Raw genomic sequence first — 57,429 nt, forward strand, 5'->3', positions numbered from 1 at the left:
CGCTGTTCATCCAGAGCCGCATGCCGGAGCATGCCGAGCTGTTCACGCTGCTGGCCATGGGCACGCCGCTGTCGTGGCTGCAGCGCCTGCCCACCTATCGCGACCAGATGGTCCAGGCGACGGACCGCCACCTCGCAACCTTCGGCTTCCTCGGCTACCCGCTGCTGCAGGCGGCCGACATCCTCATCTACAAGGCCGCCTTCGTGCCGGTGGGCGAAGACCAGGCGCCGCACGTGGAAGTCACCCGCGAAGTGGCGCGCCGCTTCAACCACCTCCATGCCGGCGGGCAGACGGTGCTCCCCGAGCCGCGGGCCCTGTTCACCGAGGTGGGCCGCATGCCGGGCCTCGACGGCGCGCGCATGAGCAAGAGCGCCGGCAATGCGATCGCCATGCGCGACGAGCCGGCCGTGGTCGAAGAGAAAGTGCGGCGCATGCCCACCGACCCGCAGCGCGTGCGCCGCAGCGACCCTGGCGACCCCGAGCGCTGCCCGGTGTGGAAGCTGCACCAGGTCTATTCGGATGCCGCGGTGAAGGACTGGGCGGTCAAGGGCTGCACCAGCGCCGGCATCGGCTGCCTGGACTGCAAGCAGCCGGTCATCGATGCCATCCTGAAGGAGCAGAAACCTTGGCGCGAACGCGCCGAGGCCTACCTCGGCAATCCGAAGCAGGTGCACTGGATCGTCGAGGTCGGCACCGAACGAGCCCGCCGCGTGGCCCGCGAGACGATGAAGGAAGTGCGCTCGGCCATGGGCCTGGTGTACTAGTCCCGGTCACCCGTCGACTCCAGAAAGAATGCCCGGCATCCACATCACCGACATCGAGTCCGCCATCAACTGGTGGCGCGAGCGTTCGCCCTCGCCCGACGGCATCACCGCCTGCAAGGAAGTGCTGTCGCTCGCGGAGGTGTACGCGCTGATGGTCTATTACCGCGAGCAGTATTGCGACGAGGCTTCGATGCCGGCCAAGGCCAAGGCCGCCTGGCTCGCCTGGTACGACTCCACGCCGGACACGCCCTGCATCGCCATCTGCTCCACCAGCCAGGGCGACGACGTCTGCAAGGGCTGCGGCCGCACCTTCGAAGAAGTGCAGCACTGGCCCCAGATGACGCCGGTCGAGAAGCGCGCCACCTGGCGGCGCATCGTCATGGAAGACACCGCCTGGCGGTTCAACCGCTACTCGGAACGGGCGCTCGACGCCGGCAGGGAAGGCTCGGGCGCGGAAGCCGGCGCCGAGGCGGGCTCCGGCGGCGCCTGAGGCGCCGAAGCGGGCGCGGCTGGCTCAGGCGCAGAGGCCGCTGGCGTGGAGGCCGCCGGCCCGCAAGCCCCGCCACTCGCCGGCGCCTCGCCCTTCAGCAGCCGCAGGATGCGCGCGCCGGCCCGGCCTGTCTCCGCCAGCCCCAGCCGAGCTTCCTCGACCTTGATCGCGGCACTGGTGAGCGGCCCTTCCGAACCATCGACGCTCACGCCGCAATGCCCTCGCTGCAGCAGCAGCGATTGCAGCTCGCGGAACTCGGCCCGGGAGATGCCGGCATCGTCGGTCGGCCATGCCACCCGCTGCGGAGGCGCGCCTCGCAGCGCGTCGGCCAGCAGGCCGATCGCGAGGCCGTAGGCATCGGCCCGGTTGTAGCGCCAGATCGCCTGGTAGTTGGGCGTCACCAGCCAGGCAGGGCCGTCCGGACCGGCCGGCGCCAGCAGCGCGGCGGTGGTGCCGCCGTTCCAGCGCGGCCACGCCGCGGTGTAGTCCGCCAGCGCCTGGCCGTCGACGCCCTGCACGCCGAACGTCGCCCATTGCTCCACCGTGCGGCACCGGGCCGCGGCGGGCGCCACCGCCAGGCAGCCATGTTCGCCCTCCGGCGCGTTCAGGGCCTCGACCACCGTTCTTGGCGCGCGCACTTCCACTCCCCACGGCAGGCCGTCCAGCCAGCCCAGGCCGTTCAAGTAGCGCGCCGTCGTTGCCAGCGCATCGGGCACGCTGTTGACGATGTCGGGCGCTCCCGAACCGTCGCCGTCGTCCATGTAGCGGGTAAAGGTGCCGGGCATGAACTGCGTCTTGCCGAAGGCGCCTGCCCAGGAACCGCGGAACTCGTCGGGCTTCACCAGCCCTTCCTGCAACAGCCACAGCGCCGCGAAGAAATGGTTCTTGCGTTCGTTGCTGGCGAGGTTCAGGCAGGCGCGGCTCAAGGTGGCGTCGACCACCGGGTAGCGCCCGCGGACGCGGCCGTAGTCGGTCTCGATGCCGAACACGGCCACCGCAGTGGCCCCGTCGACACCATGCCTGGCGTGGATGGAGGCCAGTGCCGCCGACTCGCGCGCCAGCATCTCGCGGCCTTCGGCGATGCGCTGACCATCCACGCGGCGCATCAGGTAGTCCCAGATGAACAGCTTGAACTCGGGCTGCGTGGCGGTGAACCGCTCGACGTCCGCGCGCAGGTCCTGCGCAGTGCGGGTGTAAGTGTCGAAAGTCTCGCTGCGCACCTCGGGGTGGCGCTTCAGCTCGGCGCGCAGGGCGCTCACGCAACGGCCGAAATCGCCCGCCGGCTGCGGCAGCACCGGCGCGGGCAGCGCGAGCATCGACGCGGCCGCGCAGGCCGCGGACCAGCGGCGCAGCAGCAAAGGTCGAAACACGTCGGAAGCCATGGCGGGCCAGTGTAGGCACGACACGCGGATTACCTAAGTCACGCGGGAGAAGCCCCCCGTCTGGCTATTCTTTGGACCGAGCCAAGGAGTAGACCCCGTGAGCAACTTCCCGATGCGGCCTGCGCGCTGCACCGCAGTGCTGGCTGCAGCGGCGATGCTGTTCTTGAGCGCATGCGGCGGCCCGCCCAAGCCGGCTCAGGTGAGCGGCACGATCGAGGCTTCCACCAGCGTGAACCCCAGCGTCAGCAGGCGGCCTTCGCCGGTGACGGTGCGCGTGTACGAACTCAAGACGGCCACCGCCTTCAACAGCGCCGACTTCGTGTCGCTGTACCAGCGCGACCAGGCCGAGCTCGGCGCCGACCTGCTGGGCCGCGAGGAGTTCAGCCTCGCCCCGGGTGAGTCCAGGCCCTACAACAAGACCCTGTCGCCCGACACACGCTTCATCGGCGTGTTCGCCGCCTACCGCGACCTTGAACGCGCGAGATGGCGCGCGGTGCTGCCTGTGCAGCCCGGCAAGAAGCACCGGATCGTGATCCGGGCCGAGGAACTGTCGGTCTCCGCCGCCGCCACGAAATAAGCCGCCACAACGAAACAGCCGCCAACGCACATGAGCTTGCAAAGCCGAGTCGTGTGGTCGCAGGGCATGTTCCTGCTGCCGCATCACTTCCAGCAGGAGGCACGGCACGTCGAATACCAGATCGACATGCGGCTGCGTGCAGCCGGCCCCTACGCCTGGGGCTTCTTCGAACTGGCGCTCGACGAAGGCCAGCTGGCGCTCGGCCGTGTCAACCTGCTGAGAGCCAGCGGCGTGCTGCCCGACGGCACGCCGTTCTCGATCCCGGACAACGATGCCGTACCGGTGCCGCTGGACGTTCCGGCCGACATGAAAGGCGAGCTGGTCTGCCTCGCGATTCCTCTCAAGCGCGAAGGCGTCACCGAAGTCGCGTTCGACGCAGAGGCGCAGGAGATGTACCGCTATCGCGCGGCCGACAACGAGATCCGCGACCACACCAGCGCCAGCGACGATCCCGAAGCCGTGCAGACCGGTGCGCTGCAGCTGCGCCTGCTGCGCGGCCGCGACGCCAGCGACGCCTACGCGCTGCTGGGCGTGGCCCGCGTGGTGGAGCGCCGCCCCGACCATCAGGTCGTGCTCGACCGCACCTACATTGCGCCGCAGACGCGCATCGAAGCCACCGCCCAGCTGTCGGCCACCGCCTCTCTTCTGCACGGCCTGATGCAGCAGCGTGCGCGCCTGCTGGCTTCGCGGATGGGGCAGCTGAGCCACGGCGTGTCCGAGATGGCCGACTTCCTCATGCTGCAGTCGCTCAACCGGGCCGAGCCGCTGTTCCGCCAGCATGCCGCCGCGCCGCACGGCCACCCGCAGGACTTCTATTTCGCCTGCCTGCAGCTGGCGGGCGACCTTGCCACCTTCACGAGCGAGCAGCGCCATCCGCCGGACTACCCGGTCTACAGGCACGACGACCTGCAGGGCACCTTCTCGCCGGTGGTCGAGGACCTGCGCCGCATGCTGTCCACCGTGCTGGAACGCAACGCGCTGCAGATCGACCTGGTGGACCGCAGCCACGGCGTGCGCACCGCGGTGATCCCCGACCCGGAACTCGCGCGCAGCGCCAGTTTCGTGCTGGCGGTCAACGCCCAGATGCCGGCCGAGCAGTTGCGCCAGCGTTTCCCCCTGCAGTCCAAGCTCGGCCCGGTGGACCGCATCCGCGACCTGGTGAACCTGCAGCTGCCGGGCGTCACGCTGCGCTCGCTGCCGGTGGCGCCGCGGCAGCTGCCCTTCCATGCCGGCTTCCACTACTTCGAGCTCGACCGCAACGGAGATCTGTGGAAGCAGCTCGAACGCAATGGCAGCCTCGCCCTGCACGTGGCGGGCGACTTCCCCGGCATCGAGCTGGAACTCTGGGCGATCCGCCAATGACGTGAGGGCACGGCTGCATGGAACCCTCCGCCATCAACGACCCGTTCGCGCAGTTCGACGAACAGCAGCGCACCTTCATCAAGCCCAACCCGGGCGGCCGCTCGGGCACGCGCAGCGTCGAAGGCGGCACCGGCAGCGGCGAGTTCACCACCGCGCCCGAGCTGGGGGCGGCGCCCGACCAGGGCCTCAATCCGCTGGTGGCGCTTGCCAACCGGCTGCTGCTGGCCGTGCCCCAGCTGCGCAGCACACGCCATGTGGACGACCCGGCCGCGCTGCGCAACGCGCTGGCGCAGGGCATTCGCGACTTCGCCGCCCAGGCGGCGCAGCAAGGCATCGCGCCCGAACGCGTGATGGCCGCGCGCTACGTGCTGTGCACCATGCTCGACGAGGCCGCCGCCGACACACCGTGGGGCGGCTCCGGCACCTGGGCGCGGCACAGCCTGCTGGCCATGTTCCACAACGAGACCTGGGGCGGCGAAAAGGTCTTCCAGCTGATGGCGCGGCTGGCCGAAAAGCCCGAGGCCAACCGCGACCTGCTCGAGCTCATCTATTGCGCGCTCACTCTCGGTTTCGAGGGCCGCTACCGCGTCATCGACAACGGCCGTGCACAACTCGAGGCGGTGCGCGACAAGCTGGCGCAGATCCTCAAGCAGCAGCGCGGCGACTACCCGCATGCGCTGGCGCAGCACTGGCAGGGCCAGCCGGTCACCCGCAAGCGCGCCTACAGCTGGCTGCCGCTGGCGGCCACCGCCGCGGTGGCGGCCCTGCTGCTCACCGGCGTGTACCTGGGGCTGGCGCTTTCGCTGGGCGGCCATTCCGACCCGGTGTACGGGCAGATCCAGAGCCTGCGCCTGTCACCGCCGGTGGTGGCGCAGCCCCAGCCGGCACCCAAGCCGCGGCTCGCGCAATACCTGCAGCCCGACATCAAGGCCGGCCTGGTGGCGGTGCGCGACGAGATCGACCGCAGCGTGGTGACCATCCGCGGCGACGGCTCGTTCGCGCCCGGCAGCGCCACCCTGCTGCCCGAGCGCGAGGCCCTGATGCAGCGCATCGCCGACGCCCTGGCGCAGGTCAGCGGCGCGGTGCTCGTGACCGGCCACACCGACAGCCAGCCCATCCGCTCGGCCCGCTTCCCGTCGAACTGGCACCTCTCCGAAGAGCGGGCCCGCACGGTGCGCGACCTGCTCGTGGCGCGCAAGGTCGCGGCCGACCGCATTGCGTCCGAAGGCCGCGCCGACGGCGAGCCGGTGGTGCCCAACGACACCGTCGGCAACCGTGCGCTGAACCGCCGGGTCGAGGTCACCCTCTTCGTGGGCCGCGCCAGCGCCGCGCCCAAGGCCAAGTCATGAGACACCCTGTGTCAACCTGGATTTCGAGGGCCGAGCCCCCGGGGGATCGGCCGGCGTACCCGACGGCCGAGGGGCAGGCATCCCCGCGGGCCGAGCGCCGGGCCGCTCCCAAGCCGGCCCGCATCCCCCCGGGGGATCGGCCGGCGTACTCGCCGGACGAGGGGCAGGCATCCCCGACGGACGAGGGGCAGGCATCCCCGACGGACGAGGGGCAGGCATCCCCGCCGGACGAGGGGCAGTCATGAGCGCCATGGTCAAGAAGCTGCTCGGCCTCGTCTTCAACCGCTGGGTGCTGCTCGCGGTGCTGCTGCTGGCGCTGGCCCTGGTGATCTGGATCGTGGGTCCGCTGGTGGCGGTCGCCGACGTGCGGCCGCTCGAAACCACCGGGTCGCGCTGGATCACCATCGGCGTGGTCGTGCTGATCGCCGTGCTGGCGATGGCGTGGAAGGCCTGGCGGGCAAGCCGCGGCAACGCCAAGGTGGTGAACCAGCTGATGACCGCGCCGCCCGCGGCCAAGGAGGCCGAAAGCGCGGACATGCAGGCCGTGCGCCAGCGCTTCGAGAAGGCGCTGCTCACGCTCAGGCGCGCCCGCTTCGGCGCGGGTGGCGTGCTGTCCGGCTGGTCGGCGAGGCTGGGCGGGCAGTACCTCTACGAGCTGCCGTGGTACCTGATCATCGGCGCGCCCGGCTCGGGCAAGACCACGGCCCTGCACAACTGCGGCCTGAAGTTCCCGCTGGCCGAAGCGGTGGGCGACCATGCGGTGAAGGGCGTGGGCGGCACGCGCAACTGCGACTGGTGGTTCACCGACCGCGCCGTCCTCATCGACACCGCCGGCCGGTTCACCACCCAGGACAGCGACCGCGAGAACGACCGTGCCACCTGGAGCGGCTTCCTCGGCATGCTCAAGAAGTCGAGGCCGCGCCAGCCGGTCAACGGCGTGCTGGTCACCGTGTCGGTGGCCGACCTGCTGACCCGCGGCCCCGCCGAACGCGCGCAGCACGCGGCCACCGTGCGCCAGCGGGTGCAGGAGCTGCACCAGGACCTGGGCATCCGCTTCCCGATCTACCTGCTGGTCACCAAGTGCGACCTGCTGGCCGGGTTCATGGACTACTTCGCGACGCTCGACAAGGACCTGCGCGCCTCGCCCTGGGGCTTCACCTTCCCGCTCGACCCTGCAGCGCTGAAGGGCGAGTCCGCCCCGCTGTCGCGCTTCGGACCCGAGTTCGATGCACTGCACCAGCGCCTGAACGACGGCCTCATCGACCGCCTGCAGGCCGACCGCGACGCGCAGCGCCGCGCCCGCATCTACGGCTTCCCGGGGCAGTTCGCCGGGCTGCGCGGCATGCTGCAGGAGTTCGTGGACACCGTGTTCTCGCCCTCCCCGTACGAAGCCAACCCGCTGCTGCGCGGCGTCTACTTCGTGAGCGGCACGCAGGAGGGCACGCCCATCGACCGCGTGCTCGGCGCCGTGGCCCGGGCCTACCGGCTCGAGCGCGCCATCGTGGCGCCCAACCAGTCCAGCGGCAAGAGCTACTTCCTGAACCGGCTGCTCGGTGAAGTGGTGTTCGCCGAAAGCGGGATTGCCGGCACCAACCTCAAGTGGGAGCGCCGTCGCACCGCAATCGCGCTGGCCGGCTATGCCGCAGTGGGCCTGCTCACCGCGGGCACGCTGGTGGCATGGAGCACCAGCTACATCAACAACCGGCGCTACATCAGCGAAGTGTCCGAGCGCGTCGAAGAGGTGCGCAAGCTGGTGCAGGCCACGCCCAACCGGGCCTCGCCCGACCTGCAGCCCATCGTGCCGGCGCTCGACGCCACCCGCACCTTGGCCGTCACCGGCCGCAACAGCGACGAGGTGCCCTGGTCCCTGGGCTTCGGCCTCTACCAGGGCCGCAAGCTCGACGGCGCCGCGAACACGGCCTATGAACGCATGCTGGTCGACGCGGTGCTGCCGCGGCTGGCGCTGCGCATCGAGGAGCAGCTGCGCCAGGGCGGCGATGCGCCCGAGATGCAGTACGAGGCGCTCAAGGCCTACCTGATGCTGCACGACCCCGACCACTTCGAGGCCGAGTCGCTCAAGACCTATGTCGAAGCCGACTGGGACGCCCAGTTCGGCCGCGAGCTGGCCCTCGAAGACCGCGAGCAGCTGTCGCGCCATCTCGACGCCCTGCTCTCGCAAGGCGCCGCCGTGTCGCCGCTGCCCGAAGACAAGGCGCTGGTCGAGCAGCACCGCACCCGGCTGGCCACGCTCACGCTGCCGCAGCGCATCTACAACCGCATGCGCCACCAGGGGCTGGGCGGCGAGTTCCCCGAGTTCACCGTGGTGCGCGCGGCCGGCAACAACGCGGCGCTGGTGTTCACACGGCGCAGCGGCGCGCCGCTCACCAAGGGCGTGCCGGGGCTGTTCTCGTACGACGGCTACCACCGCGGCTTCCAGCGCGAGGTGCCGCGCGTGTCGCAACAGCTGGCCGACGAGCAGGGCTGGGTGCTGGGCATCACGGACCCGGCAAAGAACGCGGCCGCCGTGGTACGGGGCACCGACCCGCTGGTCGATGACGTGCGGCGCATCTACCTCACCGAGTACGCCACCATCTGGGAAGCCTTCATCGCCGACGTGCGGCTGCTGCCGATGACCAGCCTGCCTCAGTCGGTGCAGATGGCACGGCTGCTGTCGGGGCCCGACACGCCGATGGTGCCGCTCATGAAGGCCATGTCGCGCGAGACGACCCTGCTGGCCGGCGACGGCAGCGTGGTCGGCACCGCCGAGAAGAAGGCCGGCGAAGTGCTGGGCAAGTCACGCGAGGCGCTGGCCGGCCTGCTGAGCAAGAAGCCGGTGGCTGGCGGCCCGCGCATCGAGAGCATCGTCGACGACCGCTTCGCCGGACTGCGCCAGTTCGTCTTCAAGCCCGAAGGCGGCAAGGCGCCGATGGACGACACGGTGGCCCTGATCGGCGAAGTGCACGTGCTGCTCAATGCGGTGGACACCGCCATCAAGGGCGGCTCGGCCCCACCGCCCTCGCCGCTGCCCAACCGGGTGAAGGCTGAGGCGGCGCGCATGCCCGAGCCGGTGCGGTCCATGCTCGACAACCTCTCGTCGAGCAGCGCGCAGGTCTCGCAGATCCTGGTGCGGCAGAACCTCGGCCAGGAGGTGAAGTCGCAGGTCGGCGAGTTCTGCCAGCAGGCGGTGGCCGGCCGCTACCCGCTCAACCGCGCGTCCAGGCGCGACGTGACGCAGGCCGACTTCGCCATGCTGTTCGCTCCCGGCGGCAAGATCGACCAGCTGTTCCAGCAGAAGCTCGCCCAGTACGTGGACACCACCACCCGGCCTTGGAGCTTCCGCGCGGTGGAAGGCACGCCGCTGGGCACCGACCGCGGCCAGCTGCCGCAGTTCCAGCGGGCGCAGGCCATTCGCGAGACCTTCTTCCCCGGGGGCAACACGCCTTCACTGCGGCTGGACTTCAAGCCGCTCGAGATGGACAGCACCCTCACCCAGTTCATCCTCGACGTGGATGGCCAGGTGGTGCGTTATGCGCACGGCCCGCAGATCCCCGCCAGCGTGCAATGGCCCGGCCCGCGCGGCAGCCAGCAGGTGCGGGTGCAGGTGAGCCCGCCCAGCAACAACGGGCAGCCCTCAGGCATCGTCGAAGACGGGCCCTGGGCGCTGTTCCGCCTGTTCGATCGCGTGCGCATCGACCCCACCGGCGCACCCGAGCGCTTCCGCGCCACCTTCGATGTGGGCGGCCGCAAGGCGGTGTTCGAAGTCACCACCAGCAGCGTGCGCAACCCGTTCCGCCTGCCTGACCTCTACGAGTTCGCATGCCCTTCGGGCCTGTGACCGGCCACCCGCTGCGCTCGCTGACCCCATGCTCACCGGCACTTCGACCACCGACACGCGCGACGCGCCCGGCTGGTACGGCAAGCTCTCGTCGCTGGGCGACTTCGCGCAGCGACGCCTGCCGCCGGCCTGGATCAGCGCCTGCGACGCCTGGCTGTCGCGGGCGATGCAGGGCAGCCAGGCCCAGCTCGGCGCGCACTGGCTCGACGTCTACCTCACCGCGCCGGTGCTGCGCTTCGCGTGGGCGCCCGGCGTCGTGGACGCGCAGTGGTGGTTCGGCGTGCTGATGCCCAGCTGCGACAACGTGGGGCGCTACTTCCCGCTGGTGGTCGCGCACCCGCGCACCCGCCCGCCCGTGGACCGCATCGCACTCGACCACCTGGAGCTCTGGTACGACGACGTCGCTCAAGCGGCGATGCAGACGCTGGGCGAAAGCGCTTCGGTTGACGTGTTCGAAGAAGCGCTTCGCCAGTCGCCCCCCTGGCCTACGCCGGGCCCCGGTGCCGCCCTCAACCCGCAAGGCAGCCCGCATCTCCAGCGCTACCCGCTGGCGCCCGCCGCCTCGCTGGCGCAATGGCTGCACACACTCGCCGCCGCGGACCTGCAGGCCCGTCTGGCGGGTTGCACCCTGTGGTGGCGCCGGGGCGAAGACGGCAGCTCCTCGGAGTCGGTTTGCGTGCTGCGGGGCTTGCCGGAGGCGGCGGGATTCGTCGAACTGCTGGGAGGTCGCGCATGACGCTCAAGTTCAGGGACCCCGATGGCCAGGTGCGCGAGTTCCGCAGCGCCGAAGAGGCGTATCGCGAGATCCTCGCGCACGTGAACGGCGGCTTCCACACCTTCTTCGTGCATGTGAAGCGCGACATCATCCCGATCCTGGAGGAGTGGATCAGCGCGCAAGGCGGCGACGACCCGAACGCCTGGCGCGTACGCAAGGAGCTGGGGCAGCAACGCCACATCCTCGAGTTCGGCGACTACACCAACATGGCCCGCGCGGTGATGGGCGAGTTCCTCGCCCGCGAGGCGCTCGACGACACCGAGACCCGCCTGGCCCGTGCAACCGTGCAGTCGCGCTACGTCGCCACGCACCTCGCGGCACTGCTCGACAAGGTGCGCATGAAGGTCGCCCACCCGTCCGCCCCGAAGGTGCTGGCCCCGCTGCTCGACGAACAGGTGGTGCACAAGCTGCCCTACCAGCCGCTGTACAGGAAGGCGGGCGCCAGCATCGCCCGCGTGCTGAAGCAGCCCGATGCCTACTACTTCGAAGACCGCGTCGTCACGCTGCACGACGTGACCGAATACCTCAAGAAGAACCTCGCCTCCGCGGTCGAGGTGCCGCCGGAAAAGAGCACCGGCACCTACTTCCGCATCAATGAGTTCGGTGTGCCCGAATACAGCCGTCGCATCATCCGCGGCACGGCCGACTTTCGCTACAAACCGGGCGCCGACGAGCCGGACCGCTACACCCTGAAGGAGAACAGCGGCTACGTCATGGCGGCGCGCGTGCAGGGCATCCCCATCTGGGCCGGCCCGTCGTTCACCACCGGTCGCCTCATGCGCATGGCCGAATGGGCCGGCGCCACCGCGCAGGAATACGAAGCCCTGGCCTGGGCCATCTTCGCCTTCTGGAACCAGTGCTACCCCACCTCGTCGACCTGGGTGCACCGCTTCCATGAGGTGATGGACATGGCCGCCAACTGGGGCGTGCCGTTCACGCCGTTCTCTTACCCCGGCGACATTCCGCCCAATGCCGGGGCGCTGCGCTCGCGGCTTTGATCGCTGCCAATTCACCGCGTCAGTGCGTTGCGTTGCAGCGGTAAGCGTTTGTCATGCGACCTTGGGCAGCGCACGGCGCCGGCGAGAACATACGGGCTTCTTCGCAGCAAGCGAACAGGGAGCTCTCATGCACACGCAGCTGCTGTACAGGCGCGCTGGCCATGCGGCCCTCGGCGTGGCCTTCGCGGCCTTCCTCGGCGGAGCCTGGGCCCAGGCCCAGCCGCCCGTCACCGACTGGACGAGCCTCATGTTGCCGGCCCCCGCCGGCATCGTCCGATGGAGCGCCAGCGGAATGAACAACCTCGGCCAGGTCATTGGCGTCGGCTTCACGCAGTACGGCCCTCCCGAGATGGCGCCGGTGTTCTACGACGGCATCACGTCGCGCACGCTGCCGACGCCTGTCGACACCCGGACCACCCAGGCGGTGGCCATCAACGACGCCGGCCAGATCCTCGTGGAAAACCGCGCGGTGGAAGAAGGCCCGCCCTATGCCAGCGGATCGCGCTCGTCCATCACGCTGCACAGCGGCGGCGTGATGACCGAAATCATGCCGACGGGCATGCGCGATGCGAGGGCGGTGGACCTCAACAACCGCGGCGAGGTGCTGATGAGCGGCAACATGAGCAACGGCTACGTGAGCGCCGTGACGGGCCCGTCCGGCACGCGCTACCTGGCGGCCACCGGCATCGAGGCGCTCGACCTCAACAACAACGGCGTGGTGCTCTATCGCAACGGCTTCTCGCAAGACAGCCCGCCCCATCTCGATGACCACGGCACGGTGACCCGCCTGGGGCCGGCGGACCGCACAGTCCACGTGTGGCGCCTGAGCGACCGGGACGAGGTCTGGGGCACGATGGACAGCGTGCTCGCAGGCGTGATCAGCAGCTTCGTCGGCGGTGTCGCCACGCCGCTGCCGGGCAATCCGCGTGGCTCCGTCGGCGATGTCAACGACCGCGGCGATGTCCTGATGAAACTCTGGGACCACCCCCGCACCGCCTTCCTCTATCGAGACGGCGTGTTGACCGACCTTGGTGTGGGCATCGCAGGGCTGACGGCTGTTCACGGCGTGTCCGCCAACAACGCCGGCCAGGTGCTGTTCACCGGCGAGCTCGACTGGGGCGCGCGCCGTTATCTGTATTTCTGGGACAACGGCACCGTCACCAACCTGACCGAGGTGCTGTACCGCGAGGCAGGGGACGCGGCCGCACTCTACGGGATCGGCGGCGTCTGGCTCAACGATGCCGGGCAGGTGCTGTTCAGCAGCGCTGGCGCAGAACTGGGGCCGCTGCTGCTCTCGCCGGTACCCGAGCCGGGCATGCTGGGACTCATGCTCGCCGGCCTGTTTGCGCTGTTCTGCACGAGACGAAGGAGCGCGGGCCCGGCCGCTGCCGCACGGCCTTGCTGACGGCGGCACTCATGGTGGCGCCTGGGTCGCCGCCGCGGTCGTCCAGCGCAGCCGCAGCAGCGCGCCGATCCGCTCGAGCAGTTCGTCGGCATCGACCGGCTTGGTGAGGAAGGCATCGGCCCCCGCGTCCAGGCTGGCGGCCCGGTCGCTGGACTGTGCGCTGGCCGAGATGGCGATGATGGGCACCGCTGCCACGCCGGGCGTGCGGCGCAGCCGCCGCGTGGCCTCCAGGCCATCGAGCACCGGCATCACGTTGTCCATGAGCACCAGGTCCACCGGCAGGCGCCTGGCCTGCTCCAGCGCCTGTTCGCCGTCGCAGGCTTCGTGCAGCTCGAAACCCAGCGGGGCGAGCAGATCGAACAGCATCCTGCGGTTCGCCGGCACGTCGTCGACCACCAGCAGGTGCCTTCTGGCTCCCTCGTAGCCGGTGGCCTGCGACACCGCGGCAGGCGCCGCCTTCTGCGCCGGGACCGCCGTGGCATCCGCAGCCGCCGGCATGCGGATCGGCAGGTCGAACCAGAAGTGGCAGCCCTTGCCGGTGTCGCTGATCAAGTGGATCTCGCTGCCCATGCGGTGCAGCAGTTCGCGGCAGATGGCGAGGCCCAGGCCCGTTCCCTGCGGGCGGTACTCGGCATCGCCGACCTGTTCGAACGGCCGGAACAGCCGCTGCTGGTCCTGCAGCGAGATGCCCGAGCCGCTGTCGATGACCTCCATGCGCACATGCCGCGCGTCGTGCCGGCCCACCACCAGCAGCACATGGCCGTGACTGGTGAACTTGACCGCGTTGTCCAGCAGGTTCAGCAGCACCTGGCGCAGGCGCTTTTCGTCGGCGAACAGCGCCGCCGGCAGGTCGGCGGCGGCCCGGCATTCGAAGTGCAGGCCCTTCTGCTGCACACGCACCTGCATCACGTCGCAGAGCATGCGCAGCAGGGGCTGCAGCGCGATCTCGGTGGGCAGCAGCTCCAGGCGCCCGGCTTCGATCTTCGCCAGGTCCAGCACGTCGTTGATGAGCGTGAGCAGGTGCTCGCCGCTCTGGTGGATGGTGCGGGCGCGCCCGCGCTGCGCCGGCGTGAGGGAGCCGTCGCGCTCCAGGATCTGCGCGAAGCCGAGGATCGCGTTGAGCGGCGTGCGCAGCTCGTGGCTCATGTTGGCCAGGAAGGCGCTCTTCGCATGGCTGGCCACCTCGGCGCGCTCCTTGGCCTGCTCCAGCTCCTTCGTGCGGGCCCGCACCAGTTCCTCGAGCTGGTCGCGGTGGCGGCGCAGCTCTTCCTGCGCCAGGCGTCGCTCGGTCACGTCGGCGCCGAAGGACTCGATGTACAGCGGCTGGCCGTCGTCGCCGCGCACCACCCGCATGCTGGCCGACACCCACAGCGGCCGACCGTCGCGGTGCCGCAGGTTCAGCTCGTAGCCCCGCAGTGCGCCGCGCTCGAGCAGGCGCTGAAGGAACTCGTCGCGCTCCTCGGGGTGCACGTACAGCTGCTGGCGGATGCTCTTGACCGAGTTCACCAGTTCCTCGGGAGACCCGTAGCCCAGCATCGCTGCGGCTGCCGGGTTGGCCGACAGCAGGCGGCCGTCGAGCGTGGCGCGCCAGATCGCCTCCACCGCATTGGCGTAGATGCTGCGGTAGTCGGCTTCGCTGCGGCGCGACTCCTCCAGCGACTGCTGCAGCTTGCCGGTCATGGCATTGAAGCGCTGCGCCAGCTCGCCGATCTCGTCGCGGGAGTCGACGCGCACGCGCCGCGACAGGTCGCCCTCGGCCACCTGTTGTGCGGCGCGGGTGAGTTCGGCCACCGGCCCGGCAATGCTGCGCGCCACCATGGCGGCGATCGCCGCGGCCACCAGCACCAGCAGGGCGCCGATGACGGTGAGCTGCACGACGATGGCTGCGATGGTCTGCTTCTGCTGCTCCATGGTCTGCTGCAGCAGCGCCTGCGTCTGCACGCCCAGCGCCTGCTGCGCATCCTTGGCGCCCTTGAGCGCGTCATACAGCGCCAGCAGGCGCTCGTTGCGCTCGCGCGTGCTGCGCACCCCCAGTTCGCCGTCGGCCAGACGCGTCACCGCGGTCGACAGCACCGACAACGCACGCTCCAGCGGCGCGCGGCCTTCGTGCGCGTCCAGGCGGTCGGCGGCCGAGCGCAGGTGCTGCAGGGCCTGCTCCATCGCATCGCGCTGCTCGGGCCCGCCCACGATGGCGAAGCGCTCCACGTCGGCCTCCAGCACCGACAGCGCCACCGCCACCTCCTGCAGCCGCGACAGGCGAGTGCCGTTGGGCGCCACCTGGTCGGCAGCGGCCCGCACCTGGCCCAGCTGGTAGAGCCCCGCGCCCATCACCAGCAGCACCAGCGCCAGCACGACAGCAAAGCCGCAGAGGATCTTGCGCTGCACCGACGCTGCCACCAGGGCGGGCATCTTCATCGTCAGGCGCCCCGGTGCACGATGCCGGCGTTCTTCAGCAGGGCCGGGCTGAAGACCACGCCCAGGCGCTCGGCCAGCGCGAGGTTGAGCCCCAGCACCGCCTTGCGGTTCTCGACCAGCGGAAACTCCGCCGGCTTCGCCCCGCGCAGGATCTTCAGGGCCACCTCGGCGGCGTATTCACCCTGCTCCTCGGGCAGCTTGCCCATGGTGAGCAGCACCAGCGGCGTCATGTAGCCGTCCACATAGCCGGTGGGGATGCGGGTGTTCTCCAGGATGAAGACCCGCGCCGCTTCCTCGTCCCAGCCCGCGATGCCGGCGTAGTTGCCGGTGATGAGCATGTGCGCCTGGCGCTGCAGCTCGACATAGGCACGCTTGAACTCGTCGAAGCTGCGCACCAGCCGCGAGGCCATGCGACCGTCGAAGAAGCGGCGGTTGTAGGTCGCCACCACCTTGGCCTGCGTCTGCGTGTCGCCGCTCAGGTAGGCCACCTGGTCGCCGCGCGCATAGTCGCGCATCGCCCGCACCAGCGGTCCCACCAGGTCCACCTCGAGCATGCCGGTGATGGTGCGGGTCGGAAAGCCGTAGGCCGAAGCATCCCAGTTGATGCCGGCAAACACCACCGGCAGCGACGTCTCCTTGACGAAGGGCACGACGAAGTAGCGGGCCGCGTTGTCGTCGGTGGCAATCACCATGTCGGGCCGGAAGCGGTCGAGCTCGGCCTTCGCGCGCTCGCCCGCCTGGCGGGCATGCGCCTCGTCGGTGTTGCGGGCCGTGTCCATGCGCACGATGCGCAGCTCGACGCCGCTGCCGGCCAGCACGGCGTTGATACCGCGGCCGATACCGTCGTTCCAGGGGTTGCCCGCGTGGTAGGAGTCCACCCACAGCACGCGCTTGCCGGCGAGGTCGGGCCCCGCGGCGGACACCGCCACGGCCATGCCCAGATGCCCCAGCACCAGCAGCGCGCCACGCCGGGTCGTCGAACAGGCAGTCATGGCAGGCCTCCTCTCGCGTGCTGCGCCCCGCCGGCGAGGGCGAGGCCGCGACGGCTCCCTGCGCCGTATCTTGCTCTCGATCGGGGCGCCGGGAACAGGACGTTTCCCTCATGTCGGCGGCTGCTACCCTCGCCGCCATGGATTCCCTCATCGCCGCCGCCGGACGCGCCCTGGCGGCAGGCGACACGCTGGGCGCACTCAAGCGGGTGGCGTTGCGAAACGACCCGCCGGCGCTGGCGCTGCGCGGCATCGCGATGGCGCGGCTGGGCGAGCTGGTGCGCGCCCGCGAGCTGCTGCGCCGCGCCGCGCGCGGCTTCGGCGCCCACGAGGAACTGGCGCGTGCCCGCTGCGTGGTCGCCGAGGCCGAGGTGGCACTCGCGATGCGCGAGCTCGGCCACGCCACACGTGCACTCACCGCCGCGGCGGCGGCACTGGAGGCGCGTGCCGACCGGGCCAACGCACTGCAGGCCCCCCTCATCGTGGCGCGCCGGCTGCTGCTGCTCGGGCGGCTCGACGAAGCGTCGGCCGTGCTGGCGCAGGTCGATGCGCGCGGCGGCCCGCCGGCCTTGCTGGCGGTGGCCGAGCTGGCGGCCGCAGAACTGGCCCTGCGCTCGCTGGACGTGGATGCGGCGCAGGCCGCCCTCGGGCGGGCCCGTACGGCTGCCGAGCGTGCCGGCCTGCCCGCGCTGCTGGCCGAAGTGCTGCAGGCGCACACCGCGCTCGAAAGCCCGGCCGCCCGCCGCCTCGCCAACGGCAGCGAAGAGGCGCTGCGGCTGCCGCAGGTGGCGGCGCTGCGCGCCTCGGGCACGCTGGTCATCGATGCGTGCCGGCATGGGCTGGGTACCGGCACCGCCTGGCTGCCGCTGGCGCGCCGCCCCATCCTGTTCGCACTGGCACGTGCGCTCGCCGAGGCCTGGCCCGCCGATGCCGGCCGCGAAGCGCTGATCGAGAAGGCCTTTCGCACCCGCCAGCCGGACGAGACACATCGCGCGCGCCTGCGGGTGGAGATCGGTCGCTTGCGCCGCCTCGTTGCCGGCTGGGCCGGCATCGAGGCGACGGCACGCGGCTTCGCGCTCAAGCCGCATGACGGGCGCAGCGTGGTTGTCCTCGCGCCGCCGGTCGACGGCGAACAGGCCTCGCTGCTGGCGCTGCTGGCCGACGGCGCGGCCTGGTCCACCTCGGCGCTGGCCCTGGCACTCGGCGACAGCCAGCGCACCGTGCAACGGGCACTCGCCGAACTGGAGGCCGCCGGCCGCGTGCGCTCGGTGGGCCGGGCACGGGCGCAGCGCTGGCTGGCGAAGCCGCTGGCCGGATTCACGACGATCTTGTTACTCCCGGCCGCGCTGCCGCCTGAGTAGAGTCCTTCCAACGGCGCCACGACCTGCGCCGGCACAGGAGGCCGAAATGAACCGCAAGACCCGCAGCAACCCGACGACCGAAGCACCGGTGCAGGCCGCCGAGATCGTGCGCGAATACGGCCCGTTCAACGACGCGCAGCGCGTGCACGGGGTGACCCATGACGGACAACGGGTCTGGGCGGCCACCGGCGCGCAGCTGGTCGCCTTCGACCCCGCCAGCGGCGAGACCACCCGCACGCTCGAACATGCCTGCGATGCCGGCACCGCCTTCGACGGCCGCCACCTCTACCAGATCGCCGAGGCACGCATCGACAAGATCGATCCGGCCACCGGCGCGGTGCTGGCCTCGATTCCGGCCCCGGGGCACGGCGCCGACTCGGGCCTCGCCTGGGCCGAAGGCAGCCTGTGGGTCGGCCAGTACCGCGACCGCAGGATCCACCAGATCGACCCGGACACCGGCCGCGTGCTGCGCACCATCGAGTCCAACCGCTTCGTCACCGGCGTGACCTGGGTCGACGGCGAGCTGTGGCACGCCACCTGGGAAGGCGACGAAAGCGAGCTGCGCCACATCGACCCCGCCGACGGCACCGTGCTGGAGCGGCTGGCCCTGCCGCAAGGCGTGGGCGTGAGCGGCCTCGAGTCCGACGGCGAAGCGCTCTTCTACTGCGGCGGCGGCCCGAGCGGCAAGGTCCGCGCCGTACGGCGCCCGCGCGCTTCATCCTGATCCCTCGGCCCCGCGGGCCGTATCCCTTCGCACCGGCCGCATGACTGCATCGCGGCAGGCCCCGGTGCGCCCTTGTGCTTTCGCACGTCAACCACCGGCCGGCAAGGCCCAGGAGCAGACCATGAACACCACCACGATGGACCGTCCGCACACCAGCACCAGCGACCACCGCGTCGTCTCGCGCGAACGCTGGCTGGCCGAGCGCCAGGCGCTGCTGGCGCGCGAAAAGGAACTCACCCGCCTGGGCGACCAGCTCGCACGTGAACGCCGCGCGCTGCCCTGGGTGCGCATCGACAAGCCCTATGTGTTCGACACGCCGCAGGGGCCGCGCGCACTGGCCGAGCTGTTCGACGGCCGCCGCCAGCTGCTGGTGCAGCACTTCATGTTCGCGCCGGGGTGGGAGCAGGGCTGCAAGAGCTGCTCCTTCATGGCCGACCACCATGAAGGCGCCCGGCTGCACCTGGCGCAGCGCGACGTGACGCTGCTGGTGGTCTCGCGTGCGCCGCTGGCCGACATCGAACGGTTCCGCCGCCGCATGGGCTGGCAGTTCGCCTGGGTGTCGTCCCACGGCAGCGACTTCAACCGCGACTTCGGCGTGCACTTCACGGCCGACGAACTGGCGCGCGGCGAGGTCGCCTACAACTACACCCGGCAGCCCTTCCCCCTCGAGGAGGCGCCCGGCATCAGCGTGTTCTGGCGCGACGACGACGGCACGGTGTTCCACACCTACTCGCGCTTCGGCCGTGGTGTCGAAGTGATGATGGGCACCTACCACCTGCTCGACCTCACGCCCAAGGGACGCGACGAGGAAACGCTGGCCTACGGCATGGAATGGGTGCGCCACCACGACCGCTACGAACAGCCGGCCGCCGCCCGGGCCACGGCATCGGCAACGGCCGCGTCGTGCTGCTCCACGGCGCACGCCTGAACGCCGCGCTCAAGGCCGCCGCGATGGACAGCCTCTGGCCCTGGATCGCACTGGCCGCAGCCGGCGCGCTGCACGGCATCAACCCGGCCGGCGGCTGGCCCATGGCCGCGGTCCGCGGCGTGCGCGCGCACAGCGTCGCCGCGGCGCTGCGCGCGCTGTGGCCCATCGCTGCGGGCCACCTGGTCTCGGTGGCGCTCGTGGCCGGCACGCTCGCGCTCGGTCCGGGCCTGTCGTCCACGCTGCTGCAGTGGCTGGCAGGCGCCCTGCTGCTCGTGCATGTGATCGTCCATTGGCGGCGGCGCACGCAACCCGCAAGTCATGCACCGGCGCCCGGTACCGGCCTCGCGCTGTGGTCGTTCATCGTTTCGACTTCCCATGGCGCCGGGCTCATGCTGGTGCCCGCACTGGTGCCGCTGTGCCTCGGCGACGGACCGGCACGCGAGATCACCGCGGGCGGTTCGCTGGCCACCGGGCTCGCGGCGGTCGGCGTGCACATGGCGGCGATGCTCGTCGCCATGGCCGTGATGGCAATGCTCGCCTGCCTCGTGGTCCGCCGGGCGCATTGAACTTCGTCGCTATCGCCACCATTGCCGCGCCTTTATTGCCCGGCCGATATCGCGCTCCTAGACTGCCTCGCACGCTCACAACCGCGTGACCCCCGCAGCCAGAGGAGAAGCTCATGTCCGCCGAACCGAAATGCCCGTTCTCGGGCGACAAGAACAAGCCCGCGCCGTCGCGCACCCGGGGCAACCGTGACTGGTGGCCCAACGCACTGAACCTCTCCATCCTGCATCAGCATTCCCCGCAGTCGAATCCGATGGGACCGGCATTCGACTATGCCGAGGAGTTCAAGAGCCTCGACCTCGATGCGGTCGTGAAGGACCTGCATGCCCTGATGACCGATTCGCAGGACTGGTGGCCCGCCGACTTCGGCCACTACGGCCCGCTGTTCGTGCGCATGGCCTGGCACTCGGCGGGCACCTACCGCACCGCAGACGGCCGCGGCGGCGGCGGCAACGGCTCGCAGCGTTTCGCGCCGTTGAACAGCTGGCCCGACAACGGCAACCTCGACAAGGCGCGCCGGCTGCTGTGGCCGATCAAGCAGAAGTACGGCCGCAAGCTCTCGTGGGCCGACCTGATGATCCTCGCCGGCAACGTCGCGCTCGAGTCGATGGGCTTCAAGACCTTCGGCTTCGGCGGCGGCCGCCCCGACATCTGGGAGCCCGAGGCCGAGATCGACTGGGGCAGCGAAGGCACCTGGCTCGCCGACGAACGCTACAGCGGCGATCGTGAGCTCGCCCACCCGCTGGCCGCGGTGCAGATGGGCCTCATCTATGTGAACCCGGAAGGCCCGAACGGCAACCCCGACCCGCTGGCCGCGGCCCGCGACATCCGCGACACCTTCGCCCGCATGGCGATGAACGACGAGGAGACGGTCGCCCTCATCGCCGGTGGCCACACCTTCGGCAAGACCCACGGGGCCGGCGACGCGTCGCTGGTGGGAGTCGAGCCCGAGGGCGCCGACGTCACCGAGCAGGGCCTGGGCTGGACCAGCAGGTTCGAGTCGGGCGTGGGCGCGCACGCGATCACCAGCGGCCTCGAAGTCACCTGGACCACCACGCCCACGAAGTGGAGCAACAACTTCTTCGAGAACCTGTTCGGCTACGAGTGGGAGCTCACCCGGAGCCCGGCCGGCGCGCACCAGTGGGTGGCCAAGGGCGGCGCCGACATCATTCCGGATGCGCACGACCCCTCGAAGCGCCGCCCGCCGATGATGCTCACCACCGACCTGTCGCTGCGCTTCGACCCGGCCTACGAGAAGATCTCGCGCCGCTTCATGGAGAACCCGGACCAGTTCGCCGATGCCTTCGCACGGGCCTGGTTCAAGCTGACCCACCGCGACATGGGCCCGCGTGCGCGCTACCTCGGCAAGCTGGTGCCCAAGGAAGCGCTGCTCTGGCAGGACCCGGTGCCGGCGGTGGACCATCCGCTCGTCGACGAGCAGGACATCGCCGTGCTGAAGGCCAAGGTGCTGGCCAGCGGCCTGTCGATCTCGCAGCTGGTGAGCACCGCCTGGGCCTCTGCCTCGACCTTCCGCGGCGGCGACAAGCGCGGCGGCGCCAACGGCGCACGCATCCGCCTGGCACCGCAGAAGGAATGGGACGTCAACCAGCCGGCCGACCTGTCCAGGGTGCTGCCGAAACTGGAAGCGATCCGGAAGGAGTTCAATGCCGCGCAGACCGGCGGCAAGCAGATCTCGCTGGCCGACCTGATCGTGCTGGCGGGCGGCGCGGCCATCGAGGCGGCGGCCGGCAAGGCGGGCCATGCGGTGCAGGTGCCGTTCGCCGCGGGCCGCACCGATGCCACGCAGGACCAGACCGACGCCGAGTCGTTCGCACCGCTCGAACCGAGGGCCGACGGGTTCCGCAACTACCTGCGCAAGGGCCTGGAAGGTGCGGCCGCGGAGCTGATGCTCGACAAGGCCCATCAGCTCACGCTCTCGGCGCCCGAGATGACGGTGCTGGTCGGCGGCCTTCGCGTGCTGGGTGCGAACCACGGCAGGTCGGCGCACGGCGCCTTCACGCAGCGTCCTGAGGCGCTCACCAACGACTTCTTCGTGAACCTGCTGGACATGCGCACGAAGTGGCAGCGGTCGGCAGCCGACGAAAGCGTGCTGGAAGGCCGCGACCGGACCACCGGGGAGCCGAGGTGGACGGGCACCGTGGTCGACCTGATCTTCGGCTCGAACTCGCAGCTGCGCGCGCTGGCGGAGGTCTATGCCAGCAGCGATGCGCAACCGGCCTTCGTGCGCGACTTCGTGGCGGCCTGGGTCAAGGTGATGAACCTCGACCGCTTCGACCTGCCGCGCAACTGAGCACAACCGCCCGGCCCTGCACAGGGCCGGGCGCGGCAGTTCAGTTCAAGGCCCCTGTGACGTCGGCTAGATCCACGTCGATGTCCTGGTAGCTGGCGACTTCCCGGCCGTGCCGGCTAGCAGGCATGAAACCCGTTGCCTGGAACATCTCGCGCAGGCGCTCCACGACGGGCTCGTCCTGCTCGGCAGCAAACAGCGCCACGACCTGCGTCACCGCCCCGTCGGGCGATATGTACAGGCGCAGGCGGATCGGCAGCCCGCTCGGGGCGGTGCCGTCGAGCATCGCCGGATCCGGGCTCGAACGCGGAAGCGCCGGTCGATCGACCTCCGTGGCGGCGTAGTACCTGGGCCCGGTTGCCGGCGCTTCCTCCGCCGTGGCGACCAACCGGGCTTCATGCTGCGGTACGGGGGGCCGGTCAGCGCGGTTCGCTGGTGCCGCCGCCGGCGTCAGGGCTTGACCCGCAGGCGCCGGCTGCAGCCGCACCTGCAGCGTCGGCGTGCTGCCCGCATGCGGCGCCTGCCGCGCAGGAGCCGCCATGGCTGCCCACAGTGCGGCATGGCCGGCCAGTGCCAGGCACAGCGAGCCCCATATCGCCGGGCGCATGACCATCGCCTCCGTGCCTGTCGTCAATCGGCGGTGAGCACTTCGCGCCAGCTCAGGCGTCGCAGGCCGGAGGCCCCGCTGAAGTTGCCCTTGAGCCCGGAGACGTCGCCCTTGCTGCCGCCCGCGATGAGGCGGACCTTGCCGCCGACGTTCTTGAACACGATGTCGGTCGCGGTGCCTTTCACTGCGCTCGTCGAAGCCGCGATGCTGCCGTCGGCGTTCTGCAGCACCGACTTGCCGGTCGCCATGTTCACCGCGATGGCGCGGCTGGTGCCCGCGGGATCGCAGGCGTCGCCGCTGGGCAGGTTGACAGCCACCGCCACGATGCCGTTGAGGTACACCGGATGCACCGTCACCCGTTCGGTCACGCTGGAGGTCGCGGCGCGGCCGAAATCGTGGTACCAGCCCATCGAGGCCTTTGGTGCGCTGCCAATGCCCTGATCGAGCTGGGTGTTGGGCTCGAGTTCGCCGGCCTCGCTGCGGGTGATCGGGAAGTCGGCCTCCTTCGGCAGCGTCGCGTTCGTATGGAAGGCGGTCTTGGTGCCGTCGATGATGGCGTACAGGCTCTGCACCTGGCTGTTGTTGATGTCCGAGTCGGCCAGCAGACGCCCGGTGCCGACGAAGACATAGCGCTTCTTCGAGTTCGGCTCGATGGCGATGCGCACCGCGGTGGTCACCGGCTGGGGCGCGCCGCTCGGGTCGGTGAGCTTGGCCAGCTTGATCGGCGCATCGTAGGCGCTGCCGGTGGTGCTCGTCAGGTCGTAGCGCCACACGTTGCCCTGCAGGTCCCCCACGTACAGCGCATCCGCGGTGTAGTCGGTTTCGTCGGGAATGAAGGCGGTCAGGTGGTCCATGTTGATGGGCTCGCCCGAGCTGCCCTCGGGCGTGGCCACGGCCTCGAGCAGCTTGCCCGTCCTGGGGTTGATGAAGAACACGTAGCCCTTGCCGTCGCTGTTGTTGTAGCCCGAGGCAATGGCCACCACCCAGCCGTACTTGCGGGTCTTGAAGACCTGCGCGTCGCCCCAGCTGTAGCCCAGGCGTTCGTCGGTGAACTCCCACAGCACCTTCTCGGCCACCGCCCTTTCGGTGGTCCACTCGGCCGGCTTGGTCACGTCGATCGCGAAGTAGCCCTTGCCGCCCTTGCCCAGGCCGCTGATCAGCACGCTGCGCCAGTCGCCCGACGCCTTGCTGCCGCCGGTGCGATCGAGGTCGATGTCATAGACCTGCGGGCTGGCATCGACGAAATAGTGGTGCGTGTAGTCAGGATTGCCGAGGGAGGCCAGGCCCGAGGTCCCGGCCGTCTTGGCGGTGCCGTAGGTGAAGCTCGGCACGTAGGCGAACAGCTCGTCCCCACCCGCCGCGGCAGAATCCGTGCCGTCGAAGGCGTGCAGCATGCCGTCGTTGGCACCGACATACACAACCGTCTTGCGCGAAGCGTTGTCGCGCTTGAACTTGCTGTAGCCAGGGTTGGTGATGTCGAAATAGCGGGCGGACGGACTCGACACGGCGAGAACCTTGGAATTCACGATGTCGCCCAGCAGGTGAGTGCGGCTGCGGTAGACGCCGCCTTCCTGGCTGGCCTCGCGGCTGCGATCGCCACGCAGGTAGTTCAGGAAGTTGGCCGCCGACTGCTGTTCGCTTGCGACACCCGGGACCTGGGAGAACGACGCGTAGAGCGTGCGCTCGAGAAGGCCCGCCGACCCCATGCCCTCCGCCGTGAAGGGCAGCGCCTCGCCCTTCTTGGTGCAACAGGTCACGATCTTGCGCTGCGCCGGCTTGGTTTCGTCGAGCTTGGCGGCGGCGCTCCATTGCTTGCGCAGGTTGGGTGTGCCGTCATCCCCGAAGGTCACCGAAAAGCCCGTCACGTCGCCCGTCCAGCTTTGCGGGTCATAGCCGGCCGCGAAGCTGGTGCCGCTGTTTTCTTCGTTCGGCGACGCGGTGACGAACGCGGTGCTCGTGGCCTGCGCGAGCTCGGACGACATCTTCGCGAAGGCACGGCTCAACCCCTCGCGCATGCGCTCCGGCCGGTTGGCGGGGAAGTAGTTGTCCGGCCGCTTGTCAGTACCCGTCGTGCCATCGGTGGCGTACTTCAGCGAATTGGTACCGATGGGGATCGTGTCCGAGCTGGTATGCCAGAGCTCGTCGGTCAGCGTCTTCTCGTCGTTCGATTTCGCATACGGCTGGAAGCCCTTGGGCACGGTGAAGCCGCCGTACTTGGTGGCCAGCCAGTACTGGTTCTTGTGCTTGTAGACCTGGTTCTCCAGCACGTCCATCCAGTAGGTGTTCACCGTCTGGGTGCCGCTGACGTCCTTGCGGATGTCGGTGGTGTGCGCGTCGTAGGCCAGGCCGGCAACGTAGTAGCTGTTGCACTGGAACCACTCGTTGGGGCAGGTGGTGCTGCTGACGTCGCCGTAGATGCTGCTCAGCGTACCGGTGCTCAAGCCCTCGAGCCTGCCCACCATGTCGGTGGCGGTCTTCACATTCACCGAAGTATCGGCCTCGATCTCCGCCGGCATGGGCTTGGGCTCGAGCCCGCTCAGAAGGACGCTGCCCTGCAGGTTGGCGTCTCGGTGCGTGTTCACGTCGCCGATGCCGAGAATGAAGTTCTTCTGGCACGAGTAGAGGATCGGGTCGTCCCACTTCCGGATGGCCGGAAAGCCGTCGAGCCATTGTGCTGCGGTGGCGGAATTGCCGGCCCCTTTGAGGTCGGTGTAGGCCCTGACGTTGCCCAGGTTCTTGAAGTAGCGCAGCGCCGCGTTGTACATCTCGCTGACCGGATCTTTCTCCTTGTAAGACTTCGCCTCGTAGCCGAACTTGTTCAGATAGTTCATCACTCCGCTGTTTGCGATGGCGACGGTCCAGCCATCTTCCGCCGCGCTGCCCACGGTGGCCTTGGCGTCATCGGCGTCGGGGTTGGTGAGCATCACGCCGGTGGAACTGCTCCATTCCGCCCCGCCGTTGGGCACGCCTGCCGAGCCCGGTACCGCCTTGGTCGGGCCGATGAACTTCATTCGCGCGCGCATCACGCCACCGTCGCGCTGCTGCGTTTGGGTGCCGCTGTGGTTGTAGTAGCCAAAGGCCGAGTAGCGCAGCTTGTCGGCGTACTGCTGCATGAGGCCCTCGGGCTTGTAGTTGGTGCCGTACTGCACGCAGTTGCTCTCGACGCCGACCGCCGCGTCGCACACCTTCACGTTGATGTAGAGCTCGTAGGTGGTCGAGTCCTGGGCGAACCGGTCATCCTTGGCTTGGACGTGCGACGTCTGGCTCGTGTAAGGAACCACGCTGCCCATCGTGCCGGTCCCGGTGATGTACATGCGCGTGCCGAGGTTGCGGATGCGGGTCGTGGCCGAGTTCCAGGTGAAGGGGGTGGCGCCCGCGATGTCATGGGTCGCGGTCTTGTCCGGAATCACGCTCGGCACATCCATGGCCGCATAGGTCTTGGTCAGGATGGTGCTGTCCTTGGTATCCGTGCTGCGGTAGCCGCCGGTGAGCACCCAGCGAAACGCATCGAGCGTCTGCATCGACGCCCAGTTCAGGTAGTTGCCGCTCCACAGCGGGGTGCTCCACGAGCTGGAGCAGGCATGCTTGCGCGCCTCGCTGTGGGGCTTGAAGTAGCTGCTGGCCGGCGTCGCCTTGTCGTAGACGTAGCTGTAGCACTTCTCCGGGTCGAAGTAGCCCAGGAAGGTGCTCTGCGCCGAATAGACCGTGGTGCTCGGGTAGGCCGGGGTGGTCGCGGTCGGCCACTCGACCGACAGGGCCAGCGCCAGGTTGCCCGGCACCATGGTCGCCGAGAACAGCGGCTGGTCGGCCAGGTCGATGTTGACGGCACCTGCCACCGGCAGCTCAATGGCGGCCGCCGTCAGGGCGGCCAGGAAAGCGGCTCTCGTTTTCATCGAACGACCGTGGTTTGTATGAAGACTTGCGTATTGCGCGGCCCGACCGCTCTCACGCTGATGCGGTAGACGGGGCGCACCTGGGCCTTGACCTGCCGGAAGCGGGAGTCATGCGCCTCGTCGGACTTGCCGCTCACCGTGGCGCAGGCCGTGGTGCTCATGTCGCCGGCACCCAGGCATTGCCTGTCGATCACGTAGCGCACCGTCACGCCTGTGTCCTCGTCGGAGATGTCGGCGGCGCGCATGCCGGCGGTGTCGAACAACGCGTCGTCCAGCAGCACCATCGGAATGCCCTGATCGCTGGAAGGCAGTCGCGACGCCGAGTAGTTGTGGGTCCGCGCGTCCGAGTTGCGGGCGCTTTCGGCGGCCAGTTCACCGGTGGACAGCAGCTTCACCGCGACCTGCACGCCGCGCTCGGCTTCGTTCTTGAGGTCGCGCTTGAAGGCCAGGTTGCCGGCCTGCAGCATCGACGTGTCGAGCGAGCGCACCAGCGCCACCGCCGAGATCAGCAGGATGGTGAGCGCAATGAGCACGATGATCAGCGCCACCCCGGCCTGCGGACGCCGCAGGGCGCCCGCAGGCGCGCTCATGGATGAGGCGCCGTGCCGCGCCGAACAGGTTGCCGCATTCATTTGAGGAGCGTGTTGCGCACCGGGATGGTGGTTTCGAAGGTGCGATAGCGGTAGCGCTTCTCGTCGTCGGATTCCAGCGTGCGCTGGTACTGCAGCGAGGCATCGAGGTCGGCGAACAGCGCGGGAATGCTTTCCGTCACGACGTCCTTCTCGGGCAGCGACGTGCGCATGATCAGCCCCACCCGCACCGCGCGGATCTGCTTGAGCAGGCCCGTGGCGGTGGGCGAGCCGTCCATCAGCCTGGCGAGCCGGTAGCCGCTGCCTTCATCGGGAGAGACCCATCGGTCCACGACGAGGTCCCCGTCGGTGTCCACGCCGTACAGCGCATGCATCTCGAACACGCCATCGGCGATGGGCGCCAATGGACTGGCCGTGGTATGCATCAGGTCGTAGCTGTAGAGCGTGTTGTGCTCGCCCACGCCGATGACCTGGAACGCCGGCGCGCCGCCGGCGGCGCTGCCCAGCGGCAAGGCGCGCGCACTGCCCTCGCGGTAGCTCTCGGCGCCGGTGCCGTTGACCGCGGACGCGTTGAAAGGGCCGCTGAGCGCGAGCTTGCTCGACGCACCGACCGCAGCCGTGGATCCCACTTGCTGCACCAGGCAGTCCACCGGACCACCCGTCGCCTCCAGCGGCTGCTCGTCGACCAGCAGCACCAGGTCGCCAGCCGCGACGCTCATCGTGTTGTCAAGCTTGAGCTCGCTGCCTTCGGCCTTGCCCGCGAACTTCACCGGCACCGAAGCGAGGCCGGAGGTGCTGGCCATCACGATGAGCACGTCGGAGGCCTTGTTGCTCACGGCAGGCTTCGTCTGCCCCTGCCCGATCAGCACCGGCGCGAGCCTGAAGGTGTTGGCGGCGCCGGTGTCCACATCGGCAAACGGATCCGGCAGCGGCTGCGTCCGGGGCAGCAGGACGCTGTTGTCCTTGGCAGCCAGCAGCTTGCAGCCCAGCGCATAGTCGGCCGCCTCGGCCAGGCCGGAGCCGGCGCCGCGCACCAGCTTGTCGAGCAGGTAGAGCGTGTAGTTGCCGGTCTGGTTGATGTCGTTGCCCGCGGTCGTCGTGCGCTTGCGCCCTTCGGACTGGGCCATGACGGTGAAGACCGCCAGCGCCAGCACCATCGACAGCACCACGCCAACCATCAGCTCGACCAGCGTCATGCCGCGCTGATTCGCGCGGACCTTTGCACCTGAGCGCTTCACGGCTGCACCACCTTCGTGACGTACGAGCTGACAGGGTCGGACGGCAGCTTGGCCGGCGAGCGCCAGGTGATGCGAATGGCGACCATCCCTTCGCCATCGGGCCCGCTCACCACGCCCTGGGCGTTGGGCAGGCCCCCGGCGGCAGTGTCCGCCAGGCGACGCTGCCACGCTGCGACAACGTCCTGGTTCACTTCTGTCGTACCGGCCGCCCACATCTGCGACACCAGTTCGTTGGCGAGCAACGTGGCGCGCGTGCGGTCTTCGGCATCGATGGACAGCTGCGTCGCGCGCGCCTGCAGCCCCACCATGCCCAGCACGCCGATCGAGAAGATCACCAGCGACACCAGCACCTCGATCAGGCTCATGCCCTGCTGTGCGCCACGCCGCCGAATCGAGGACGGCACTTGCGGTTCAGCAACCATCGGGGTTCCCATCGGACAGTTTCTTGGCGGCATCGCACATGCGGATCTTTCCGCCCAAGTAGGCCTGCACGCGCAGCTCGCGGTCTGCGCCCGGCGTGCTGATGGCGTAGACCATCGGCTCGATCGCAGAGGCCGGCGCGACGCACTCCTGTCCCAGGCCTGTGGCTGCGTTGCTGACCAGGCGGCCCATGGAGTTGAAGCACAGCAGTGCGGGGCCGGTGACGGTGACGCTCGACTGGCTGGCAAAGGTTTCGCCGACGATGTAGTCGCTTTCGCTCGCTGCCTCGCCAGCGGTCTGAGGCAGCACGCGGGCGTACCAGTTGCGGCCGTTTTCCGCGGGCGCGGCCTCGACCTCCGGCTGCGAGTTGGTCAGGACGAAGCTCGTCTGCCGGCTGCGCCGCACGGCTTCGGTCTGGCTCATGCGCAGACTGTTCTGCAGGGACTCGGCCACGCTGCGCACCCTGGCGCCGGCAACCCACGCCTGAAAGCTCGGCACGGCCGCCATCATCAGCAGGGCGAACACGGCCAACGTGATCATCAGTTCCACCAGCGAGAAGCCGGCCTGGCGGAAGGCTCTTGCGATCAGCATGTGCCGCCCTTCTTCGTGATCCAGCAGCCCAGGCCGCCGGCGGGGACGGTGCCCCACCGAGAAGGCAGGCCCAGAGTGCGCTGGCGGCCAGCCTGGTCCACTGTGAACACGAAGCCGTCGGCGCTGTCGGCGCCGCGCGCCGTGATCGTGTAGCCGGTGGCAGTGGGCGCTTCCTCACAAACCACAGAGAAGCTGCGCACCGTCTGCGTGGCCGTGCACGGGGCGGTCATGGTGCCGCTGACGTTCGCATAGGTGCGGTTGTCCTGGTAGTACTGCTCCATGCGTGCGCGGGTGGAGCCCAGCAGGTTCGTCGCATCGACGAGCCGGCCGCGCAGCACGTAGTCGGCATAGCTCGGATAGGCAATGCCTGCGAGGATGGCAACGACGGCCACCGCGATCATGAGTTCGATCAGCGTGAAGCCGCCGGCGGCGCGCCGGCGCCACTTGGCTGGCCGATGCATGTGGGCAAAGGCGGCTGCATGCCGCGGCTGATTCGAGCGGTCGTTGACGTTCTGCACGTGGGGGACTTCCGGTTGGTGCGCGTTTCCGATGACCCGAAAACGCGTTGTTTCGATGCTAGGAAGCCTGCCTCTGGCAGTCATGACGGACTTCTAACGACCCCATGACGGCACGCTGGCGCCGCCGCAGGAATTCACGGCCGGCGCGTCCGCCCTCGATGCGGAAACCTCGGTGGCGCCCTCAGGGCAGCGTGACGTCGCCCATGATCCGGGTCGTGGCGCCCGGGTCGCCCACCCACACCGCCACCGCGCTGAAGTTGTCCTGCCTGGGGTGGTCGAGCGCTTCGATGTGACGCTGCATCGCGGTCAGCCACTCGTCAGGGCTGGATGCGTCGTTCAGCGTGTCAGTGATCACGGACTCCTCGAGGGAGTCCCACCAGCCGTCGCTGCACAGCAGGAAGGCATCCCCCTCCTCGATGGCCACCGGCTGCGCCAGCGTGTGAGGCTCCACCGCATCCTGGATGCCCAGCGCGGCGATCAGCTGGTTCTTCTTGGGGTGGTGCTGCGCCTGCTGCGCGGTGAGGAGGCCGGCGTCCACCATGCGCTGCACCACGCTGTCGTCGCTGGTCACGAGGTCGATCGCGCCGTTGCGCAGCCGGTAGAGCCGCGAGTCGCCCACATGCGACCACAGCGCGCGGTCGCTGCTGCCGTCGACCCACAGCACCACGATGGTGGAATGCATGCGGCTCGCGCCGTCGCCGGGCTGCTGGTGGCGCTGCACTTCGGCATGCGCCGCGAGCACCGTGTGGTGCAGATGCTCGGGAGAAAACTGCGGCTCCTCGCGGTGCATCACCTCCTCGACACAGTCCACCGCGATCTGGGAAGCCTCGGCGCCATGCGCATGCCCGCCGGCGCCGTCAGCCAGCACCGCATACCAGCCGCTGCCCACGCGACCGGCACTCAGATCGTCTTCGTTGTTCTCGCGCTTGCCGCGTTCGCTGCGTGTGGCGATGGCGATGTCGAGCATGATGGCCGCCCCTCCCTCCTCTGCCGCTTCACGCCGCGGGCGAGGCGCGGCCCGCCTTCTCGCGCTGCAACCGCTCCAGTTGCTGCTCGTAGGCAGCCAGGAAGGCCTTGCCGAACAGCGTGTGGAAGTCCTCCTGGGCTTCTTCTCGTATGGCTTCGAAATGCGTGAGGTACAGCTCCCACAGCTTGGCCTTGCGGTTCATCGGCAGCAGGCTGTCGAGCACGCTCTTGCCCACCAGCTTGGCTTCGAGCTCCGTGGGGCGGAAGCGGCCGAGCACGCCTTCCAGAGCGGCACGCGTGCCGGCCATGGTGCCGATGGCGTGGCCCACCAGGTCGTTCATCGCGTCGGTCATGGCGGCCGGCCCGCTCATGAAGCCGCGCACCGGCGGCTGCAGCATCTGCTCCAGGGCCGACTGGGCATCGGGCGAGAACTTCAGCGGGTTGTTGTTGCGCGCCTGGATGATCGTGACCTGTGCGCGCAGCTCGTGCTTGGTGGCCGCACGCACCGCCATCAGCTGCAGCGCGCCCTCGACCGCGGTGCGCATGAGCGTGCCCATCACGCGCATCAGCTCGGGGTTGAGTCCCTGCGGCGGTTCGAAGCGCAGGCCGGCGCCTTCGCAAAAGGCCCGCCACAGATCCTGTGTGTCGCCTGCCCAGGTTCCGGCCTCGGCCCCGGCGCTGGCGGGCACCGGCTCGCGGGGCGGCGGCGTCACCGGCTGGGGCATGGGCTTGGCGAATGCGGCGGGCGGCGGTGGATCGGCACTGGGCGCTGGCACCGGTGCCGGTGCGGGTGCAGGTGCGGGTGCGGCCATCCAGTCGATGCCCGTGGGCAACACCGGCGAGGCGCCCGGCGGCTCCGGCAACGGCGCCGAGCGCGCCGGCATGAATCCCGGCGGGCGGAAGGCCCCCCGCAGCTCCGGCGTATGGTCGGCGGCCGCCTGCGAAGCGCCGGCCGCGATGGGTGCAGGCGCACCGCCAAACAGCGCGAGCGGATCGGTGGGCAGCACCGATCCGCCGATCTCGTTGTGAGCGGCATCGCCGGCCCTGCCCTGCGGCGGCGAGTCGGCCAGGAAACCGGCCAGGGGATCGCCCTGCTGCGTCGGCGCCGCACCGCCCAGTCCGAACATCTCGTCGATCGACGCCGGCGCCGCGCTCGGAATGAGGTCGTCGAACGCGCCGGCGCCCGCGGGGGCCGACGACGCGGGCGGCAGCACCGGCGCGCCGGCGGGCGGCGCTGCAAAGGGGTCGAAGTCGTCCGGCAGGCGCGGCATGACCTCCCGCTGCGGTGGCGGCGCCCAGGCCGTCGAGTCCGCCGGAATGCCCGCCGGTGCGCCGAAGCCCAGGTCAGCGAACGGGTCCGATGGAGGCACCGGTGAACCTCTGGCCGCCTGTCGAGGCAGCGGCGCCGGTGTGCCCAGCAGGTCGGCGAACGGGTTGCTGCTCGACAACGGCGCCCCGAGTTCGGCGAAGGGGCTGCCCGAGGCGACCGGCGTGCGAGGCATGCTGCCGCTGCCGTGTGCCGGTGCGCCTCCCCGCTGCGGCGGCGGCGTGTGCGCATCGACCACAGCCCTGCCGCGGGTGATCGTCGAGGCTTCGCTGTCCTGATCACGCTCCTCGATGACTTCGAGCAGGTAACCGCCGATGCGCACCTGGTCGCTATGCACAAGCGGCGTGGTCTCGCCCTGCGACAACGGCTGCCCCCGCACGATGATGGGGTTGGCGCTGCCGACGTTCTTGATGAGGTAGCCGCCTTCGCCGCCGATGCTGATCTGCGCCTGCTGGCGCGAGATGTGGCGCTCGGGATCGGGCAACGCCATGGTGTTGTGGTCGGAACGCCCGATGGTGCCGCCCTTCGCGTCGAAATGCGCCGTGATCGGCTGTGTCAACGGCTGGTCGTTGAGCGATACCGCGCGCAGGGTCAGGGTCATGATGGTTTTGTCCGGCAACGTGATCCGGTAGCGCAACCATGGTGGTCTGCCGCGCAGGCCCCTTCAATGACCGAAAGTCATTTGGCGCACGCCGGGCTGGCCCGGGCGAAAACCTGCCGCTATGCGGCCCAGTGCAGCCAGGCCGAGACCAGCCCGAACAGCACCGCCAGCGTGCCCCAGGTGCGCGCGGCCGGGTCCGCACGGCGCACCCGCAACCAGCGCATGCCGGCCGCCACCGCGAAGGCGGCAGACAGCACCGGAAACAGCCAGCGCGGGTCCAAGGTTGCGCCCCGGGTCAGTTGCCGGGTGCGAGTTGCCGCTGCTGGCGCCAGGCCGGCGCGGCAATGGGAAACATCGGCGTACCTGGACGTGCCAGGCACAAGTGCTGGACGGCCACGGCCCGCTGGCGCTGGAAACCTTCCCGCAGCACTTTCGCGCAGTGTTCGGCACCCGGTACCGCCCCCATGAACACCCGCCGCTCGGCCGGCAGGTCGCCGGCATGGGCCTGCCACCACTTCTGGACCAGATCGCGGTCCGGCCACGGCAGGCTTTCGTCTTCGTCGAGCGCCACGTCGCTGTCTTCGGGGTCGTCGTTCGGGCCGTTTTGCACGCCCTCGGGCGCGGTCTTGCGCTCGAGGTCCAGTGCTGCGAGGTCCGCACCGGTGATCAGTGAAAAGGACTCGCCGGCCACGCGCGCCAGCGTGTCTTCGGTCATCAGGTCGATGAGCCACGGCACGAACTGCACATCGCCCAGCAGCCCGCAGGCCTGCACCAGCCGGCGCTTGTGTTCGAGCGAAGCAGGTGCCTCCCTGGCCATGTCGCGCACCAGCTGCCGCGCCTGGCCGAACTCTCCGGCCAGCAACAGCAGGGAGACCGCCTGCCAGGAACGTTCGCCCTTGCGCTGCGCAAAGAGCGCCAGCACGCGCAAGGACGCATCACGGTCGCCCAGCAGGCAGGCGGAACAGGCCGCGCGGAACACGAGGTCCTCGTCTTCACCGGCCAGCATGACGAGTGCGTGCTCCAGCAGATCGGTGCGGCCCAGCTCGGCCGCTGCGCGCAGGGCGCCACGGCGCACCGATGGGTCGGCATCACGCAAGGCCGCGGCGAGCACAGGCCCCGGGTCGGCCCGGTGCAGCCGGCAGGCTGCGAGGCCGACTTCGCGCCGCAGTGCATCCGGCGCACCCAGCAGCGCTCTTGCAATGCCCTGCAGTTGCCGTGCCGAAACCCAGCCGAAGGCTGACAGGAGGCCACGCTTGACATCGGGCAGCTCGGCCGTGACGGCGAGCAGACGGTCGAGCGCCCGGCTGTCGCGCTCCTCGATGGCCCGCACGGTGCATGCAAACACTTCGCCGGCGCCGGGGCTGGCCAACCCCGCCGCACAGCACTGCGTGCCATAGGTGCCGGCCACGGCCAGACCGTCGAGGTGTGCGGCAATGCGGTCGTCGAGCCGGCGCAGGTGGTGCAGCTTCACGTGCGGGGCGCGCACGAGCACCGAGCGCACGTGGCGCAGCACGGCGCTTTCTTCTGCATGCTGCTGCACTACCACGGCAATGGGCGGCCGCGAGAACACCTGCGTCGTCGAGTGCTCGGTCATGGGCTCATGCTGGTCGCAGGTTGACAGCACGGCAATGAACGAAAGTCACCTGGCCCCGGCCCCTGTGCAGCCGTGTGAACCCCAGGCCACGCAGCATGCGGCGGTCCGCTGCCCGTGCTTGTGCCCGATTCATCGTCCGATCAATAATCGTCCGCCCCTGCGGGGCTTCAGAGTCCGACGTCATGCAGCGTGTCAACCTCGTCGGCCCTTCGTATGTGACGCTGCACCGAATGCAGCGACATCCGTGATGCGAGAAGACAAACCAGCCAAGCTCATGACGAAGACGCGCCTTGCCCTGCTCCTCTGTGCCGCCGGCCTGTTGGCAGCTTGCGAAACCAAGGCGCCCGCGCCGCCCCCTTCGCCCATAGCGGGTGAATCGGGCGGAACCATCGCCAGCCCCGATCCGACGCCCACCACTGCACCGGTGCCCAGCGGGCCGGTTTCTGCGGTGGCGCAGCAGCAGGCGCAACGGCATGCGCAGACGGCCGTGGGCCTGCTCGAAGCGGGCAACGAAGAGCAGGCCAAGGCCGAACTGCAGCAGGCGCTCAATACCGATCCGAACAACAAGCTGGCGCAGAACCTGATGCGCCAGATCACCGCAGACCCGATCGCCACGCTGGGCCGCGAGTCCTTCCCGTACCAGGTGCGGCCGAATGACACGCTGTCCGGCATTGCCGGGCGCTTCCTCGGCGACATCTATTCCTTCTACATCCTGGCCCGCTACAACGGCATCCTGGTGCCGCGCCAGGTGGCGGGCGGCCAGACCATCCGCATTCCCGGCAAGCCGCGGCCCGAAGTCAGGCCCCCGCCGGCTCCCACACCGCCGCCGCCGGTAGCCGCGCCGGCACCACAGCCCCCGGCGCCCACGCCGCCGCCTGCGCCGACGCCGCCCCCCGAGCCGACGCCCGGTGAAAGGGCCATGCGTGCCGGCGAGGCCGCAGAAAAGGCCGGTGACCTGGACCGCGCCTATGGCGAGTACCGCCGGGCAGCCAGCCTCGATCAGGCCGCCGCCCCTGCCAAGGTGGAGCAGGTGCGCAAGTCGCTGGTGTCGCGCCACACCTTGCGCGCTCGCAGCGCCTTTGCGAAGCAGGACCTCGACGTCGCCATTGCAGCCTGGGACCGCGTGCTCGAACTCGACCCGAACAACGGAACGGCCAAGCTGGAGCGTCAGAAGGCCGTGGAGCTGCGCGAGCGCCTGAAGGGGCTGAAGTAACCCGTCCCTTCAGGCAACGCTCGACGCCGAAGCGGGCAGTTCGAGGGTGTGTTGCCTGTGCCTCACCTTGGCATGCAGGTAGCGCAGGTTGTCCGGGCCGGCGAACACGCCGGTCGGCACCTGGGTTGATACCTCGATACCGGCCGCGCTGAGTTGCGTTCGCTTGTCAGGGTTGTTCGACAGCAGCTTGATCCGAGGCACGTTCAGCGCCTCCAGCATGCGGGCCGCGACACCGTAGTCGCGCGCGTCCTCGTCGAAGCCGAGCATGCGATTGGCTTCGTAGGTGTCCAGCCCGCTGTCCTGCAGGCGGTAGGCATCGAGCTTGGCGAACAGGCCGATGCCACGCCCTTCCTGCCGCAGGTAGAGCAGGTAGCCGCCCTGCTCGTGCAGCCGCAGCATGGCTTCGCGCAGCTGCGGGCCGCAGTCGCATCGGGCTGAGCCGAACACGTCGCCGGTGAGACATTCGGAATGCAGGCGCACCAGCGGGGTTGCCTGTTCCTGCGGCTTGCCGAAGCGCAATGCGAAGTGCTCACGGCCATCGGCGAGGCCATGGAAGGTGATGAAGCTCGCCGTGACCGTGCGGCCATCGGCCAGCACCACCGGGACTTCGACGGCGGTGCGCACCCGCACGCCAGGCTGGGCATCGGCGGCGGAAGCAGGCTCCGTCGAGAGGAACGCGACTGCAGACATCCGTGATCTCTTCCGGTCTTGGGAATGACCGGATGTTGCCCTGCGCGGCCGGCCTCGGAAATGAAGTTCGTTGATCTCGCCCTTCAAAAAGTATGCACAGCGAGGCTGTTCAGCGTGGGTCCGGCGTGGCCGGGCGGGGCGCAGCCGTGGCGCCGGAAGGCCTGGCCGCCGCCGCGGCGCCGCCACCGTTGCCGCCGCGCAGCTCCTTCAGCAGGGCCGTCGCGCGAGCATGCGCAGCGTCGAGCCGCACGCATCGTTCGAGCGCGGCAATGGCGGAGGCCTTGTCGCGCGCGGCGAGCTTCTCACCCTTCTGGTAGTAGACCTCGGCCAGCAGCAGCCGCGCGCCGTCGTCGCGCCGGTCAGCGGCGAGGTGGCGTTCGAGCAGCTGGATGGCCGTGTCGAACTCGCCCTGCGTGGCCAGCATGGTCGCGTGCTCGAGGTCGTTGCGGTCGGCGGCAGCGGGTTGCAGCCGCCTGGGCGCGGCAGCCACTTCGCTCTCCTGCGTGGCGCGCCGAGTGAGCGTGATGCGCGAGAGCTTGCCGAGGTAGTAGCGCTTGTTGCGATCGCGCTCGATGCTGCGCAGCGCTTCCGCAGCCTGTGCATGCTCGGGCTGCACCGCCAGCACCGAAAGGTAGTGAAGCGTGGCGTTGTCTAGTTCGCCCCGCTTGTGGACCGCGGCGGCTCGCTGCATGCGTTCGGCGGCCGCGGCTTCGGCCTGCCTGCGCACCTCGGCCAGGCGTTCGCGGTATTCGGCGCTTTCGGGCCGCAGCACGGTGAGCAGCTCCCAGGCCACCGCCGCGTCAGCCAGCCGCCCCTGCCGGCCCAGGCCGGCGGCACGTTCACGCTGGCGCTGCTCGAACGCGTGCGCCGGCGCCTGGGTCACGACGGCCTGCGGCGAGGGTTCGTCCTGCGGCCCATCGGCGGGCGCCTCCGGTGGCGGCGCCGAGGCGCAGGCCACGAGCAGCGCACACGCGGGCGGCACCACAGCAAGCAGCCCGCGCCGCGCTCGCCGATGGGCTGCTGTCATGGGGCTGTTGCTCATGGCAGGCTGATCCCCCGGCTGATCTGCAGCTTGGCCTTGAAGGCTTCGAGGTCGTGGTCCCCGAAGATCATGGTCCGGCGCAACATCAGCGGCTGCGAGAAGAACGCGTTGCCCCCCGGGTTCACCGTCACCGCCAGCTGGTACTGGTTGCGCGTCAGCGCGTCGAGCACGACCTCGTTGGCATCGCCATAGGGATAGGCAAAGTGGCGCACCTGCACCGGCAGTCGCCTCTCGAGCAGCTCTCGGGGAGCGCGGGCTTCGGTGTCGATCAGCTGCCGGTAGCGGTCGTCGGTTTCACCCGGCGCGCGCTCGATGAGGTTGCGGTGGGTCTTCGAATGCGACTGGATGTCCACCAGGCCGGAGGCCGCCAGCTCCTGCATCTGTGGCCAGGTGAGCGCGTCGCCCGCGCCGATGAAGTCGGTGTAGGCGAACAGCGTGGCCGGGAAGTTGTACTTGCGCAGCAGCGGCAGGGCGTGGCGGTACACGGACTCGTAGCCGTCGTCGATGGTGATGACGACCGACCGCTTGGGCAGCGGCTGCCTGCCTTCGAGGTAGCCCACCAGCTGCGACAGGCGCACCACGTGGTAGTCGTTGCGCTTGAGCCATTCGAGCTGGGCAGCGAAGTTGGCGGACGACACCACCATCTTGTTGGCGCCCGAGCTGCTGCCGCCGAAGCGGTGGTAGCAGAGGATGGGCACGGTCTGGTATTGCTCGGCCGTCACACCCGCGGGATTGATCGGCTTGAGCGGCACCACCAGCGGCTGCCCGGCCTCGGGCCGGGTGATGTTGTTGAAATCGCCGATCACCCAGTAGCGGTCTTCGCTGCCCAGGAACCGGGCGGCGACCGAACGCAGCGTTTCATCGGACCTGGGCACGTAGATGACGAAGCGATCGCTCCTGCCGAGCACCTCGCCGGTGGCCGGTGGTGCAGCAGCCGGCGCGGCGGCGGCCCGCGGCGCCGGCGCGTCGCGGGGCGCCTCGGCCGGCGTGCCCGCACAGCCGGCCAGCACACAGGCGCCGGCCAGCCATGCCGACGCTGCTGTCGCACGACGCAGCAAGCCGTGGAATACGGCGTCGGCCATCTGCTGTGCCCTCCTCAGGTGGTCGGTTTGGAAGCGCTGCCTGGGTTGGGCTGCGCCGGGCGCCCGGCGGTCATGGGGCGGTGCGCAGGCGCCGTGGGCGGGTCGTTCAGGCGTGCCGGCGGCACCGGCGTGGGCGGCGAGCTGCTGCCCGCCCCGGCGGCCCGGTCCTGCAGCGCCTGCGCCATCTGGTCGAAGGCTGCGTACAGCAGGCCGAATTCGTCCTTGCGCTGTTCGCGGATGCGGTGGTCGAAGCGGCCCTTGGCAATCTCGCCCATGGACTCGATGACCAGCTTGATCGGCTGCGCGAACCAGTTGGCCACGAAGTACATGGCCACGGCCACCGCCAGCACGGTCACCACCACCAGCACCGCCATCAGGCCCATCGACAGCCGCGCCACATAGATGAGCGGCCGCTCCGGCAGGCCGAGAGCCACGCGGCCGACCTGCTTGTCCTGGAAGGTGATCGGCGCCTCGAACCCGAGCACGGTTTCAGCGCCGACGGCGTAGCGCGACATCGCCACCCCGTCGACCCGCTTGTTGGAGATGGCCTCGGCGGCCGGTGGCTTGTAGGCCTGCCCCAGCAGCGTGCTGTTGCTGGCCGCGCGCACGATGCCTGAGCGATCGATCACGGTCACGCTTTCGAAATCGCGTGTCTTCATGATCTCCTGCACCGCCACCTCGACCGTGACCCAGTCTTCGCCCAGCGCGGCCACCGCGTTCTGCGCGGCGATGAAGCGCGCCAGCGCGGCACCGTTGTCGGTGACCTGGTTGATCATCGCCGCGTACTGCCGCTGGTGGATCACGCCGGCCGCCAGCGCCATCACGCCGGCGACGATGAGCGCCATCATGCTGGCCCACTTCACCCGCAGCGGCACGATGCGCGGCTTGTCCTTCTGCCGCGCGGCCTCGTCGAGATCGCCGAGCACGCGCGTGAGCGCATCGGACAGCTCCTTGCCGGTCTGGAAGCGCCGGTCGGGCGACTTGGCGAGGCAGCGCTCGACCACCCGCCGCAGGGCCGAGGGCACGTCGGGGCGCAGCTTCTCGATGGGCGGCGGGTCTTCCTTGGCGATCTTCATCGCCAGCGCGACGAGGCTGTCGCCCAGGAATGGCCGCTGGCCGGTCAGCATCTGGTAGAGCACGATGCCGACCGAGAAGAGGTCGGAGCGGCCGTCGAGCTTGTCGCCCTGCGTCTGCTCGGGAGACATGTACTGCGGCGTGCCCAGCACGTCGCCCACGCGGGTGCGCTGCTCGGAGCTGGTGGACTCCATGTGCGCGATGCCGAAGTCGGTGACCTTGATGGTCTGCGTGCCCTTCAGCCGCACGATGTTGCCGGGCTTGATGTCGCGATGGACGATGCCGTGGGCATGCGCGTAGTCGAGTGCGCGCGCGAGCTGGATGCCCATGACCACCACGTCGCGAACCGGCAGCGGCTTGCCGCTTTCCATCACGTCGGACAGCGCGTCGCCGTCGAGCAGCTCCATGGCCATGTAGGGCCGGCCCTCGATCTCGCCGACGTCGTGCACGGTGACGATGTTGGGGTGCGAAAGGCCGCCGGCGGCGCGCGCCTCGCGCAGGAAGCGCGCCCGGTACTCGCCGTCTTCGCAGAGCGTGGCATGCAGGAACTTGATGGCCACGTCGCGGCCGATGCCGGGGTCGTGCGCCTTGAACACGGTGGCCATGCCGCCGCGGCCGAGCCGGTCCTGGATGACGTAGCGGCCGACCTGCCGCACCGTGAGCCCGCCCGCGCGCGCGCCGCCCGGCAGGGTTTCGCTGGAATGCCGCGCCGGCGTCTGCGGCGCTGCGGCGGGCGGCGCGCCGGTGGAATGGAGCGGCTGGGTGACCGGGCCGCTGCTGCCGGGGCCGCTGCTGCCGGCCCTGTCGGCCGCCGGGCCGGCCGGGGCCTGGGGCACCGCGCTCACCGGCACGATGCGGGTGACTTCATCGTCGTCGTCGTTGCCGGCGGGTGGGACCGGCGTGGCAACACCGGCAGAGGCGCCGCCGGGGACCTTGGCGCCGGAATTTCCTGGTGGTTGTGACATTGCGTTGAGCCCTACTCCCTGGAAAAGCCAGGCACCGCCGAACCAGACCGGATGCTGTACGCCGGCACAGGCCGGTGCAATGTCCGAAAGTCACTGACCGGCCCCGCCGGGCAGCTGCGGCCGGCGCCCCCGAAACGCGGGGAAACCCCCTAGAACATCAGGGCGCCAAAGGTCGAAGGTCATCGTGACAAACGCTCTGGTTGGAGTACCTTTTGATCGGGGCCGAAGCGAGACCATGACGACACCCGACGACAACGAACGGACCATCAGCAAGGGTTTGGTGCCGAGCTCGGGGCGCAACAGGGCGCTCGACGGGCCCGCGAACGCCTTGCCGGCGGGCACTCGCCTGGCCGAGTTCGAGGTGCTGTCCGTGATCGGCGAGGGCGGCTTCGGCATCGTCTACCTCGCCTACGACCATTCGCTCAGCCGGCAGGTCGCCATCAAGGAGTACATGCCCGCCGAGCTGGCCTCGCGCACACAGGCGTTGACCGTCTCGGTGCGTTCGGAGCGCCATGCCGAAACCTTCGCCGCAGGCCTGCGCAGCTTCATCAACGAGGCGCGCCTGCTGGCGCAGTTCGACCACCCGTCGCTGCTGAAGGTCTACCGCTTCTGGGAAGCCCACGGCACCGCCTACATGGTGATGCCCTACTACGCCGGCACGACGCTGGGCCGCACCCTCAAGCAACGCAAGGGCCCGCCCGACGAGGCCTGGCTGCGCCACCTGCTGGAGCACCTGCTCAACGCGCTGGAGCAGATGCACGAGGCGCGCTGCTACCACCGCGACATCTCGCCCGACAACATCCTCATCCAGCCCGACGGGCGCCCGCTGCTGCTCGACTTCGGCGCGGCGCGGCGTGTCATCGGCGACATGCAGCGCGCGCTCACCGTCATCCTGAAGACCGGCTACGCGCCGGTGGAACAGTACGGCGAGATGCCCGAGATGAAACAGGGCGCGTGGACCGACCTGTATGCCCTGGGCTCGGTGATGCACTACGCCATCACCGGGCAGACACCGCCGCCGGCGGTGCAGCGCTTCCTGTCCGACAAATACGTGCCGCTCGCGCAGCTGGCGGCCGCACGCTACAGCCAGGCGTTCCTGCAGGCGATCGACCGCTCGCTCGCGGTGCAGCCCCAGGACCGGCCGCAGAGTGCGGCCGAGATGCGCGCGCTGCTGGCGCTGCCGGCCCCTGCCGCCGGCCCCGCCCCAGCCCCGTGGTCACCGCCGGCCACGGCACCCGCCACAGCGGCCAGGTCGACACGCGAGCCGATGCTGGGCAATGCCTCGCCCGCCACGGCTTCGCGGCGCGAGCCTTCGTTCGCCACCTCGATGTTCACCGTCAGCGGCAGCGCGGCCGCAACCGTTGCGGCCCCCGTCGACCTTTCGCTGCCCACGCAGGCCCCGGCCACCGGGCGACCCGCCGCGTCATCGCAAGACCGCCGCGGGCGCCGCACCCTGGCGCTGGCCGGCGCCGCCGTGGCCGCCGCCGTGGCAGCCTCCGTCGGGCTGGTCTACCTGCTGGTCGAGTTCACCGCGTCACCGCCCGAAAGCAGCGCCACGGTGCGCTACCGCACCCACGATGAAGACAATGCGGCGGTCAGCACCGAAACCGCGCCGGCTCCGATCGAGTCGGCCTCCACACCGACGGCGGTGCAGACCCAGGTGGGCGGGCTGACCCCGCCCGCTTCCGGCGGCGCCGCTGAAGCGCTCGGCTCCTCAGGCACCAGCACCGCCCCCCTTGACGATCCGGCGCCGGCCGACGTGGCGGTGCAGGCAGCAGCCACACCGACGCCAGCCCCCGCAGAGCCTGCACCGGTGGTCGCACGGGTCACGCGCAGCACGGCTGCAGATCGCCGCCCCGTCACCACGAGCACGGCACGGGCGTCCCAGTCTCGCCGCTGCATCGACATCATCCAGCGCGTCTCGCTCGGTGAGCCCCTCACCACCGAAGAGAAGGACATCCTCAAACAGGAGTGCGGGCAATGAAAGCGAACCCTCTTCTTCAGCGTGCGGCCGCCATGTCGCGGCCTGACCTTGCACTGTGGGCCTCGCTGCTCCTCATCGGAGCGCTGCTTGCCGGCTGCGCCACGCCGCCCCCGCCCGCGGCCAGCACCGACGAAGTGGCCTTCGAGCAGGCGGTCGCCCAGGCCACCGACAACCTGATGGCGCAGACCCAGAAGCTGCCGGCCTTCGTGGCCAAGCTCACCGGCACGCGTGCCGTCGTCATCGACCCCATGTTCGAAAGCCCCTCGGGCCAGCAGACCGCGCTGACGCGGCAGCTTGAAGAACGCGTGACGATGCGCCTGCGCGGCAACCAGTTCGAGGTGCTGCCGTTCCAGCCGGCCAGCCTGGGCAAGGCCCAGTACCTGCTGACGGGCACGCTCACACGCGTGCAGGCCGCCGCCAAAGCCGGCGGGCGCCCGCCGTTCCAGATCGACCTCGCGCTCACCGACACGAAAAACGGCATGGTGGTGGCGCAATCGTCGTCACGCGCACGCGACGACAACCTCGACACCACGCCCACGCCCTACTACCGCGACAGCCCCATCCTCGTGAAGGACGGCGTGGTCGATGGCTACATCCGCACCAGCGCCACGCAACCCGGCAAGCCGGCCGACCCGGCGTACTTCCAGCGCGTGACCACGGCGGCCACCATCAACGAAGCCACGCAGCTGTACAACGGCGACCGCTACCAGGAAGCGCTGGACCTCTACAAGACCGTGCTCGCCACGCCCAGCGGCGAACAGATGCGCACGCTCAACGGCATCTACCTCACCTGCATGAAGCTTGGCAAGAACACGGAGGCCGAGCAGGCCTTCGGCAAGGTGGTGGCCTATGGCATTGCCAACAACAACCTGGGCGTGAAGTTCCTGTTCAAGCCCAACAGCACCGACTTCTGGCCCGACCCGAAGATCAGCGGCCCGTACCCCATCTGGTTGCGGCAGATCGCGCGCTACAGCGCCAGCGAGAAGGTCTGCATGAACGTGGTGGGCCACACCAGCCGCACGGGCAGCGAGCCCTACAACGACCGTTTGTCGGAGCAACGCGCGACGGCGATCCGTCAGAAGCTCGCCGCCGAGGCACCGGAGTTGGTGACGCGCACGAAGGCCAGCGGCGTGGGCTTCCGCGAGAACATCATCGGGACGGGGACGGATGATGCGACGGATGCGCTGGATCGGAGGGTGGAGTTCAAGATTGTGGGGTGTTGAGGACTGACACGACCGTCCTGCTCATGGGGCGAAGTCTGCGACTCGCCGTGTTAAGGGTTGTCGGTCCGCGCAAGTCGCTGCAGGTCTTTTGCTGGCTGAGACCGTGCTGGCGCCTCGGGGTCGAGCACGTCGATAGACAGTCGTTCTCCGAGCGGAAGCGCCTTGCTTGTCGAGCCCACTGACCAACCGCTGCACAACTACGTCGCGCCAGCGCATGAAGGCATCGGGCGAAGGCAAGACGTGCAGAGCTACCTGTTCGGCTATCGCCGCGTCGCTTTGCGCGTTGCCTCCGTCAAACCCGTAGAGCACATTGAGCACTGTTGTCAACGCAAGGCACACCGGCCCGTCTACCAAGACTTCCTGAGGATGATCATCCAACAACATGTAGGCGGCATCTAGCTCAAAGGCCCAGCAGGCGACTCGAGAGGTGAGCATGTTGTCGTAGATGCCTCGCCGCGGCACACCGCCGAGCACCGAGAAGGCGTGGTTGTGCGCGTCGAACAGCATCTCGTGGGTCTGCAGCAGGTAGGCGCGCAGCAGGAACGCCCGGCAGTGGCTGAGCTTGAAGTGCGCCACCTGCAGCTTGGTGCGCTCCCCAGCAATGACCGCCCAGTCCTCGCTCCAGTCGAACTGGAAGGCTTCTCCGGCGCTGAACGCCAGCGGCACGAAGGTGCCGCGCCCGCTGGTCTGTTCGGCCTCGTGGCGCTTTGCCGTCCACGCGCGCGCGAACGCGGCCACGCGGTTGTAGGAGGCGTCAAAGCCAGTGCCACCAGGTCGGCGTGCATCTGCTTGAGTGTGCGCCGCTGCTTGCGCGACTCCGTCGCCTCAGTCTTGAGACAGCCCGAGAGCTTGTCGGCATACGCGTCGAGCTTGCTCGGGCTCACGCGCTTGGCGTAGCGTGGCCCGGCCACTTCGGCGCGCAGGTACTTCTTGATGGTGTTCCGAGACAGGCCGGTGCGCTGGGCTATCTTGCGGATGGACAGCTGCTCTCGCAGTGCCCACCGCCGGATGACACTCAGTGTCGCCACGTCAATCACTCCTCTTGCTGTCTGCCACTCAAAGCAGCAGGTTAGGGTTCTTGCGTGGGTCAGTTCCGGATGGAAATCACAGCGTCATGCCGTCTTCTTCCAGACCCCAGGCGCGATGAGGCTCACGCGAGCCAAGCGGTTTTCCACCGTGCTGTAGAAGATGCGAAGCGAGAAGTCCGGTTCGTGCCACAGCGCAATGCCGCTGTATGGATCGTCGAGGCGCTCGTCAGGGGCCCGGCCCAGTTTGCGCTCGGCGGTTTCTGGCGAATCCTCGAAGCTCAGGTCGAATGGCAGGCCGCCCCGCCAAGCGCGTGCACCAAGTTCGCGCTCTCGGCAGAAAGTCATGCCGATGAGCAAGGCCTCTTGCAGCGTGCCGCCGCGTGCCGGTTGCGGTGCCGTGAACTCGACCATGAGGCCGTACGGATCGCACAGGTCGCAGGTGCTCGTCTCGCGGATCTGCGCCAGGTGGTCTTGGAGCCCGAAGGGACCGAGCGTCTGGTCCACAGCAGGGTCGCTCAAGGGGAGGCCCAGCAAGGCGACGAGGCTGTCGATGGACGGTGGCGCAGCCAGCGCATAGCCGAGCGGCGGCAATGGAGGTTCCATCAACTCGCACAGAACGCAGGCTATGCAGCTGCCCCCTGCGGCATAGCTCACGATCACTAGGTTCCCCTGCACGTCCCACGTGTCGCGCACGTAGGAATGGCGGTTGGACCCGATCGCATCCATCTTCCGGCGGACCGTGGCGCGGTCGTCAGTGAGCTTGAGGCCGAATGGCAGCGGGCAGGGGTAGGGGCGCACATTGGGGTGCTGCCCGTACAGGTAGAGCTGCGTCAGCAGCATGGGCCGCTTGCCGAACTCTGTTTCGTCGAGGCCGAGCCAGGCGGCCTCGTCATCGAACCCGAACTCGATGCCGCGGCGCGAATTCTTCACCCAGGACTGCGTTTCGACGACGGGCCCGTCGGCGTCTTCCTCATCGATTTCGACTTCCGGCCGATTGCGAACGGCATGGTGCTGCAGCGCACCTTCGACGAGAGGGTCGGTGGCTGGACGCCCCAGCAGCGCAATCAGGTCGTTCGGGTTCATCGGCGGTGTGCAGGCTCAGCTTCCCACCCGCGGCAGGGTGAGGGCCAAGGTCTGGAACTTCAGGTCTTGGGTGTAGGTCACGTTCACCTCCAGGCCGTCGCGCAGCCATATGTCGGCCGGAACGTCGTCGATGATGGTCGATGGTTCACCCAGCACACGCCGCACATCGGCCTGGGTCATGCCTGCAGATAGTCCGAGGGGAAGGCTTCCCTGGTAGCCGCCCTTCGGCTTGCCAGGGCTGAGGGCCGCTTCAACCGAGGTCAAGAGCAGCGGACCTTCGCCGATGTCTTGATCCGTTAAGTCGTTTTGATAGGCCTCGTCGGTCATCTCCAGCCACAGGTGCTGGCCCTTGAGTTCGAAGATGACGCTGGGATCGTCCTTGTCCCGCTTTGGAAGCTTCTTCACGCCGGCTGCGGCCAACGCAGCCTTGACTTGCGGGTCGTCCTGGCTTTTGCCGAGGAGTTCGATCCACATTCCCATGCTCATTTGATGTTCTCCCGATGATGATGACGGTTCGCGGCGACGGCGTTAGCGCCCGCGCGCGGCGTGGCTCACTTGCACTGCTTGGGGTCCAGCGCCTTGGCTCGGCATTCCTTGAAATGCTTGTCCGGCAGTTGGGCCTTGATCTTCTCTCTTGCTTCTTTGTACTTCTTCTTGCACTCTTCGGAAAGGTGAGGCTCGATGGCATCGAAGTCGTCATCGGCCGCCTTGTCCAGATTCGCAACGTCGTTCTTGATCCGTGTCTGGCCACCCTTGCCGCCATAGGTGCGGCTGTGCTTTCTGTGAACGCCTCCTGGGATGGCCACTGTCAGCGCATCCATTTTGACGAACCTTCTGAAGCACTTGCGCTGCTTCTTGGTCAGGCCCTTGGCGTGCGGTTCCGAGGCCGCAAGCATCGACGCGGTGGCCGGCACGTGATCGCGGTTCTGCTTGTTGGTCTTCTGCTTGCCTTGCTCGCGGTAGGTGGCGACGTCGCCGCATTTCAGCGGGCCGGTGTTGGGCGTCTGCTTTTCACCCGCCGAGGTCAGTGTGTTGTCAGCCATTGTTGGTCATGGCATCGCCGAGAAGCTGGATGTTCTTGCCTTCGGCCTTCACATCCATCGAACCCGGTGCTACGAACTTGGTCTTACCCTGCGTCTGGGCAGACACGACTCCGCCGCCAGTTCCCTGGCTCGCCACGTCGGGCGAAGGCTGGCTCATGAAGTACGAGCCCTTGATGGCGATCTTCTTGCCTTCGATCTTGACCGTCGATGTGGCATCGCTGAGTCGGTCACGAGATTGGCCGATGTTTGGCAGCGGCGTCGGAATGAAGGGCGCGGGCGGGCCTGGCATCTTGCAGATGTTCGGGATGTCTGCGGGCGCCATGCCCATGCTGCCCTCGGTCACCGGTGTCTTGGGCGGGTTCACCCCGACGCTCATCATTTGGAATGTCTCCCTGCGGTCTTAGATTTCGAGCGCGATGGCCGAGCGGTAGCCGCTGTCTGAGCCGGCCCACAGCAGCAGGTGGTGGCCCTTGGCATGCCCACGCAACTTGGATGCAACGGCCAGCGTCACGAACAGCGGCCCGGATGCCGCACCCACATCGCCCCAGCAGTCGGCCGGCGACACGTAGTCGTGGGCGTCGCGGAATGCGTCCTGGGTGCGAAGCATTGCGAAAGCGAACTCTTCATTGCGGAAGCGCTCGCCGTTCAGGTCGCAGTAGGTGAGGGTGATCTGTTCCTGAGGCAGCTTGAGGTTTTGCGTGACAGTGGCAATGACGGCGGTCAGGCCCTCACCGAGGCTGGGCTCGTTTGAGCGCAAAGGGTTCGGCTCCAAGGCGGTGGCACCCGAGTGAATGCGCGCAAGTGCGGGCCGGCCGGTGCGTTGCACAACGCTTTGCCGCACGAGCAGGCAGGCGCCGGCTGCTTCACCGGGCGCGAAGCCGCCGCGGATGTCTTGGGTCTTGAGCCGGTGATGGATCTCAAGCGATCGGATGGTCTGTTCGTCGTGGTAGGAGTCGACACCGATCACCAGCACGGCCTGGTACTGGGCCTGGGCCAGCCACCGCGCGCCGGCCTGCAGCGCCAGGAGGCCGCCCGCATGCCCGCGTGGCAGGACACGTATCGCCTGCGTCGGCAGACCGAGGTCGGCCGCCACGGCGGCAGACAGCTGCGCTTCGAGGTCGACAGGCAGGCCGGCTCGTGGCTCCGGCAGGGCCAGCACACAACAGTCGGGAACGATCCGCCCCCCCGAGTTCGTCGGGCCTAATGCTTCACTGGCAGCCGCCCGCAGCATGTCGAGCATGCGCTGCTTGATCGCGACATCGGGGTCGATGAAGGGGTCTGCCGCAAACTGCACCACCTCTCCGGAGTTGTCGACGAAGAGGGGGTTGAGCGCGAGGCCTGAGATGCCGCCGCGCACCGCAGCCGCCGTGGCAGGCGCGCTGGCACCGATGGCGGTGCGGGCCCCGATGCCGACGACCATGATCTGCTCCGAGCCGTCGCACGCCCAGGCGGACACCTTGATGGCCGGGTTCATGGCTGCGCTTCCATCATGCGGCCCGCTTCTCGACCACCAGCGTTTCGTCGAGCTCGTCGGCGCGCCGATTGCAGATGAGCGAGGTCTGCCAGGCGAGCACCAGGCGGGCGGCATTCGGCTCGATGATGACGGTGCACAACTGGCCTTCGTGGTCCACACGCTTGCTCCCGAAGCGTGTGCGAAAGCCGAACTTCACCTTGGGAATGTCGAAGGCGAGGACACCCGACTCCGACATTCCGTTCACCTCGACGTGCTCTCCGCCCTCAAGGTAGCCGTCAGCCTGTTGGTCCGCGGGAGCGCAGTTGCCGTAGCGGGGGTTGAAGTCGGCGGCCCACAGCGGGAAGCGTGTCTTGCGCCATTGCTCGTCATATGTGCCGGCAAGCTCGCGTCGAGGCGACCAGGCGCAATCGATGGCGTTGAAGCCGGCCGGCGCCGGACGGTCTTTCCAGTTGCCGATCAAGTCGCCGGGGTATTCAATGTTGGGTAGCCGCGTGCCTTCGCAGTTTTCTGCGCGGACGGCGAATCCGGTGCCCACAGGGTTGCGTTCATCAAGGCGGTGATCCTTGGGGTCTGAAGACGAGCGGTCCCATCCACCATAGGCGCGTTCGTAGGTGATGGGCATACGCTCGAACGGCTCGGGGTCGGAGATCTTCAAACCGAGCACATGCCGTTTCCAGGTGCGGTCTCCGGTGACCCGCAAGCGCTTGTGGATAGATCCGGTGCGCAACGCGACGTCGACCGACGTGGCCAGCCTGCCGCGCGGAACGATGGCATCGCCACACACAAGGATGTCAGTGGCGGGCTTCAACGCGAACAGGTCCGACTCGTACTGCAAGCTGCTTTGCCCGAACTCGCTGTACGGCTGGGCGATCTGCCGCACCGGGTCGTTCTTTGCGGCGAGGCGGCAACTGCCATCGGGTTGGATGTCGAACGTCGCCTTCACGACCACCAGCCAGAGCTTGTTGCCGGCCCCGTCTCGCAGCCAGCCATAGTCGGCTGCAAACGGTGTTTGATTTGCAATGAGCCACATGGCCGACGGGCGCGATCAGTTGAGCTGGATTGAGCCGCCCTTGATGCGGTTCACACCAGTCGAGCGGCTGAGCACATACGAACCTTCGAGCAGCACCTTGCCGGCCTTCGTGAGCGTGATGCTGGCCTTGCCACAGCGCAGTACCAGTTGCTCCTTTGCGCTCACCACCATGCGTTCGCCGTCGGCCGTCACTTCGACCTGAGGCGGCCTTTCAGCCAGCGGCCAGGCGGCTTCGCCCTGCAGCACACCCATCACGATGGGCCGGGCCGGATCACCGTGTTCGAACATCAGCACGACTTGCCGCCCGATGTGGGCGGCGTGCAGGTCGATCACCGTCCGCGCACGGCAGGCAGCCGCGTCGGGCACCGATGGATCGACAACCAGCGGCGTACGCCCGTCGTCGGCCAGAGCCACCAGTTCACCCATCGCCACGCCGTTGCCGGCTCTGCCGCCAAACGCAGCGTTGTCGCGCTGCGGGGTTTGCACGAGTTGGCGCAGCAAGGCAACGCTGTCGTCGGCCGCCTCGATGACTTGCGGCGCACCGCCGGCATCTGGACCTTCGAGTCTTCCACCCATGAGTTGCCCTCGTTCAGTTCTGCAAGACCTTCGAACCCTTGATCACCACGTTGCTGCTCGCCTTCACGTTGATCTTTCCCGAGCCATCAATCGTGATGTCTTTGCCCTTGATCGTTATCGTCCCGTCCTTCTTCATCGTGATGCTGGCGCTGCCGGTCTTGATGGTCACGGAGTCGCCGGCATCGATGACGAGGTTCTTGCCGACTTTCAGGCTGTCGTCCTGCCCCACGTCCGCACTGCGCGCCTTGCCCACCTTGGTGGTCTGCCCGCCGCCCACGCTGACGCTGCGATCCGCGCCCACGTCGAGGCTCTGCTTCGCCCCCACGCTGGTGGACTGGTTTGCGCCCACGGTGATGCTCTGAGCCGCACCCACCGCGATGGTCTGTGCTGCGCCGATGGCCACTTCCTGCGCCGCGCCGATCGCGATGGTTTCGTTCACCCCCACGCTGTGCGTGCGCTGCAGCGCCACGGTGGCGGTTTCGCTCGCACCCACCGTGATGGAGCGGTTGCTGGCGATGTTGATGGTTTCGTTGGCGCCCACGCTTTCCGTGCGGTTGGCGCCGATCGTGATGTCTTCATTGGCGCCCACGCTTTCGGTGCGGTTCACACCGATCGTGATGCTTTCGTTGTTGCCGACGCTTTCGGTGCGGTCCACGCCTACGGTGACGGTCTCGTTGTTGTCGATCGTCTTCTTGCGGTCGTGCTTGACGTGTTCGGTCTCGTCGTTGTCGATCGTCTTGGTGCGGTCATGCCCGACCCAGTGCGTCTCGTCGTTTTCGACTTCGATGTCCTGGTTCTTCTCGGCGTGGATCCACAGCTGCTCCGCGCCCTTCTTGTCCTCGAAGCGGATCGCATTGGCGTTGGCGGCAGCCCCGCCGGTGGTCGAACGTGTGAGCACGCCGCTTTGGGTCTTGTTGTCGGGCAGGCCCCACGGCGGCATCTGCTCGGCGTTGTAGACGCGTCCGGTGATGATGGGCTGGTCGGGGTCGCCTTCCAGGAAGTCGACCACGACCTCCTGGCCGATGCGCGGGATCTGCATGAAGCCCCAGTTCTTGCCGGCCCAGGGCTGCGACACGCGCACCCAGCAGGAGCTGTTCTCGTCCTGCTTGCCCAGCCGGTCCCAATGGAACTGCACCTTCACGCGGCCGTACTCGTCGGTGTAGATCTCGTCGCCCTTGGGTCCCACCACCACGGCGGTCTGCGGCCCCTGCACGATGGGCTTGGGCGTCAGGCGTTGCGAGCGGAAAGGCTCGCGGCTGGGCAGCGCGGTGAAGTTGCAGCGAAAGCGCGGCCCGCTGGACATCTGCGACTCGTATTCGTCGAACTCGAACTCCGTGCTGGCGGAGACGACCAGGTATTCGCGGTTCTGGTCTTCACGCGTCTGGCCGGTCAGCTTGAACAGGCAGCCGGCCGCGATGCCGCGTGCGTTGCCCGCACCCATGGCACGCTCGTGGCAGCACTGCAGTTCTTCGAGCCGCGTGCGAACGTAATGCTCGCCGTCGGCGTTGACGTTGTATTCGCCGGGGTAGTCGTAGAACTCGCCTGCCGCCTCGGCATGCTCGCGCTTGTGCTTGGTGGACACGCGCAGGTCGGTGCTCGGCTTGGTGAAGTCGTAGTCCTCGAGCATGTAGGCGCCAGTCTGGATCTCGCGGTCGAACAGCCAGTCGCCCACGTACTCCTGATCGAGCCGGCCGCCGCGGTCGTGCGGGATGAACGGCACGCTGCCATAGCCCTCGAACGGAGAATGGGCGCTCGGGCTGTCGGCCAGCACCAGCGTATGCTTGCCGTCCTTGTGCTCGAAGAAGTAGTAGATGCCCTCGTGCTCCATCAGGCGGCTCACGAAGTTGAAGTCGGTCTCGCGGTACTGCACGCAGTAGTCCCACTCGCTGTAGCTTCCGGTCAGGCGGTTCTCGAAGGCGGCCGCGGGGTACTTGTCGAAGATCTCCTTCACGATGTCGGGCACCTTCTTCTTCTGGAAGATGCGGCAGTCGCTCGTGCGGGTGAGCAGCCAGAGCCAGGGCCGCGCGGTGAAGCGATAGCGGAAGTAGCGGCCGGTCACGCCCACGAGGCCGAAGCGCGTCACGTAGCCGTCGAAGCAGCGCGGCCCGCCGCCTTCCGCCAGCTCCAGCTTCACCGTGACGTTCTTGCCGAGGATCTCGTCGGGGTTGACGTCGTTCTTCTTCGAGAGCACCTCGATCTGGTACTCGAACAGGCGGCCCATCTCCTCGGTCGCGCTCATCGAGCGGAACAGCAGCACGTCGGCGCCCAGAGGGGTGGCGATCTCCATCACGCGTGGCATGGTGGGCTCCCTCCTTCGATGTGATGGTCTCGCGCTCGCATGCTCAGGCCTCCTTCGCGGCCAGCAGGGCCTTGAGCCTGACCCAGTCGGCCCGGGCGGCGCTCGCGCCGCGAACCGCGCGCATCGCGCGGCCCATGGCCTTGCGCACGGCGCCCTGCCCGGCGCGCTCGCGGATCTGCGCTTCGATCCAGTCGATGTCGAAGCCCTGCCACTCGCCCGCCGGCACGTTCAGGTTGCCTGCCAGCAGGGGCTCCAGCTCCTCGGTGAAGACGTGCTCCAGCTCATCGCGGCGCAGGCCGGTGCCCGTCACCACCTGGGCGATGCGCGCCAGGTCGCGCTCGTCGAGCTCGGTGTCGAGGAACAGCTCCGACAACGCCGCGCGTGCTGCTCGCAGGCGCGCGCCGGCGTGGGTGTCGTCGTTGGTGTCGTTCAAAAGCCTTCTCCCAGCCAGTCGGCGAACTCGCGCAACTGTTCGTCGTAGAGGTCTGCGGCCGTGCTGCCGGCCAGCGCCCCCATGATGCCCCCCACGATGAACAGCGCCGTGCTGCACACCGGCGCACCCGGTCCGCACACCAGCCCGGTGGCGGCCCCGGCCAGCGCCCCGCCGGCCGCCCCGCCGCCCAGCACCAGGCCCTCGCGCAGGCCGGCATGCACCTTGTTCTCGGCCGTCCAGATGTTGTAGGTCGACACGGCCACGGTGAACACCAGGCAGCCGCGGCCCACCAGACGCCAGCGCGGAATGCTCGAGGTGACGCTCGCTCGCGAGCGCCCGGCCGACTCGATGATGCTTTCGAACACCTGGCGCCGCTCCACCACGCTGAGCTGGGCGAAGGTGCGCCCGGGGAATAGCTTGGCCACCTTTTCGTCCACCAGCGCAGCCAGCGGCTTGCCGGCCGCCTTGAGGCGCTCCGCCTGCGCACGTCCCATCACGCTGCTCTGCAGCCTGGCCTCTTCCATGATGGCGTTGCGCATTTCCACCGCGAAACGGGCGCCTTCCTGCGCGGTGGCGCGGCCGGCACGCACATCGGCCAGCACCTGCTGGGCCATCTGCCCGATCTTGCGCACGTAGTTCTCGCGCACGCCGGCATCGTTGATGAAGGCCCGCCCGAAATTGAGCGCCGTGGCCTCCATCGCCGCGAGCGCCTGCCGCAACGCGTCGAATTCCTGCACCCGGCTCGCCGGCGAGCCTACGGATCCCGGCATCGCGCTGGGCTGCAGGCACAGGCTGCCGTCGGGCAGCGGCGCGGTCGGCCGCGTCTGCACGCAGGTGACTCCGGGTGCGCCGCCGCCCGCCATGGTCAGGCTCCCTGCGCCGCGGCGTCTTCACGCGCGGCGGCATCGGTGGCCGGCGATGCCGCTGCCTGTGCCGTGGCCAGCCAGCCCTCGACCGGCTTGCCGCCTTCGGTGCGCAGGTGCACACGCTGCAGCGTGACCGGCGCGAGGCCGGCCGCCTCCAGCGCCTCGCGCACATAGGCCTGCGCATGGCTGTAGCGGCCATGCGGATTGAGGTGGTAGCCCGCGCCCGGCGGGTCGGCGTCGAGCGCCTCCACGGTGAAGATGAAGCCGCCGCCCGGGCGCAGTGCATGCGTGGCGGCGCGCGCCACGCCGTGCAGCTCGCCGAAGTAGCACAGCGTGTCGGCCGACACGATGAGGTCGTAGCCCTGCGCCGGCGCGGCCTCGATGAAGGCGGTGAGCTCGGCCCGGGCCAGCCGGTCGTACACCTGCCGCGGCTCCGCCTTGGCCAGCATCTGCGCAGAGAGGTCCACCCCGTCGAGCCGGCGCGCATAGGGCGCCAGCAGCGGGCCGCACAGGCCGGTGCCGCAGCCGGCGTCGAGCACCTCGAGTGCGCGACGGGGCTCGCCGCAGAGCCCGGCCACCGCCTGCGCGATCAGCTCGGGCGCCCGGTAGTGCAGCTTCGCCAGCTTGGCATCGAAACTGTCGGCGAAACGGTCGAACACGTTCTCCACATAGCCGTCGTCGGCGCGCCGCGGCACGTTCTCGCCGGTGCAGGCGGCCAGGTAGTGGCGCGGCACCGGGTTGTCCGGCTCCTCGGCCATCCATTCGCGGTAGACCTGCGCGGCTTCGTCGAGCCGGCCCAGCGTGTAGTAGGCCACCCCGAGCAGCTTGCGCGCCTGCGAGTGGCGCGGCCTCAGCACCAGCGCCTCGCAGTAGGCGGCCAGCGCCTCGTTCTTGCGGCCCAGCGCATCGAGCAGGCTGCCCAGGTTGGTGTAGGCGTCGGCGTACTTCGGATCGAGCTCGATGGCGCGGCGGTAGGCCGCCTCGGCTTCGGCTGGCCGCTGCTGGTGGCGCCGCAGCGCGCCGAGGTTGTTGTGGATGTCGGCCCGGTCCGGCGCCAGCCGCGCGGCTTCTTCGTAGGCCTGCGCGGCCTCGTCGACACGGCCCATCTCGAGCAGCACGTTGCCGGCGTTGTTGTGCCAGTCCGGCACCGTGGCATTGGCTCCGATCGAGCGGCGGATGAGTTCCAGCGCGCGCTCGCTGCGGCCGCGCTGGTGTTGCAGCACGCCGAGGAAATGCAGGGCATCGGCGTTGCCGGGTGCTGCCTTCAGGATGCGCTCGTACAGCTTCTGGGCGTCGTCGAGCCCGCCGCGGCGATGCACGGTCACCGCGAGCTGCAGCGCCTCAAGCACGCCCAGCTCGGCGGGGGCCCTGATGACCCGGCGGTTGCGTTTCATCACGTCGCGGCCTCGAAGGCGTAGTCGAAGTCGCCGTCCTTCACGCCCACCCTCACCGCCTGCGGCGCACCGCCTTCCATCATGCGGGTGAGGAATTCCCGGCTGAGCGCCGGCAGCATGGAGTTGGTGAGGATGGCATCGATCATCCGGCCGCCCGATTCGCTTTCGGTGCAGCGCGAGACGACGAGCTTCACCACCTCGTCGCTGTACTCGAACGGCACCTTGTGCCGCTCCTCGATGCGCTTCTTGATGCGCCCGAGCTGCAGCTTCACGATGCGCCCCAGCATCTCGTCGGTCAGCGGGTAGTACGGAATGGTCACCAGCCGGCCCAGCAGCGCGGGCGGGAAGATCTTCAGCAGCGGCTCGCGCAGCGCCTTGCCCAGGCCTTCGGGGTCGGGCATCAGCTCCGGGTCCTTGCACATGCGCGCGATCACCTCGGTGCCGGCATTGGTGGTGAGCAGGATCAGCGTGTTCTTGAAGTCGATGAAGCGGCCTTCGCCGTCTTCCATGAAGCCCTTGTCGAACACCTGGAAGAAGATCTCGTGCACGTCGGAGTGGGCCTTTTCCACCTCGTCGAGCAGCACCACGCTGTAGGGCTTGCGGCGCACCGCCTCGGTGAGCACGCCGCCTTCGCCATAGCCCACGTAGCCCGGGGGCGCGCCCTTGAGCGTCGAGACGGTGTGCGCCTCCTGGAACTCGCTCATGTTGATGGTGATGAGGTTCTGTTCGCCGCCGTACAGGGCCTCGGCCAGGGCCAGCGCGGTTTCGGTCTTGCCCACGCCGGAGGTGCCGGCCAGCATGAAGACGCCGATCGGCTTGTTGGGGTTGTCGAGCCCGGCACGCGTGGTCTGGATGCGCTTGGCGATCATCTCCATCGCGTGGTCCTGGCCGATGACGCGTTGCCCCAGCAGCGTTGGCAGCTTGAGCACCGTCTCGATCTCGTTGCGCTGCATGCGGCCCACCGGGATGCCGGTCCAGTCGGCCACCACGCTGGCCACCGCCTGGTAGTCCGCCGTGGGCAGGATCAGCGGGCTTTCGCCTTGCAGCCCGCTGAGGCGGGCCTGCACGCCCTTGAGCTGCTCCAGCAGGTCGGCGCGTTCGCCGTCGGAGAGCCGGTCGGCTTCGGGCGCCTGCGCATCGGTCGCCGCCTCGAGCTTGCTGCCGGTGCCTTCGACCGGCCGGGTGCCGCCGCGCAGCCTGCCGCGGATGGCGAGCAGTTCATCGACCAGCGCCTTTTCATCGTCCCAGCGCTTCTTCAACGCGGCCTGCCGCTCGCGTTCGGCTTCCAGCAGCGCAGTGCATTGCGCCTCGCGCTCGGCCGTGTCGATGCCGATGGAGGCTTCGCGGCCGATGATCTGCTGCTCGGTCTCCAGCGCCTCGATGCGGCGCAGCGAGTCTTCCACCTCGGCCGGCGTGGCATGCAGGCTCACCGCCACCCGCGCGCATGCGGTGTCGAGCAGGCTCACCGCCTTGTCGGGCAACTGGCGGGCCGGGATGTAGCGGTGCGACAGCTTCACCGCGGCTTCGATGGCCTCGTCGAGGATCTGCACCTTGTGGTGCTTCTCCATCATGGTGGCCACCCCGCGCAGCATGAGGATGCCCTTCTTCTCGTCGGGCTCGTCGACCTGCACCACCTGGAAGCGGCGGGTCAGCGCCGGGTCCTTCTCGAAGTACTTCTTGTATTCGGCCCAGGTGGTGGCCGCCACCGTGCGCAGCGTGCCGCGGGCCAGCGCCGGCTTGAGCAGGTTGGCCGCGTCACCCGTGCCGGCCGCGCCGCCCGCGCCCACCAGGGTGTGCGCCTCGTCGATGAACAGGATGATGGGCCTGGGCGAGGCCTGCACCTCCTCGATCACCGAGCGCAGCCGCTGCTCGAACTCGCCCTTCATGCTGGCGCCGGCCTGCAGCAGCGCAATGTCGAGCGTGCGCAGCTCCACGTCCTTCAGCGAGGGCGGCACGTCGCCCCGCACGATGCGCTGGGCAAAGCCTTCGACCACCGCCGTCTTGCCCACGCCCGCCTCGCCGGTGAGGATGGGGTTGTTCTGGCGGCGGCGCATCAGGATGTCGATGACCTGGCGGATTTCCTCGTCGCGCCCGACGATCGGGTCCATCTTGCCGGTGCGCGCCTGGGCGGTGAGGTCCACCGTGAAGCGCTTGAGCGCCTCCTGCCTGCCCATCTGGGCCGGGGCGATGGCCCCGCTCGCCTCGCCGGGCGCCGCGCCGCCGGCCAGCCCGGAGCCGTCGCTCGGGCCCTGCCCGTCCTCGGGTGAGCCGGCCACGATCCTGGGCAGCATCTCGGAAAGGTCGTCAGGCTTGATGCGCTCGAACTGCCGCGAGATCGCGAACAGGGCATTGCGCAGGA

General features: G+C 69.0%; 47 protein-coding genes and 1 pseudogene (2 of these 48 running past the window's edge). 17 read left to right on the forward strand and 31 right to left on the reverse strand.

Annotated features, from left to right (window positions below):
- Positions 1-764, forward strand: the 3' portion of a protein-coding gene (gene trpS / locus E8D38_RS10595) for a tryptophan--tRNA ligase (protein ID WP_140629000.1). The gene continues 232 nt to the left of window position 1, outside the view; the window shows 764 of its 996 coding nt (coding positions 233-996); its start codon lies beyond the left edge, outside the window; it ends in the stop codon at positions 762-764.
- 28 nt (positions 765-792) lie between these two features.
- Positions 793-1,254, forward strand: coding sequence for a DUF3717 domain-containing protein (locus E8D38_RS10600; RefSeq protein ID WP_140629003.1), 462 nt, complete (start codon positions 793-795; stop codon positions 1,252-1,254).
- Here E8D38_RS10600 and E8D38_RS10605 read toward each other — a convergent pair.
- Positions 1,173-2,624 (reverse strand): lytic murein transglycosylase, encoded by a 1,452-nt coding sequence (locus E8D38_RS10605; RefSeq protein ID WP_181179037.1) that lies wholly within the window; start codon positions 2,622-2,624, stop codon positions 1,173-1,175. The two genes, E8D38_RS10600 and E8D38_RS10605, sit on opposite strands and share 82 nt — an antisense overlap.
- 109 nt (positions 2,625-2,733) lie before the next feature.
- Between E8D38_RS10605 and tssJ the strand changes: the two genes are divergently transcribed.
- The 7 genes from tssJ to E8D38_RS10640 all read left to right on the forward strand — a co-directional run bounded on the left by tssJ (position 2,734) and on the right by E8D38_RS10640 (position 12,937).
- Positions 2,734-3,213: a type VI secretion system lipoprotein TssJ gene (gene tssJ, locus E8D38_RS10610; protein WP_140629009.1), complete on the forward strand. Its 480-nt coding sequence runs from the start codon at positions 2,734-2,736 to the stop codon at positions 3,211-3,213.
- 30 nt (positions 3,214-3,243) lie between these two features.
- On the forward strand, positions 3,244-4,575 hold the full coding sequence (gene tssK / locus E8D38_RS10615; RefSeq protein ID WP_140629012.1) for a type VI secretion system baseplate subunit TssK: 1,332 nt from the start codon (positions 3,244-3,246) through the stop codon (positions 4,573-4,575).
- A 17-nt stretch (positions 4,576-4,592) separates the two neighbouring features.
- On the forward strand, positions 4,593-5,924 hold the full coding sequence (locus tag E8D38_RS10620) for a DotU family type VI secretion system protein (protein WP_140629015.1): 1,332 nt from the start codon (positions 4,593-4,595) through the stop codon (positions 5,922-5,924).
- 241 nt (positions 5,925-6,165) lie between these two features.
- Positions 6,166-9,759 (forward strand): type VI secretion system membrane subunit TssM, encoded by a 3,594-nt coding sequence (gene tssM / locus E8D38_RS10625; RefSeq protein ID WP_246099429.1) that lies wholly within the window; start codon positions 6,166-6,168, stop codon positions 9,757-9,759.
- A gap of 28 nt (positions 9,760-9,787) precedes the next feature.
- Positions 9,788-10,495 (forward strand): type VI secretion system-associated protein TagF, encoded by a 708-nt coding sequence (tagF, locus tag E8D38_RS10630; RefSeq protein WP_181179039.1) that lies wholly within the window; start codon positions 9,788-9,790, stop codon positions 10,493-10,495.
- Positions 10,492-11,532 carry a hypothetical protein gene (locus tag E8D38_RS10635; protein ID WP_140629020.1) on the forward strand — a complete coding sequence of 347 codons (1,041 nt, stop codon included), beginning with the start codon at positions 10,492-10,494 and terminating at the stop codon, positions 11,530-11,532. Before tagF ends, E8D38_RS10635 begins: the two co-directional genes overlap by 4 nt.
- 127 nt (positions 11,533-11,659) lie before the next feature.
- Positions 11,660-12,937, forward strand: coding sequence for a PEP-CTERM sorting domain-containing protein (locus E8D38_RS10640; protein WP_181179041.1), 1,278 nt, complete (start codon positions 11,660-11,662; stop codon positions 12,935-12,937).
- A gap of 9 nt (positions 12,938-12,946) precedes the next feature.
- On the opposite strand, the gene E8D38_RS10645 is transcribed toward E8D38_RS10640, so the two are convergent.
- Entirely contained in the window at positions 12,947-15,352 is a 2,406-nt protein-coding gene (locus E8D38_RS10645; RefSeq protein ID WP_140629026.1) for an ATP-binding protein, read from the reverse strand.
- Between the two features lie 2 nt (positions 15,353-15,354).
- Entirely contained in the window at positions 15,355-16,344 is a 990-nt protein-coding gene (locus E8D38_RS10650; protein ID WP_140629029.1) for an ABC transporter substrate-binding protein, read from the reverse strand.
- Positions 16,345-16,481: 137 nt separating this feature from the next.
- On the opposite strand from E8D38_RS10650, the gene E8D38_RS10655 reads away from it, so the two are divergent.
- From E8D38_RS10655 to katG, 5 genes are all read left to right on the forward strand, one after another.
- The gene (locus tag E8D38_RS10655) at positions 16,482-17,702 is read left to right on the forward strand and encodes a helix-turn-helix domain-containing protein (protein WP_140629032.1); all 1,221 of its coding nucleotides are present in this window, start codon (positions 16,482-16,484) and stop codon (positions 17,700-17,702) included.
- Between the two features lie 46 nt (positions 17,703-17,748).
- A complete protein-coding gene (locus E8D38_RS10660; protein WP_140629035.1) occupies positions 17,749-18,426 on the forward strand; it encodes a Vgb family protein in 678 nt (225 codons plus the stop codon).
- Positions 18,427-18,547: 121 nt separating this feature from the next.
- Positions 18,548-19,354: a DUF899 domain-containing protein gene (locus E8D38_RS10665; RefSeq protein WP_140629038.1), complete on the forward strand. Its 807-nt coding sequence runs from the start codon at positions 18,548-18,550 to the stop codon at positions 19,352-19,354.
- Entirely contained in the window at positions 19,330-19,920 is a 591-nt protein-coding gene (locus E8D38_RS10670; RefSeq protein WP_246099430.1) for a hypothetical protein, read from the forward strand. The genes E8D38_RS10665 and E8D38_RS10670 overlap by 25 nt, the downstream gene beginning before the upstream one ends.
- A 113-nt stretch (positions 19,921-20,033) precedes the next feature.
- Positions 20,034-22,229 carry a catalase/peroxidase HPI gene (katG, locus tag E8D38_RS10675; RefSeq protein ID WP_140629041.1) on the forward strand — a complete coding sequence of 732 codons (2,196 nt, stop codon included), beginning with the start codon at positions 20,034-20,036 and terminating at the stop codon, positions 22,227-22,229.
- A 40-nt stretch (positions 22,230-22,269) separates the two neighbouring features.
- On the opposite strand, the gene E8D38_RS10680 is transcribed toward katG, so the two are convergent.
- The 11 genes from E8D38_RS10680 to E8D38_RS10725 all read right to left on the reverse strand — a co-directional run bounded on the left by E8D38_RS10680 (position 22,270) and on the right by E8D38_RS10725 (position 34,571).
- Entirely contained in the window at positions 22,270-22,833 is a 564-nt protein-coding gene (locus E8D38_RS10680; protein WP_140629044.1) for a hypothetical protein, read from the reverse strand.
- A gap of 23 nt (positions 22,834-22,856) precedes the next feature.
- Positions 22,857-26,726 carry a pilus assembly protein gene (locus E8D38_RS10685; protein ID WP_140629047.1) on the reverse strand — a complete coding sequence of 1,290 codons (3,870 nt, stop codon included), beginning with the start codon at positions 26,724-26,726 and terminating at the stop codon, positions 22,857-22,859.
- The gene (locus tag E8D38_RS10690) at positions 26,723-27,316 is read right to left on the reverse strand and encodes a pilus assembly PilX family protein (RefSeq protein ID WP_140629050.1); all 594 of its coding nucleotides are present in this window, start codon (positions 27,314-27,316) and stop codon (positions 26,723-26,725) included. The genes E8D38_RS10685 and E8D38_RS10690 overlap by 4 nt, the downstream gene beginning before the upstream one ends.
- 38 nt (positions 27,317-27,354) lie before the next feature.
- Complete coding sequence (locus tag E8D38_RS10695) at positions 27,355-28,554, reverse strand: PilW family protein (RefSeq protein WP_140629053.1); 1,200 nt, start codon at positions 28,552-28,554, stop codon at positions 27,355-27,357.
- Positions 28,551-29,009, reverse strand: a complete 459-nt coding sequence (gene pilV / locus E8D38_RS10700; RefSeq protein ID WP_140629056.1) for a type IV pilus modification protein PilV — start codon at positions 29,007-29,009, stop codon at positions 28,551-28,553. Before pilV ends, E8D38_RS10695 begins: the two co-directional genes overlap by 4 nt.
- Entirely contained in the window at positions 28,966-29,565 is a 600-nt protein-coding gene (locus tag E8D38_RS10705) for a GspH/FimT family pseudopilin (RefSeq protein ID WP_140629059.1), read from the reverse strand. The genes pilV and E8D38_RS10705 overlap by 44 nt, the downstream gene beginning before the upstream one ends.
- Positions 29,559-30,083, reverse strand: coding sequence for a type IV pilin protein (locus E8D38_RS28885; protein WP_281286099.1), 525 nt, complete (start codon positions 30,081-30,083; stop codon positions 29,559-29,561). Before E8D38_RS28885 ends, E8D38_RS10705 begins: the two co-directional genes overlap by 7 nt.
- A 181-nt stretch (positions 30,084-30,264) precedes the next feature.
- Entirely contained in the window at positions 30,265-31,050 is a 786-nt protein-coding gene (locus E8D38_RS10715) for a PP2C family protein-serine/threonine phosphatase (protein WP_140629062.1), read from the reverse strand.
- A gap of 28 nt (positions 31,051-31,078) precedes the next feature.
- Positions 31,079-32,977, reverse strand: coding sequence for a type VI secretion system-associated FHA domain protein TagH (tagH, locus tag E8D38_RS10720; protein ID WP_140629065.1), 1,899 nt, complete (start codon positions 32,975-32,977; stop codon positions 31,079-31,081).
- A 119-nt stretch (positions 32,978-33,096) separates the two neighbouring features.
- Positions 33,097-33,258 carry a hypothetical protein gene (locus tag E8D38_RS28265; protein ID WP_181179045.1) on the reverse strand — a complete coding sequence of 54 codons (162 nt, stop codon included), beginning with the start codon at positions 33,256-33,258 and terminating at the stop codon, positions 33,097-33,099.
- A gap of 14 nt (positions 33,259-33,272) precedes the next feature.
- On the reverse strand, positions 33,273-34,571 hold the full coding sequence (locus E8D38_RS10725) for a TIGR02270 family protein (protein ID WP_246099431.1): 1,299 nt from the start codon (positions 34,569-34,571) through the stop codon (positions 33,273-33,275).
- A gap of 274 nt (positions 34,572-34,845) precedes the next feature.
- Here E8D38_RS10725 and E8D38_RS10730 point away from each other — a divergent pair, with 274 nt between their 5' ends.
- On the forward strand, positions 34,846-35,784 hold the full coding sequence (locus E8D38_RS10730) for a LysM peptidoglycan-binding domain-containing protein (protein ID WP_181179047.1): 939 nt from the start codon (positions 34,846-34,848) through the stop codon (positions 35,782-35,784).
- A gap of 9 nt (positions 35,785-35,793) precedes the next feature.
- Here the strand turns inward: E8D38_RS10730 and E8D38_RS10735 are convergent, their stop codons facing one another.
- The 4 genes from E8D38_RS10735 to E8D38_RS10750 form a co-directional block, all read right to left on the reverse strand.
- Positions 35,794-36,474: a GTP cyclohydrolase II gene (locus E8D38_RS10735; RefSeq protein WP_140629071.1), complete on the reverse strand. Its 681-nt coding sequence runs from the start codon at positions 36,472-36,474 to the stop codon at positions 35,794-35,796.
- Between the two features lie 109 nt (positions 36,475-36,583).
- Positions 36,584-37,501, reverse strand: a complete 918-nt coding sequence (locus E8D38_RS10740) for a tetratricopeptide repeat protein (protein ID WP_140629074.1) — start codon at positions 37,499-37,501, stop codon at positions 36,584-36,586.
- An 11-nt stretch (positions 37,502-37,512) separates the two neighbouring features.
- The gene (locus E8D38_RS10745; RefSeq protein ID WP_140629076.1) at positions 37,513-38,598 is read right to left on the reverse strand and encodes a polysaccharide deacetylase family protein; all 1,086 of its coding nucleotides are present in this window, start codon (positions 38,596-38,598) and stop codon (positions 37,513-37,515) included.
- Positions 38,599-38,612: 14 nt separating this feature from the next.
- On the reverse strand, positions 38,613-40,637 hold the full coding sequence (locus tag E8D38_RS10750; RefSeq protein ID WP_140629078.1) for a protein kinase domain-containing protein: 2,025 nt from the start codon (positions 40,635-40,637) through the stop codon (positions 38,613-38,615).
- 235 nt (positions 40,638-40,872) lie between these two features.
- On the opposite strand from E8D38_RS10750, the gene E8D38_RS10755 reads away from it, so the two are divergent.
- Together E8D38_RS10755 and E8D38_RS10760 are read left to right on the forward strand one after the other, a co-directional pair.
- A complete protein-coding gene (locus tag E8D38_RS10755; protein WP_140629080.1) occupies positions 40,873-42,621 on the forward strand; it encodes a serine/threonine protein kinase in 1,749 nt (582 codons plus the stop codon).
- A complete protein-coding gene (locus tag E8D38_RS10760; protein ID WP_246099432.1) occupies positions 42,618-43,844 on the forward strand; it encodes an OmpA family protein in 1,227 nt (408 codons plus the stop codon). The genes E8D38_RS10755 and E8D38_RS10760 overlap by 4 nt, the downstream gene beginning before the upstream one ends.
- Before the next feature lie 423 nt (positions 43,845-44,267).
- On the opposite strand, the pseudogene istA reads toward E8D38_RS10760, so the two are convergent.
- The 13 genes and pseudogenes from istA to tssH form a co-directional block, all read right to left on the reverse strand.
- Positions 44,268-44,881: pseudogene (gene istA / locus E8D38_RS10765) on the reverse strand (IS21 family transposase); the annotation flags it as partial.
- Positions 44,882-44,956: 75 nt separating this feature from the next.
- Positions 44,957-45,955: a hypothetical protein gene (locus tag E8D38_RS10770; protein WP_140629083.1), complete on the reverse strand. Its 999-nt coding sequence runs from the start codon at positions 45,953-45,955 to the stop codon at positions 44,957-44,959.
- 15 nt (positions 45,956-45,970) lie between these two features.
- Entirely contained in the window at positions 45,971-46,429 is a 459-nt protein-coding gene (locus E8D38_RS10775; RefSeq protein ID WP_140629085.1) for a hypothetical protein, read from the reverse strand.
- A 77-nt stretch (positions 46,430-46,506) separates the two neighbouring features.
- On the reverse strand, positions 46,507-46,998 hold the full coding sequence (locus tag E8D38_RS10780; protein WP_140629087.1) for a hypothetical protein: 492 nt from the start codon (positions 46,996-46,998) through the stop codon (positions 46,507-46,509).
- Complete coding sequence (locus E8D38_RS10785; protein WP_219851711.1) at positions 46,991-47,362, reverse strand: PAAR-like domain-containing protein; 372 nt, start codon at positions 47,360-47,362, stop codon at positions 46,991-46,993. The genes E8D38_RS10780 and E8D38_RS10785 overlap by 8 nt, the downstream gene beginning before the upstream one ends.
- A 36-nt stretch (positions 47,363-47,398) precedes the next feature.
- Positions 47,399-48,472, reverse strand: a complete 1,074-nt coding sequence (locus tag E8D38_RS10790) for a hypothetical protein (protein ID WP_140629093.1) — start codon at positions 48,470-48,472, stop codon at positions 47,399-47,401.
- A 13-nt stretch (positions 48,473-48,485) separates the two neighbouring features.
- Positions 48,486-49,502, reverse strand: a complete 1,017-nt coding sequence (locus E8D38_RS10795; RefSeq protein ID WP_140629096.1) for a DUF2169 family type VI secretion system accessory protein — start codon at positions 49,500-49,502, stop codon at positions 48,486-48,488.
- A 15-nt stretch (positions 49,503-49,517) separates the two neighbouring features.
- Positions 49,518-50,078, reverse strand: coding sequence for a DUF6484 domain-containing protein (locus E8D38_RS10800; protein WP_219851713.1), 561 nt, complete (start codon positions 50,076-50,078; stop codon positions 49,518-49,520).
- A gap of 13 nt (positions 50,079-50,091) precedes the next feature.
- Positions 50,092-52,377 (reverse strand): type VI secretion system Vgr family protein, encoded by a 2,286-nt coding sequence (locus E8D38_RS10805; protein WP_140629099.1) that lies wholly within the window; start codon positions 52,375-52,377, stop codon positions 50,092-50,094.
- 43 nt (positions 52,378-52,420) lie between these two features.
- A complete protein-coding gene (locus E8D38_RS10810) occupies positions 52,421-52,810 on the reverse strand; it encodes a DUF7079 family protein (protein ID WP_140629102.1) in 390 nt (129 codons plus the stop codon).
- A complete protein-coding gene (locus tag E8D38_RS10815; RefSeq protein WP_140629105.1) occupies positions 52,807-53,673 on the reverse strand; it encodes a hypothetical protein in 867 nt (288 codons plus the stop codon). Before E8D38_RS10815 ends, E8D38_RS10810 begins: the two co-directional genes overlap by 4 nt.
- A 2-nt stretch (positions 53,674-53,675) precedes the next feature.
- Positions 53,676-55,070 (reverse strand): tetratricopeptide repeat protein, encoded by a 1,395-nt coding sequence (locus tag E8D38_RS10820; protein ID WP_140629108.1) that lies wholly within the window; start codon positions 55,068-55,070, stop codon positions 53,676-53,678.
- Positions 55,070-57,429, reverse strand: the 3' portion of a protein-coding gene (gene tssH, locus E8D38_RS10825) for a type VI secretion system ATPase TssH (protein WP_140629111.1). Its footprint extends 376 nt past the window's final position; the window shows 2,360 of its 2,736 coding nt (coding positions 377-2,736); its start codon lies beyond the right edge, outside the window; its stop codon occupies positions 55,070-55,072. Before tssH ends, E8D38_RS10820 begins: the two co-directional genes overlap by 1 nt.

Origin of the sequence: Methylibium rhizosphaerae (assembly GCF_006386545.1) — a bacterium.
Classification (GTDB): domain Bacteria; phylum Pseudomonadota; class Gammaproteobacteria; order Burkholderiales; family Burkholderiaceae_C; genus Pseudorivibacter; species Pseudorivibacter rhizosphaerae.

Coding starts and splice junctions, on each gene's coding strand:
- E8D38_RS10750 (WP_140629078.1), bottom strand. CDS start 40,637: ATGTCACAACCACCAGGAAATTCCGGCGCCAAGGTCCCCGGCGGCGCC.
- E8D38_RS10645 (WP_140629026.1), bottom strand. CDS start 15,352: ATGAAGATGCCCGCCCTGGTGGCAGCGTCGGTGCAGCGCAAGATCCTC.
- E8D38_RS10795 (WP_140629096.1), bottom strand. CDS start 49,502: ATGTGGCTCATTGCAAATCAAACACCGTTTGCAGCCGACTATGGCTGG.
- tagH (WP_140629065.1), bottom strand. CDS start 32,977: ATGACCCTGACCCTGCGCGCGGTATCGCTCAACGACCAGCCGTTGACA.
- E8D38_RS10815 (WP_140629105.1), bottom strand. CDS start 53,673: ATGGCGGGCGGCGGCGCACCCGGAGTCACCTGCGTGCAGACGCGGCCG.
- E8D38_RS10755 (WP_140629080.1), top strand. CDS start 40,873: ATGACGACACCCGACGACAACGAACGGACCATCAGCAAGGGTTTGGTG.
- E8D38_RS10740 (WP_140629074.1), bottom strand. CDS start 37,501: ATGACAGCAGCCCATCGGCGAGCGCGGCGCGGGCTGCTTGCTGTGGTG.
- E8D38_RS10660 (WP_140629035.1), top strand. CDS start 17,749: ATGAACCGCAAGACCCGCAGCAACCCGACGACCGAAGCACCGGTGCAG.
- E8D38_RS10735 (WP_140629071.1), bottom strand. CDS start 36,474: ATGTCTGCAGTCGCGTTCCTCTCGACGGAGCCTGCTTCCGCCGCCGAT.
- E8D38_RS10690 (WP_140629050.1), bottom strand. CDS start 27,316: ATGAGCGCGCCTGCGGGCGCCCTGCGGCGTCCGCAGGCCGGGGTGGCG.
- E8D38_RS10715 (WP_140629062.1), bottom strand. CDS start 31,050: ATGCTCGACATCGCCATCGCCACACGCAGCGAACGCGGCAAGCGCGAG.
- pilV (WP_140629056.1), bottom strand. CDS start 29,009: ATGCCGCCAAGAAACTGTCCGATGGGAACCCCGATGGTTGCTGAACCG.
- E8D38_RS10770 (WP_140629083.1), bottom strand. CDS start 45,955: ATGAACCCGAACGACCTGATTGCGCTGCTGGGGCGTCCAGCCACCGAC.
- E8D38_RS10600 (WP_140629003.1), top strand. CDS start 793: ATGCCCGGCATCCACATCACCGACATCGAGTCCGCCATCAACTGGTGG.
- E8D38_RS10725 (WP_246099431.1), bottom strand. CDS start 34,571: ATGACCGAGCACTCGACGACGCAGGTGTTCTCGCGGCCGCCCATTGCC.
- E8D38_RS10775 (WP_140629085.1), bottom strand. CDS start 46,429: ATGTGGATCGAACTCCTCGGCAAAAGCCAGGACGACCCGCAAGTCAAG.
- tagF (WP_181179039.1), top strand. CDS start 9,788: ATGCTCACCGGCACTTCGACCACCGACACGCGCGACGCGCCCGGCTGG.
- E8D38_RS10780 (WP_140629087.1), bottom strand. CDS start 46,998: ATGGCTGACAACACACTGACCTCGGCGGGTGAAAAGCAGACGCCCAAC.
- E8D38_RS10805 (WP_140629099.1), bottom strand. CDS start 52,377: ATGCCACGCGTGATGGAGATCGCCACCCCTCTGGGCGCCGACGTGCTG.
- E8D38_RS10730 (WP_181179047.1), top strand. CDS start 34,846: ATGACGAAGACGCGCCTTGCCCTGCTCCTCTGTGCCGCCGGCCTGTTG.
- E8D38_RS10745 (WP_140629076.1), bottom strand. CDS start 38,598: ATGGCCGACGCCGTATTCCACGGCTTGCTGCGTCGTGCGACAGCAGCG.
- E8D38_RS10650 (WP_140629029.1), bottom strand. CDS start 16,344: ATGACTGCCTGTTCGACGACCCGGCGTGGCGCGCTGCTGGTGCTGGGG.
- E8D38_RS10760 (WP_246099432.1), top strand. CDS start 42,618: ATGAAAGCGAACCCTCTTCTTCAGCGTGCGGCCGCCATGTCGCGGCCT.
- E8D38_RS10705 (WP_140629059.1), bottom strand. CDS start 29,565: ATGCTGATCGCAAGAGCCTTCCGCCAGGCCGGCTTCTCGCTGGTGGAA.
- E8D38_RS10790 (WP_140629093.1), bottom strand. CDS start 48,472: ATGAACCCGGCCATCAAGGTGTCCGCCTGGGCGTGCGACGGCTCGGAG.
- E8D38_RS10820 (WP_140629108.1), bottom strand. CDS start 55,070: ATGAAACGCAACCGCCGGGTCATCAGGGCCCCCGCCGAGCTGGGCGTG.
- tssK (WP_140629012.1), top strand. CDS start 3,244: ATGAGCTTGCAAAGCCGAGTCGTGTGGTCGCAGGGCATGTTCCTGCTG.
- E8D38_RS10685 (WP_140629047.1), bottom strand. CDS start 26,726: ATGAAAACGAGAGCCGCTTTCCTGGCCGCCCTGACGGCGGCCGCCATT.
- E8D38_RS10640 (WP_181179041.1), top strand. CDS start 11,660: ATGCACACGCAGCTGCTGTACAGGCGCGCTGGCCATGCGGCCCTCGGC.
- E8D38_RS10800 (WP_219851713.1), bottom strand. CDS start 50,078: ATGGGTGGAAGACTCGAAGGTCCAGATGCCGGCGGTGCGCCGCAAGTC.
- E8D38_RS10665 (WP_140629038.1), top strand. CDS start 18,548: ATGAACACCACCACGATGGACCGTCCGCACACCAGCACCAGCGACCAC.
- katG (WP_140629041.1), top strand. CDS start 20,034: ATGTCCGCCGAACCGAAATGCCCGTTCTCGGGCGACAAGAACAAGCCC.
- E8D38_RS10635 (WP_140629020.1), top strand. CDS start 10,492: ATGACGCTCAAGTTCAGGGACCCCGATGGCCAGGTGCGCGAGTTCCGC.
- E8D38_RS10655 (WP_140629032.1), top strand. CDS start 16,482: ATGGATTCCCTCATCGCCGCCGCCGGACGCGCCCTGGCGGCAGGCGAC.
- tssM (WP_246099429.1), top strand. CDS start 6,166: ATGAGCGCCATGGTCAAGAAGCTGCTCGGCCTCGTCTTCAACCGCTGG.
- E8D38_RS10620 (WP_140629015.1), top strand. CDS start 4,593: ATGGAACCCTCCGCCATCAACGACCCGTTCGCGCAGTTCGACGAACAG.
- E8D38_RS10680 (WP_140629044.1), bottom strand. CDS start 22,833: ATGCGCCCGGCGATATGGGGCTCGCTGTGCCTGGCACTGGCCGGCCAT.